Source organism: Mesorhizobium jarvisii (assembly GCF_003601985.1).
Classification (GTDB): domain Bacteria; phylum Pseudomonadota; class Alphaproteobacteria; order Rhizobiales; family Rhizobiaceae; genus Mesorhizobium; species Mesorhizobium jarvisii.
On the sequence record NZ_QZXA01000023.1, the window covers coordinates 1 to 50824 of the forward strand.

The 50824-nt window shown below is 62.5% G+C and carries 51 protein-coding genes and 1 tRNA gene; 18 read left to right on the forward strand and 34 right to left on the reverse strand.

Annotation, left to right across the window (positions count from 1 at the left end):
• Window positions 1-232 precede the first annotated feature (232 nt).
• Window positions 233-688: a YidB family protein gene (locus tag D3242_RS32670; protein ID WP_064982390.1), complete on the forward strand. Its 456-nt coding sequence runs from the start codon at window positions 233-235 to the stop codon at window positions 686-688.
• A 657-nt stretch (window positions 689-1345) separates the two neighbouring features.
• On the opposite strand, the gene D3242_RS32685 is transcribed toward D3242_RS32670, so the two are convergent.
• A tRNA-Ser gene (locus D3242_RS32685) sits at window positions 1346-1435 on the reverse strand.
• A gap of 276 nt (window positions 1436-1711) precedes the next feature.
• On the opposite strand from D3242_RS32685, the gene D3242_RS32690 reads away from it, so the two are divergent.
• The 7 genes from D3242_RS32690 (at window position 1712) to D3242_RS32720 (ending at window position 9242) form a co-directional block, all read left to right on the forward strand.
• The gene (locus tag D3242_RS32690; protein WP_064982392.1) at window positions 1712-2935 is read left to right on the forward strand and encodes a septal ring lytic transglycosylase RlpA family protein; all 1224 of its coding nucleotides are present in this window, start codon (window positions 1712-1714) and stop codon (window positions 2933-2935) included.
• Window positions 2936-3018: 83 nt separating this feature from the next.
• Window positions 3019-4185, forward strand: a complete 1167-nt coding sequence (locus tag D3242_RS32695) for a D-alanyl-D-alanine carboxypeptidase family protein (RefSeq protein ID WP_019858059.1) — start codon at window positions 3019-3021, stop codon at window positions 4183-4185.
• Between the two features lie 76 nt (window positions 4186-4261).
• Window positions 4262-4936, forward strand: coding sequence for a dTMP kinase (gene tmk, locus D3242_RS32700; RefSeq protein ID WP_019858058.1), 675 nt, complete (start codon window positions 4262-4264; stop codon window positions 4934-4936).
• Window positions 4933-5988 carry a DNA polymerase III subunit delta' gene (locus D3242_RS32705; protein ID WP_064982393.1) on the forward strand — a complete coding sequence of 352 codons (1056 nt, stop codon included), beginning with the start codon at window positions 4933-4935 and terminating at the stop codon, window positions 5986-5988. The genes tmk and D3242_RS32705 overlap by 4 nt, the downstream gene beginning before the upstream one ends.
• A gap of 84 nt (window positions 5989-6072) precedes the next feature.
• Entirely contained in the window at window positions 6073-7626 is a 1554-nt protein-coding gene (gene metG, locus D3242_RS32710; protein ID WP_064982395.1) for a methionine--tRNA ligase, read from the forward strand.
• Window positions 7626-8420: a TatD family hydrolase gene (locus tag D3242_RS32715; RefSeq protein ID WP_064982397.1), complete on the forward strand. Its 795-nt coding sequence runs from the start codon at window positions 7626-7628 to the stop codon at window positions 8418-8420. The genes metG and D3242_RS32715 overlap by 1 nt, the downstream gene beginning before the upstream one ends.
• Window positions 8421-8423: 3 nt before the next feature.
• Window positions 8424-9242 (forward strand): MBL fold metallo-hydrolase, encoded by an 819-nt coding sequence (locus D3242_RS32720; RefSeq protein WP_064982399.1) that lies wholly within the window; start codon window positions 8424-8426, stop codon window positions 9240-9242.
• Window positions 9243-9624: 382 nt separating this feature from the next.
• Here the strand turns inward: D3242_RS32720 and D3242_RS32725 are convergent, their stop codons facing one another.
• On the reverse strand, window positions 9625-12708 hold the full coding sequence (locus tag D3242_RS32725; protein WP_167470478.1) for an ATP-binding protein: 3084 nt from the start codon (window positions 12706-12708) through the stop codon (window positions 9625-9627).
• 241 nt (window positions 12709-12949) lie between these two features.
• Here D3242_RS32725 and D3242_RS32730 point away from each other — a divergent pair, with 241 nt between their 5' ends.
• The 3 genes from D3242_RS32730 to D3242_RS32740 are packed head-to-tail and all read left to right on the forward strand — an operon-like array spanning window position 12950 to window position 14584.
• Window positions 12950-13135, forward strand: coding sequence for a hypothetical protein (locus D3242_RS32730; RefSeq protein WP_019858052.1), 186 nt, complete (start codon window positions 12950-12952; stop codon window positions 13133-13135).
• Window positions 13136-13183: 48 nt separating this feature from the next.
• Window positions 13184-13873, forward strand: a complete 690-nt coding sequence (locus tag D3242_RS32735; RefSeq protein ID WP_223217735.1) for an iron-containing redox enzyme family protein — start codon at window positions 13184-13186, stop codon at window positions 13871-13873.
• 24 nt (window positions 13874-13897) lie between these two features.
• Window positions 13898-14584, forward strand: a complete 687-nt coding sequence (locus D3242_RS32740) for a Crp/Fnr family transcriptional regulator (protein WP_019858048.1) — start codon at window positions 13898-13900, stop codon at window positions 14582-14584.
• A gap of 123 nt (window positions 14585-14707) precedes the next feature.
• Here D3242_RS32740 and D3242_RS32745 read toward each other — a convergent pair whose 3' ends face one another.
• Window positions 14708-14980 (reverse strand): hypothetical protein, encoded by a 273-nt coding sequence (locus tag D3242_RS32745; protein WP_019858047.1) that lies wholly within the window; start codon window positions 14978-14980, stop codon window positions 14708-14710.
• A gap of 408 nt (window positions 14981-15388) precedes the next feature.
• Here D3242_RS32745 and D3242_RS32750 point away from each other — a divergent pair, with 408 nt between their 5' ends.
• Complete coding sequence (locus D3242_RS32750) at window positions 15389-16294, forward strand: agmatinase (RefSeq protein WP_064982405.1); 906 nt, start codon at window positions 15389-15391, stop codon at window positions 16292-16294.
• Window positions 16295-16316: 22 nt separating this feature from the next.
• Here D3242_RS32750 and D3242_RS32755 read toward each other — a convergent pair whose 3' ends face one another.
• The 6 genes from D3242_RS32755 to D3242_RS32780 all read right to left on the reverse strand — a co-directional run bounded on the left by D3242_RS32755 (window position 16317) and on the right by D3242_RS32780 (window position 20966).
• On the reverse strand, window positions 16317-17096 hold the full coding sequence (locus D3242_RS32755; RefSeq protein ID WP_064982407.1) for a pyrroline-5-carboxylate reductase: 780 nt from the start codon (window positions 17094-17096) through the stop codon (window positions 16317-16319).
• A gap of 43 nt (window positions 17097-17139) precedes the next feature.
• Window positions 17140-18024, reverse strand: coding sequence for an aldose 1-epimerase family protein (locus tag D3242_RS32760; protein WP_064982409.1), 885 nt, complete (start codon window positions 18022-18024; stop codon window positions 17140-17142).
• 174 nt (window positions 18025-18198) lie between these two features.
• Window positions 18199-18915: a Bax inhibitor-1/YccA family protein gene (locus D3242_RS32765; RefSeq protein WP_064982411.1), complete on the reverse strand. Its 717-nt coding sequence runs from the start codon at window positions 18913-18915 to the stop codon at window positions 18199-18201.
• A gap of 43 nt (window positions 18916-18958) precedes the next feature.
• On the reverse strand, window positions 18959-19732 hold the full coding sequence (locus tag D3242_RS32770) for an anti-sigma factor family protein (RefSeq protein ID WP_038646717.1): 774 nt from the start codon (window positions 19730-19732) through the stop codon (window positions 18959-18961).
• Window positions 19729-20262: a sigma-70 family RNA polymerase sigma factor gene (locus D3242_RS32775; protein WP_038646716.1), complete on the reverse strand. Its 534-nt coding sequence runs from the start codon at window positions 20260-20262 to the stop codon at window positions 19729-19731. The genes D3242_RS32770 and D3242_RS32775 overlap by 4 nt, the downstream gene beginning before the upstream one ends.
• Window positions 20263-20372: 110 nt before the next feature.
• Window positions 20373-20966 carry a histidine phosphatase family protein gene (locus D3242_RS32780; RefSeq protein WP_038652645.1) on the reverse strand — a complete coding sequence of 198 codons (594 nt, stop codon included), beginning with the start codon at window positions 20964-20966 and terminating at the stop codon, window positions 20373-20375.
• A gap of 175 nt (window positions 20967-21141) precedes the next feature.
• Between D3242_RS32780 and D3242_RS32785 the strand changes: the two genes are divergently transcribed.
• Both D3242_RS32785 and mazG read left to right on the forward strand, forming a co-directional pair.
• On the forward strand, window positions 21142-22326 hold the full coding sequence (locus D3242_RS32785) for an amino acid aminotransferase (RefSeq protein WP_038646714.1): 1185 nt from the start codon (window positions 21142-21144) through the stop codon (window positions 22324-22326).
• Between the two features lie 80 nt (window positions 22327-22406).
• Window positions 22407-23231, forward strand: a complete 825-nt coding sequence (gene mazG / locus D3242_RS32790) for a nucleoside triphosphate pyrophosphohydrolase (protein WP_038646712.1) — start codon at window positions 22407-22409, stop codon at window positions 23229-23231.
• Window positions 23232-23294: 63 nt separating this feature from the next.
• On the opposite strand, the gene hflX is transcribed toward mazG, so the two are convergent.
• The 8 genes from hflX to dusB form a co-directional block, all read right to left on the reverse strand.
• Complete coding sequence (hflX, locus tag D3242_RS32795; RefSeq protein WP_064982413.1) at window positions 23295-24686, reverse strand: GTPase HflX; 1392 nt, start codon at window positions 24684-24686, stop codon at window positions 23295-23297.
• Window positions 24687-24932: an RNA chaperone Hfq gene (gene hfq / locus D3242_RS32800; protein ID WP_006202172.1), complete on the reverse strand. Its 246-nt coding sequence runs from the start codon at window positions 24930-24932 to the stop codon at window positions 24687-24689.
• Between the two features lie 145 nt (window positions 24933-25077).
• Window positions 25078-25941: a D-amino-acid transaminase gene (locus D3242_RS32805; protein WP_019858036.1), complete on the reverse strand. Its 864-nt coding sequence runs from the start codon at window positions 25939-25941 to the stop codon at window positions 25078-25080.
• Window positions 25942-26041: 100 nt separating this feature from the next.
• Entirely contained in the window at window positions 26042-27403 is a 1362-nt protein-coding gene (gene ntrX / locus D3242_RS32810; RefSeq protein ID WP_010909346.1) for a nitrogen assimilation response regulator NtrX, read from the reverse strand.
• Window positions 27393-29675, reverse strand: a complete 2283-nt coding sequence (locus D3242_RS32815; RefSeq protein WP_019858035.1) for a sensor histidine kinase NtrY-like — start codon at window positions 29673-29675, stop codon at window positions 27393-27395. The genes ntrX and D3242_RS32815 overlap by 11 nt, the downstream gene beginning before the upstream one ends.
• A 128-nt stretch (window positions 29676-29803) precedes the next feature.
• Window positions 29804-31264 carry a nitrogen regulation protein NR(I) gene (gene ntrC / locus D3242_RS32820; RefSeq protein WP_019858034.1) on the reverse strand — a complete coding sequence of 487 codons (1461 nt, stop codon included), beginning with the start codon at window positions 31262-31264 and terminating at the stop codon, window positions 29804-29806.
• Entirely contained in the window at window positions 31261-32403 is a 1143-nt protein-coding gene (locus D3242_RS32825) for a two-component system sensor histidine kinase NtrB (protein WP_019858033.1), read from the reverse strand. The genes ntrC and D3242_RS32825 overlap by 4 nt, the downstream gene beginning before the upstream one ends.
• A complete protein-coding gene (gene dusB / locus D3242_RS32830; protein WP_064982415.1) occupies window positions 32400-33428 on the reverse strand; it encodes a tRNA dihydrouridine synthase DusB in 1029 nt (342 codons plus the stop codon). The genes D3242_RS32825 and dusB overlap by 4 nt, the downstream gene beginning before the upstream one ends.
• Window positions 33429-33671: 243 nt before the next feature.
• Between dusB and D3242_RS32835 the strand changes: the two genes are divergently transcribed.
• Together D3242_RS32835 and D3242_RS32840 are read left to right on the forward strand one after the other, a co-directional pair.
• Window positions 33672-34895 carry a bifunctional 2-C-methyl-D-erythritol 4-phosphate cytidylyltransferase/2-C-methyl-D-erythritol 2,4-cyclodiphosphate synthase gene (locus D3242_RS32835; RefSeq protein WP_064982417.1) on the forward strand — a complete coding sequence of 408 codons (1224 nt, stop codon included), beginning with the start codon at window positions 33672-33674 and terminating at the stop codon, window positions 34893-34895.
• Complete coding sequence (locus tag D3242_RS32840; RefSeq protein WP_027046822.1) at window positions 34892-35374, forward strand: CinA family protein; 483 nt, start codon at window positions 34892-34894, stop codon at window positions 35372-35374. The genes D3242_RS32835 and D3242_RS32840 overlap by 4 nt, the downstream gene beginning before the upstream one ends.
• 23 nt (window positions 35375-35397) lie before the next feature.
• Here the strand turns inward: D3242_RS32840 and D3242_RS32845 are convergent, their stop codons facing one another.
• The 11 genes from D3242_RS32845 to eno form a co-directional block, all read right to left on the reverse strand.
• Window positions 35398-35853 (reverse strand): type II toxin-antitoxin system RatA family toxin, encoded by a 456-nt coding sequence (locus D3242_RS32845; RefSeq protein ID WP_019858030.1) that lies wholly within the window; start codon window positions 35851-35853, stop codon window positions 35398-35400.
• A 10-nt stretch (window positions 35854-35863) separates the two neighbouring features.
• On the reverse strand, window positions 35864-36829 hold the full coding sequence (gene lipA, locus D3242_RS32850) for a lipoyl synthase (protein WP_064982419.1): 966 nt from the start codon (window positions 36827-36829) through the stop codon (window positions 35864-35866).
• A 137-nt stretch (window positions 36830-36966) separates the two neighbouring features.
• The gene (locus tag D3242_RS32855; protein ID WP_019858028.1) at window positions 36967-37224 is read right to left on the reverse strand and encodes a GlsB/YeaQ/YmgE family stress response membrane protein; all 258 of its coding nucleotides are present in this window, start codon (window positions 37222-37224) and stop codon (window positions 36967-36969) included.
• A 99-nt stretch (window positions 37225-37323) separates the two neighbouring features.
• Window positions 37324-38769, reverse strand: coding sequence for a dihydrolipoyl dehydrogenase (gene lpdA, locus D3242_RS32860; RefSeq protein ID WP_064982421.1), 1446 nt, complete (start codon window positions 38767-38769; stop codon window positions 37324-37326).
• Between the two features lie 16 nt (window positions 38770-38785).
• Window positions 38786-39421 (reverse strand): SGNH/GDSL hydrolase family protein, encoded by a 636-nt coding sequence (locus tag D3242_RS32865; protein ID WP_038646708.1) that lies wholly within the window; start codon window positions 39419-39421, stop codon window positions 38786-38788.
• Complete coding sequence (locus D3242_RS32870) at window positions 39418-39834, reverse strand: hypothetical protein (protein ID WP_019858025.1); 417 nt, start codon at window positions 39832-39834, stop codon at window positions 39418-39420. The genes D3242_RS32865 and D3242_RS32870 overlap by 4 nt, the downstream gene beginning before the upstream one ends.
• A 15-nt stretch (window positions 39835-39849) precedes the next feature.
• A complete protein-coding gene (locus D3242_RS32875) occupies window positions 39850-41211 on the reverse strand; it encodes a pyruvate dehydrogenase complex dihydrolipoamide acetyltransferase (RefSeq protein WP_064982422.1) in 1362 nt (453 codons plus the stop codon).
• An 18-nt stretch (window positions 41212-41229) separates the two neighbouring features.
• Window positions 41230-42615, reverse strand: coding sequence for a pyruvate dehydrogenase complex E1 component subunit beta (locus D3242_RS32880; protein WP_019858023.1), 1386 nt, complete (start codon window positions 42613-42615; stop codon window positions 41230-41232).
• Between the two features lie 15 nt (window positions 42616-42630).
• Window positions 42631-43668, reverse strand: a complete 1038-nt coding sequence (gene pdhA / locus D3242_RS32885; protein ID WP_064982424.1) for a pyruvate dehydrogenase (acetyl-transferring) E1 component subunit alpha — start codon at window positions 43666-43668, stop codon at window positions 42631-42633.
• Between the two features lie 193 nt (window positions 43669-43861).
• Window positions 43862-44185 (reverse strand): FtsB family cell division protein, encoded by a 324-nt coding sequence (locus D3242_RS32890; protein ID WP_044550389.1) that lies wholly within the window; start codon window positions 44183-44185, stop codon window positions 43862-43864.
• Window positions 44186-44342: 157 nt separating this feature from the next.
• The gene (gene eno, locus D3242_RS32895; protein WP_019858019.1) at window positions 44343-45617 is read right to left on the reverse strand and encodes a phosphopyruvate hydratase; all 1275 of its coding nucleotides are present in this window, start codon (window positions 45615-45617) and stop codon (window positions 44343-44345) included.
• Window positions 45618-45816: 199 nt separating this feature from the next.
• Between eno and D3242_RS34325 the strand changes: the two genes are divergently transcribed.
• Window positions 45817-45942 (forward strand): hypothetical protein, encoded by a 126-nt coding sequence (locus tag D3242_RS34325; RefSeq protein ID WP_081295987.1) that lies wholly within the window; start codon window positions 45817-45819, stop codon window positions 45940-45942.
• A gap of 58 nt (window positions 45943-46000) precedes the next feature.
• On the opposite strand, the gene D3242_RS32905 is transcribed toward D3242_RS34325, so the two are convergent.
• From D3242_RS32905 to D3242_RS34330, 6 genes are all read right to left on the reverse strand, one after another.
• A complete protein-coding gene (locus D3242_RS32905) occupies window positions 46001-46366 on the reverse strand; it encodes a PRC-barrel domain-containing protein (protein WP_019858017.1) in 366 nt (121 codons plus the stop codon).
• 83 nt (window positions 46367-46449) lie between these two features.
• Window positions 46450-46653 carry a dodecin family protein gene (locus tag D3242_RS32910; protein ID WP_019858016.1) on the reverse strand — a complete coding sequence of 68 codons (204 nt, stop codon included), beginning with the start codon at window positions 46651-46653 and terminating at the stop codon, window positions 46450-46452.
• A gap of 86 nt (window positions 46654-46739) precedes the next feature.
• On the reverse strand, window positions 46740-47600 hold the full coding sequence (gene kdsA / locus D3242_RS32915; RefSeq protein ID WP_019858015.1) for a 3-deoxy-8-phosphooctulonate synthase: 861 nt from the start codon (window positions 47598-47600) through the stop codon (window positions 46740-46742).
• Window positions 47597-48484 carry a VOC family protein gene (locus tag D3242_RS32920; protein WP_064982426.1) on the reverse strand — a complete coding sequence of 296 codons (888 nt, stop codon included), beginning with the start codon at window positions 48482-48484 and terminating at the stop codon, window positions 47597-47599. Before D3242_RS32920 ends, kdsA begins: the two co-directional genes overlap by 4 nt.
• A gap of 93 nt (window positions 48485-48577) precedes the next feature.
• On the reverse strand, window positions 48578-48868 hold the full coding sequence (locus D3242_RS32925; RefSeq protein ID WP_019858013.1) for a Dabb family protein: 291 nt from the start codon (window positions 48866-48868) through the stop codon (window positions 48578-48580).
• A gap of 169 nt (window positions 48869-49037) precedes the next feature.
• Window positions 49038-49172, reverse strand: a complete 135-nt coding sequence (locus D3242_RS34330) for a hypothetical protein (protein WP_257784390.1) — start codon at window positions 49170-49172, stop codon at window positions 49038-49040.
• Window positions 49173-49444: 272 nt separating this feature from the next.
• Here D3242_RS34330 and D3242_RS32935 point away from each other — a divergent pair, with 272 nt between their 5' ends.
• The gene (locus tag D3242_RS32935; RefSeq protein ID WP_019858011.1) at window positions 49445-50701 is read left to right on the forward strand and encodes an SAM-dependent methyltransferase; all 1257 of its coding nucleotides are present in this window, start codon (window positions 49445-49447) and stop codon (window positions 50699-50701) included.
• Window positions 50702-50824 lie beyond the last annotated feature (123 nt).

The following is a 50824-nucleotide window of genomic DNA, read 5'->3' on the forward strand; positions in this document are numbered from 1 at the left end:
AGCATGCCGGGCCTGCGCCCCAGGGGATGAAGCGACCGGCGACGCAATGGGTCAAGCCTGGCATCATTGGCCGTGTGAAGCACTTGCGCGGCGAAGAGGATCTGCGGCACGGTTCGCTGCAGGATTTCCGGCTGGAGACGGACTGAACGCATTGGAAGCTCTACTCGACCCGAACAGGTGGAACCTTTGCCAGCACGAAACCTTCTCCTTGTGACCCTAGGGAGGAAAACCAATGGCAAATCTTGGAAGAATGGCTGTCGCCATGCTCGGCATTCTGGCCTATCAAAATCGCGACAAGATCGGAGACTTGATCCGCGGTGCGAGAAATACCGATCCGAACAATCCTCAAGGCGGGCTCTTGGATCAGGTATCCAAGAGTGTCTCGGGGACGGCGTTGGGGGACATCCTCGACCGCTTCAGGAATGCGGGAGCAGGGTCGAAGGTGGATTCGTGGGTCAGTCCCGGCCCGAACCAGCCGATCGACCCGAAGGATGTCGAAACAGCGATAGACGAGGAGACTCTCACGTCGCTTTCCATGCAAACTGGCCTGTCGCGCGATGAACTGATTGCCAGGATCACGAAAGACTTGCCGGAGGCGGTCGACAAGCTGACTCCAAATGGCGAACTGCCATCACCCACTGATGAGATTACACTCCTCGATCAGGTGCCGCCACGCACAGGGACCTAACCTGATCCTGCGACGGAACATTATCTGCGAGGCAACATTCAAAGGTCGGTCAGCCAACGGAGGCTTTCCATGACCCGAAGACGAGTGGACAAGGAACGATTCGAGCGCGCCGATCGTGAGGCTAAAATTGCGATTGAGGCGGAGCGTCAAAGCCGGATTGTCAAGACGGCGCGGCTACGGGAAGAGCGGCTGTCCGTTGAGCAAGCGGTTGAGAAGCCTCCCCGGGGTCAAGCCTCGGCTAGCGGTCGCAAAGGTCCCTGAGACGACGAAGGCCGACGTCATCTTGGTCGACGAACTGACAGCTGATCGCCGACGCAAAGGCCACTTGGCATTAAGCGGAGCGAGATCGATGAAGAGGGCGAAAGCCTCTATCGGACGATCCTCGACGCGATTTTGCAGTCACTGGCAAGGAAGTCGAGTTCTCATCGCTGGTTTGGAGGCGGATGGGCCCAGCGATCGCTTGCCTGTCCATTCCCGTACGGCTGGGGAGGATCTCCGAACCTGTCAAAGCCCTGACGTCTGGATCAGGTTGGCAACTCGCATACAAAGCCTAGTGGTGAATTCGCCATTGTTGGCGGCGAAATCCCAGAAGAAGGCCCCCAGGCAAAAAAGGAGCATGGAGAATCGCATTAGCGCATTCTAGTTATGCGAGAAATCTGGCGGAGGGAGTGGGATTCGAACCCACGGTGAACTTGCGCCCACGCCGGTTTTCAAGACCGGTGCCTTAAACCGCTCGGCCATCCCTCCAGTGACTGTCCATCACATTCGATGCTCTAGTGTGCCCGGCAAAGGCCTGTCAACCGGCTTGCGTGGCCGCGCGCGTTCCTTCACCGACCCGCGCGGCAGGGGCAATGCCACAATCTTGCCCGGTTCCGGCCACAATCGATTAATATCGTGATAAACAATTCCTGCGCACAAAGGATCGGGGTTCAGGGTGCCGTTGGTATTGTCGAGCGAGTGCTTTGGCTCCTCTGCTGTTCAAACGACGGCGTCTTGATTGAGACTGTAGGGGATTTCAGGATAATGCAGGCTACGACGCATCAGCGTCTTCGTCGCTCTTCCACGCTTACGCTGTTTGCTGCGTCGGCCGCCTTGCTGGCGGCTTGCGCGTCGCAGCCTGAGCCGAAGGCGATGGTCAATCCCAAGCATCGCTCCAAGGAATATTTCGCCGAAACCGAATATGGCGTGAAGGCGAGCCCGCGCGTCAATTTCATGCGGCGCGGCGGCGGTCGTGACCAGCTCGGCAAGCCTTACCAGGTGCGAGGCAAGTGGTACTATCCCAAGGAAGACCGGCACTACGCCAAGGTCGGCCTGGCCTCCTGGTATGGCGACGCCTTCCATGGCCGGCTGACCGCCAATGGCGAAGTCTATGACACGGCGCAACTGACCGCCGCGCATCCGACCATGCCACTGCCGAGTTACGCCCGCGTCACCAACCTCGAAACCGGCAGTTCGGTCATCGTGCGCGTCAACGACCGGGGGCCGTATCATGAGGGCCGCATCATCGACGTCTCCGAGCGCGCGGCGCAGATGCTCGACTACGACAAGGTCGGCACCGCCAAGGTCAAGGTCGAATATGTCGGCCGTGCGCCGCTCGACGGCAATGACGACCAGTATCTGATGGCCTCCTACCACCCGGGCAACAGGATTCCCGATCCGTCGGACGGCCTGCCGACCGGCGTCATGGTGGCCATGAACGGACCGTCGCCAAGCCTGCCGGTGGGCGCGGCCGCCGTGCCGTTCCCCGGCCAGCTGACGGATTCCGGTCAGGCCGTGCAGCCGTCCCTGTCGGCGCAGGCACCGGCTTTCGGCGATCTGGCACTGCCCGATTTCGGACCGATCGTGCCGGAGCGTCCGGAGATCCGCCTGCCGCCGCAGTCGCCGTTCGCTGTGGCCTCGCTGTCCTACGCGGATGAACGCGTGCAGCGCGCCGACGTCTTTGCCGCGCTGGATGACAGCGGCATGTCGCCCGCCGATATCCTGCGGTCGTGGAAAAAGTCCAATCCGCAGGCGTCACCGTCCAGCGCCGACTATGTCGCCGCCGGCACGTTCGACGACGCCACCGAAGCCAAGCGCGTGGCAGCGGCACTTCAGCCCTTCGGCCGAACGGAAATCCAGCGTTCCGACCTCGACGGCAATGACTGGTACGCGGTCAATCTCTATCCGAACGGCCATGGCGGCCTGGACGAATTGCTGCAGGCGGCATGGTCGCACGGCGCACCCGATGCACTGGCTGTGCGCAACTGACCTATTTTGCCCGGGCGGTTGATCCGGCGGAAAAAACCCTGATAGCTTGGCTGTGCCAAAACCGGCAAACGGGTCGAGATTTCATGCAGTTGCGCGCCTTTCCGCCATTTGCCGGCTTTCTGGGACTGGCTTTGCTGCTGCTTTGCCTCGTACCAGCTCAAGCGCAGCTTTTCGAGACCAAGGCCACGCAGGCCTTCATGATCGATGCCGACACCGGTACGGTGCTGTTCTCGAAAGACGCCGACAAGCCGATCCCGCCGGCCTCGATGGCCAAGCTGATGACCATGGAGGTGGTTTTCAACGCCATCAAGTCCGGGCGCCTCAAGCTCGACGACACGTTCGTCGTCAGCGAAAACGCCTGGCGCAAGGGCGGCGCGCCATCGGGCACATCGACGATGTTTGCCAAGCTCAAATCGGCGATCCGGCTCGAGGATCTGATCCAGGGCGTGACCGTGCAGGCGGCCAATGACGGCTGCATCGTCATTGCCGAAGGCATGGCCGGATCCGAGGACAGTTTTGCCGCGCAAATGACCGAGCGTGCCCGCCAGATCGGGCTGAAGACATCGACCTTCGTCAATTCGACCGGCCTGCCGGCAGACGGCCAGCAGACGACGGTGCGCGAGCTGGCGCTGCTGGCGCTGCATTTGTGGCGCAATTATCCGGATTTCTATCGCTACTACGGGCTGAAGGATTTCACCTGGAACAAGATCTCGCAGAGGAACCGCAATCCGTTGCTGGCCATGGACATCGGGGCCGACGGTCTGGCTGTCGGCGCGAGCGAGGTCTCGGGCTTCGGTATTGTCGCTTCGGTCGGCCACAACGGCACGCGGGTGATCATGGCGATGAGCGGATTGGCCAACGACAAGGAGCGTGCCGAGGAGGCGCGCAAGCTGCTCGACTGGGGCGCGCGCTCCTTCGAGAAGACCGAGATCTTCGCCAAGGACGAGGTGGTCGGGGAGGCCCAGGTTTTTGGCGGTGCGAAATCCGGCGTGACGCTGAAGGCAAAAGGGCCGATCGACATCTTCCTGCCGATCACCAACCGCGACAAGCTGACGGCCAGGATCGTCTACACCGGGCCAGTTGCGGCACCCGTGGAGGAGGGGCAGCCGGTGGGTGCGCTGCGCGTCTGGATCGGCGACACGCTGAGCCAGGAGACACCGCTTTTCGCTGCCGAATCGATCGGCGTCGGCACATTGCCGCAGCGCGCGCTCGATGCCGTCAAGGAACTGGCGATCGGCTGGCTGCGATAGCACCGACGGCATGGACGTTTTCCCGAACCCGGACTATCTAGTGCGCAACAATCCACCTGGACAAAGGCCCTTTCGATTGGCGCGCGGATTTTTCATCACCTTCGAAGGCGGCGAGGGCGCAGGCAAGTCGACGCAGATCGAGCGGCTGGCGAGAAAGATGCGCGCCAAGAAGTATGATGTCTTGCTGACGCGCGAACCGGGCGGCTCGCCAGGCGCCGAAGCGGTCCGGCATGTGCTGCTTTCGGGTGCCGCCGAGCCATTCGGACCGAAGATGGAAGCGCTGCTCTTCGCCGCCGCGCGTTCCGACCATGTCGAACAGGTCATCCGGCCGGCGGTCGAGCGCGGCTCCATCGTGCTCTGCGACCGTTTCCTGGATTCCTCGCGCGTCTACCAGGGCGTCACCGGCGGGATCGACCCGGCGTTCATGGCCGCGCTGGAACAGGTCGCCATCAATGGCATGATGCCCGATATGACGCTGATCTTCGATATCGATCCGGCCGAGGGCCTCAGGCGCGCGACGCTGCGGCGCGGCAGCGACGCCGACCCCGACCGCTTCGAAAAGGAGACGCTGGCCATTCATCAGGCCCGCCGCGCGGCCTTTCTGGCGATCGCCGCGGCAGAGCCGGAACGCTGCATCGTCGTTGACGCCTCCGCCGATCCCAATACGGTGGAGGATGTCGTCACCGCGGCCGTCTTCGCGGCGCTGGAGGCGAGGGCGCCCGCGCGCAACAGGCAGGCCGCACCGGTATGATCTTCGAACGCATCGCGCCAGAACAGCATGACACGCTGGACGGCGTGCCCGAACCGTCCGAAACGCCCCGTCTGGTCGGGCACAGGCAGGCGGCCGACATGCTCGCCGCCGCCTATCGATCGGGAAAGCTGCCGCATGCGCTGATCTTCGCCGGGCCGGTCGGCATCGGCAAGGCGACGCTGGCCTTCCACCTGGCGCACCATCTCTTGAAGCACCCGGCCTTCGAGCAGGCGCCGGAACGCCTTGCCAGTCCCGATCCGGCCTCACCGCTGTTTCGCCAGATCGCGACCGGAGCACATCCTGGCGTGCTGCACCTGACCCGGCCGATGAACGACAAGACCAAGAGCTTCAAGACGGTCGTCACCGTCGACGAGATCCGCAGGGTCAGTCGCTTCCTGTCGATGACCTCGCATGACGGCAGCTACCGGGTCGTCATCGTCGATCCGGCCGACGACATGAATGCCAACGCCGCCAATGCCTTGCTGAAGAATCTTGAGGAGCCGCCGGCGCGAACACTGTTCATTCTCATCGTCCATGCGCCGGGCAGCCTTCTGCCGACGATCCGCTCACGCTGCCAGGTGATACGCCTGACTCCGCTCGACGCCGAGGAGTTGATGGCGGTGCTGGAAACCGCCGAGCCGCCGCCACCGGACGATCCGGCCGCGCGGGCGGCACTGGTCGAGCGGGCAGGGGGCAGCGCCCGCAACGCGATCCTTTTGACGCAATATGGCGGGCTGGAGATCGCCGAGACGCTCGATGCGCTGGTGGCGAAGGGAAAGAGCGACATCGGCGGCGCCTATCGGCTCGCTGAAGCCGTCGCCGGCCGCGACCAGGCGATCCAGTTCGATATCTTCAACCGCCGGGCGCTCGACCTTTTATCGGATGCTGCAAGCCAGGCTGCGCTCGCCGGCGACCTCGCAAGGGCGAAAACATTGTCGGACACTTGGCACGAGGCGCTCGACGCTATATCTGAGACCGACACCTACAATCTCGACAAGAAGCAGCACGCCTTGACCATGATCGACCGCCTGAATTCTGCGATGCGAATGTGACGGTCTCCACCGGGATGGCAATCGCCATTCCGATGCGATATCCACCGCCACGGCTTCCATTCAGACATTCATGACGGTTCATTCATGTCACGCGACACATTCTACATCACGACCGCGATTTCCTATCCGAACGGCAAGCCGCATATCGGCCATGCCTACGAGTTGATCGCCACCGACGCGCTTGCGCGCTTCCAGCGCCTCGACGGCAAGCAGGTCTTCTTCCTCACCGGTACCGATGAGCACGGCATCAAGATGCTGCAGACGGCGAAGCGCGAAGGCATTTCGGCGCGCGAGCTGGCCGATCGCAACTCGGCCGATTTCAAGCGCATGGCGACCGCGCTCAACGCCTCCAACGACGATTTCATCCGCACCACGGAAGATCGGCACTATGCGTCCTCGCAGGCGATCTGGAAGGCGATGGACGCCAATGGCGACATCTACAAGGGCGGCTATGCCGGCTGGTACTCGGTGCGCGACGAAGCCTATTACGGCGAGGAGGAGACGGAGGTCCGTCCCGACAATGTCCGCTACGGGCCGCAGGGAACGCCGGTCGAATGGGTCGAGGAAGAGAGTTATTTCTTCCGCCTCTCGGCCTATCAGGACAAGCTCATCGAGCTTTATGAAAGCCAGCCCGACTTCATCGGCCCGGCCGAGCGCCGCAACGAGGTGATGAGTTTCGTCAAATCGGGACTCAGGGATTTGTCGATCTCGCGCACCACGTTCGACTGGGGCGTCCCGGTGCCAGGCGACGAGAAGCACGTCATGTATGTCTGGGTCGACGCGTTGACCAATTACATCACCGGTGTCGGTTATCCCGATGAAAACGATGATAAATGGCGCTTCTGGCCGGCCGATGCCCACATCATCGGCAAGGACATTGTGCGCTTCCATGCGGTTTACTGGCCGGCCTTCCTGATGTCGGCGGGCATCCCGCTGCCGAAGCGGGTTTTCGGCCACGGCTTCCTGTTCAACCGTGGCGAGAAGATGTCGAAATCGGTCGGCAACGTCATCGACCCGTTCACCATGATCGAGCATTACGGTCTCGACCAGGTGCGCTACTTCTTCCTGCGCGAGGTGCCGTTCGGCCAGGATGGCAGCTACAGCCATGAAGCGATCGTCAACCGCACCAACGCCGACCTTGCCAATGGCCTCGGCAATCTGGCGCAGCGGTCGCTGTCGATGATCGCCAAGAACTGCGGCGGCGTGGTGCCAAAGCGCGGCGATTTGACGGAAGCCGACAGCGCCATCCTGGATCAGGCGGTGACCGCTCTCGCCACCGCGCGCAAGGCCATGGCCGGGCAAGGCATTCATCTGGCACTGGCGGCGATCTTCGATGTGGTGGCGGAAGCCGATCGATACTTCGCTGGACAGGCACCATGGGCGCTGAAGAAAACCGATCCGGAACGCATGGAAACGGTGCTGTGGACCACCGCCGAAATTGTCCGTCGCGTTGCACTTCTGAGCCAGCCGTACATTCCGGGATCGGCATCGAAGCTGCTTGACCTGCTGGCGGTGCCCGCGGACAAGCGTGATTTCGTGCATGTGCACGCCGACCATGCGCTTGTGCCCGGCACGGCATTGCCCGTGCCGGAAGGCGTGTTTCCACGTTACGTCGAACAGCCGAGCGCGAACGCCTGATGCTTGTCGACAGTCACTGCCATCTGGATTTTCCAGATTTCGCCGAGGAGCGGGCGGCCATTGTCGCCCGCGCCAAAGCGGCCGGAATTGGCCGCATGGTGACGATCTCGACCCGTGTGAAGCGGTTTCAGCAAATACTTGAAATCGCGGAAACTTTCGACGAAATCTACTGCTCGGTCGGTACCCATCCGCACAATGCGGCGGAGGAGTTGGACGTGACGTCGGCGGAGCTGATCCGACTGTCGGCACACCCGAAAGTGGTGGCAATCGGCGAAGCGGGGTTGGATTATTTCTACGACAAGGCGCCGCGCGATGCGCAGGCGCAGGGCTTTCGCAATCACATTGCCGCCGCTCGCCAGACCGGCCTGCCTCTCGTCATCCATTCGCGCGATGCCGATGACGACATGGCAGCCATTCTCGAGGACGAAACAGGAAAGGGCGCCTTCCCCTTCATCCTGCATTGTTTCTCCTCCGGACGCCGGCTGGCCGAGGTGGGCGTCTCGCTCGGCGGCTATGTGTCGTTCTCGGGCATCCTGACCTTCAAGAACTCAGCCGAACTGCGCGCTATCGCCGCCGATGTGCCGCATGACCGGCTGCTCGTCGAAACCGACGCACCCTATCTGGCGCCGATCCCGTTTCGCGGCAAGCGCAATGAGCCGGCCTATGTCGCGCACACCGCCAAGGTGCTGGCGGAGACGATTGGTGTCAGCGAAGCTGAAATCGCGGATCTGACGACGAACAATTTCTTCCGCCTGTTCGGCAAGATGCCGCGACCTGCCGAACTGAGCGCCTGAACGATGAACGACCGGCTGCGCCTCACCATTCTCGGCTGCGGCTCGTCGCCAGGTACGCCGCGCATCACCGGCGACTGGGGCAATTGCGACCCGAGCAATCCGAGGAACCGGCGCATGCGCACGGCAGCTCTGGTCGAACGGATTGCAGCCGATGGCAGCCGTACCACCGTGGTCATCGACACCGGGCCGGATTTCCGTGAACAGATGTTGCTTGCGTCGGTCAAACGCATCGACGCGGTCGTCTACACGCACCCACATGCCGACCATATCCACGGCATCGACGATCTGCGCGGCTATGTGCTCGAGCAGCGTCGGCTGATCGACATCCATGCCGATCAGCCGACGATGCTGCGCTTGCGGCAGGCGTTCGGCTATTGCTTCGAGACGCCGCCGGGCAGTTCCTATCCGCCGATCGTGCGGGCGCATATTATCGACCACACAAAGCCTGTGATGATCGAAGGTGAGGGGGGTGCCCTCGCCCTCGAACCGCTGCCGCAAATTCATGGAGACATCATCTCGCTCGGCTTCCGCATCGGCGGCCTGGCCTATTGCCCTGATATCAGCGACTTTCCCGACGCCACGGCCGACCGGCTGCGCGGCCTTGAAATGCTGGTCATCGACGCGCTGCAATACAATCCTCATCCCAGCCATCTGTCGCTCGGCCAAGCGCTCGGCTGGATCGAGAGGCTCACACCGAGGAATGCCGTGCTGACCCACATGCACGTGCCGCTCGACTATGCTACGGTCAAGGGCGAAGTGCCGGCCAAGGTCACCCCGGCCTATGACGGCATGGTGATCGAAATTCCCTATGAATCAGCGTGATACGAACGGGCTCTCATGAAGGTGTTCTGCTCTTTGGGGCGAATATCAGCAGCGTTCCAATCCGTTCATAGCCCATGCGGGGATAAAGCAGTCACGACGGAAACAGCAAAACCCGGCCGCGCATGTTGCTGCACGGTCGTATCAGCTTCCTCGGCGGCGACGTAACGTCGGCTGTTAGCTCAAGGCAACACGCCTCGATCGAGTCAAACCTATGAAAATCAGCGGCAATTCCCAGATGCTGGCCAACGCATAAGTTCCATAATCTATCTTATGCAACTTTTGTATGCGCACGCTTCGTCCACGCGCGGCCCCGGATAGCCTGCGAGATTCAGCCGAATGGAGTCTGTTGCGGCCGAGACGAAACGAGGAAATGGCGGCCGCCCTACAGCGCGAGCTTTCTTCGTCGCCCTCGAGCCTGTCGTGCACCGACGACAAAGCCCTTTTGCGCGCACAGACGCACAGCGTCCGCAAGCGCTGCATCCGCTTCCTCCGGGAGGCCGGCGATGTGGAGAACCTCTCCAAGACCGTCGAGGACGAACGACTGGAGGAACAGAAAGTCCGTCGGCTCCGCGATTGCGACAGCCTCCCGGGCCATACGGAGAGCTCCCTTCACATCGCCCTCACGGACCGAGATCTTTGACCGAACGCATCGCAGCAGGCCTTGCGAGTACGTGTCGTCACTGCCGGCGATCCCCTCGCCCAACCGAACGAACGCCTCGGCCTCCTCGTACCGGCCTTGGACATAGATGGCCTGGGCGAGGATGCCGGCAATCGTAGGCAACCATGCGAACTCGCCCGTGCGTTGAAGGGTCCTTACGCCCCAGCGAAGCTCCCGCTCGGCGGCTGCCGCGTCGCCCGCCCAGAGCTCGGCCAGGGCGCTCATCTCAGTAAGAGGTCCCGCGCTCCACACGGTCAGTGCGACTTCCTCGACCATTGACCTCGCCTGCGCTATCAACTGCCGCGCTTCATCGAATCGGCCGCGCATCGCCTCGAGATTCCCCCAGCTGAAGAGCGCCGCCGACATCGCCTTGCGATCACCCTGCGCCCTGGCGAGCACGTCCTTGCACCGGCCGATCGCCGCCTTGACCGGCATACGGCCCGCCCACACGACAAGCGGCACCCATGAGAGCGACTCGAGCCATTCTCTGTCGTTGCCGGCTGCAAACGCATGCGCCGCCGCGCTCTCCCACGCCTCTTCAGAGGCGCCGAAATTGCATTTCGTCAGATGAAACAGGCCAAGCAAGGACCAACCCTTGGCCAAGCCGTGCTCGTCGTTCTCCTGCTCGAACATCGACATGGCCTGCCGTGCCTCTCGGTACGCCTCGTCCGCCCACCCCTCGGGCTCTGACAGGAAGCGCACCCACAGATCGAGAATGAGCGCATGCGCTTGCAGTCGACGATCGGCGGAGGCGGTCGCAGCCTCACGCATCTGGGCGATGGCGCCACGCGTGCGCTCGAGGTCGCCGGTCTCCAGCAGTGCAAATGCGAGCTCCGGCAAGAGTGCGAGTCGCCCAGGATCGTCGCGAGGGCCGAGCGAGATGGCGCGCGACAGCATGTTGACCGCAGCGGGCATGTCGCCCCGCGCGAAGGCGCGCTGCCCGGCAGAAGCCAGCGGCACGCTCGCACGTCGTGCCAGAGACTCGACGCGCTCGTTCGATAGACCGAGCTCCGCGAGAGACCTGTAGGCCCGCTCGAGGTGGTAGCCGACGATCTCTTCGTACTCTCGGGCCCGCTCGCGCATCCTTGCCTCTAGCCACGAAGCGAAACGCTCATGCATGTGGGCTCGTACGCCCTTCGGAATGCCATTGTAGGCCGCGTCCCCGACAAGACTGTGAGTGAAGCGAAAGGCATCTTCCTCCTCCAGATCCGAGCGATCCGGGTGGATCAGCTGCTTTCTCGCCAGAGACTGAAGCTGGCCGCCGACGCGAGGCCGCTGCTCTTCTGGCGACATCTCCTCGACGGCCCCCCACCAGAAGATGCGCCCGATCACGGATGCTCGTTCGATCACAGAGCGCTCCTCGGCGCCGAGCCGGTCCAGGCGCGCGTTGATAAGGGCGTTGATCGTCGGTGGAATCGTCAGCCTCGATAGGTGGTCAGCCGCCGTCCACGTTCCGTCGACGGCAATAAGCAAGCCGTCGTCGATCAGCATCCGCAGCGTCTCCTCCACGAAGAGAGGGTTTCCCTCAGCGGCATCGGCGATCCGCGCGCGGGCATCGTTCGCGAGCTCCGCTCCTCCGAGCAAGTTCCGGATCAAGCTGTCTGTATGAGCATCACTCAGCGAGCGCAGGGTGATGAGAGACGCGTTCGCCTTTGAGGTCATCCAGCCGGCGCGGACCTCGAGCAGTTCAGGGCGAGCGAGGCAGAGGAAGAACGCCGGTACGCCGCCCAACGAATCGGCGAGATATTCGAGGAGATCGAGGAACGTCGGCTCGGCCCAGTGAATGTCGTCAAACACAACGACCAATGGCCGATGCGTCGCCAGCTTGCCGAACAGCTTGCGCACGGCCCAGAACGTCTCTTGAACACCAGGCGTCGCGCGGGTGAGGCCCATGAGTGCCGACAGGCGTTCGACGACCAGCGCGGCATCGGGGCCTTCCAGCAATTTGCCAATCTTTGCGCGAGCATCGTCGGGCGAGTGACTATCCGTGATGCCCGCCGCGGCCTTTAGCACCTCGATGATGGGCCAAAAGGTAATACCCTCGCCGTATGGCAGGCATCGCCCCCCCACGACCATCGTTGTCCTTTCGAGTCGGGGAAGAAATTCACGCGTCAGCCGGGACTTGCCGATTCCCGCCGGGCCCATCACCGTTACGACTTCGCATAATCGAGATTTGACCGTCCTTTCGAACATCTCGCCGATTGCGGCGACTTCTTTGTCGCGACCGATAAGAGGGGATTCGAGACCACGGGCAGCGAGGGCCGCGGGTGCCACATCCACGAGGTTCCAGGCGGCCACGGGCTCTGACTTCCCCTTCACGCGAAGCGGCTCGATCGGCGATGTCATCGCGACATCGCGGACCAGCCGATACGTCGCGTCTCCGATCAGGACCTGCCCTGGCCCGGCAGCTTGTTCGAGCCGAGCAGCAATGTTGACCGCGTCTCCGACCGCGAAAGTTTCGCCCTGGCTGGGATCCCCGGCGATCACCTCACCCGTGGTCATACCTATGCGGATCACGATCCTGATTCCCCAACGCGCCTCGAACTCATCGTTCAGCCGGTGAAGCGCACGAAGCATTGCAACTGCGGCTCGAACCGCACGCACCGCGTCGTCCTCATGCAGGAGTGGGATGCCGAACACCGCCATGATCGCATCCCCGATGAACTTCTCGGTTGTCCCTCCGTGACCACGAATTACCGCGCCCATCTCCCGAAAGTACTGGGTCATGAGATTGCGAAGCGACTCGGGATCGAGCTCGTCTCCCAACGCCGTCGAGTCGACAATATCAGCGAAGAGGACCGTGACCACCTTGCGCGTATCGGCGGCACCGGAAGCTCGTTGGGTTAGCGGCGATTCACAGGACGCACAGAACTGCAATTCGGCTGCATTGGCAGATCCGCATGTCGAACAGATCAAGCTCCCAAGAGCATATCTCATTAGCCTATGGACTGTACGGCCAGGCCTTACGGAGGGCAAGTCCGCTCTCTTGACAGACCCGTCTTAGTCTAGGATATTTTAGGATGGTCTAAGATAACTGGAGGGTGGGGCGATGGCAACAGAATTGCCACCACACGTCAAAAAGTATCTCGACGACATGGAGGTCTCGGCGGATGCCCTTCCACAGGACGCCTGGGAGACGTTTGCCAGCCTTTCGGGGGGCGAGATACTCCTCCTAAGGAAGCTGCGGAAGGACCTGGAGAAAGCAGATGTCGACGTCGTCATCAAGGTTCATTAGCCGCGCTTCTTAACCACCGGGATGCTTCTTAACCACCGGGATGCCGGCATGAGCGGGATCGAGATTGGGGCCGCTACTACGCCGAGCATTCGCCTCCGGCGGAAGATCGATCTTGCGGTTCAACCGTACGCACAGTCATGCCGCACCCTTGTGACGCACCCGAGGCTTGCTGACTTTTGGCCACAGTTCCTGCTCACTCAGCACCAAATCATCCGCGCAACGGTGCCCTTGACCGAAGCAGCAGCGGAGCGGGCGGACAAAATGGCGGCTGCTGACCCTGCCGCATCCGGCCTGGCCAGATATCTGAAGGAGCACGTCAAGGAGGAGTTGGGGCATGATGACTTGCTGCTCGATGACCTTGAACTGCTGGGTGTGAAGCGGGCGACGGCGCTGAGCCGCATACCATCTCCCACGGTCGCGAGCCTGGTGGGAGCGCAGTACTACTGGATCCATCACCATCACCCTATCGCGTTCCTTGGTTTCGTCGCGTTGATGGAGGGACACCCGCCGACACCCAAGCTGATCCAGACGCTGATCTCCGCGACGGGGTTTCCGCATGCGGCTTTCCAGACACTCACCGAGCACGGTGAGCTTGATCCCGGACACCGCGATCGGCTCTACCGCACGATCGACGCCCTGCCCCTGACGGCCGAGCACGAAACCCTCATGGGTATCTCCGCCATGCATAGCGCCACGCTTCTCCCACCCACGATCGAGGAGATCCTCGAACAGGGGTAGCGAGGCGGCAATTTGGAAATCAAAATGGCCTCCGGCAACGCGAACGATGGAAATGATCTGCCGCGGCTTGCACGGATTGACCCACGCCTATTCGATCTTCTTTTCAGCGGCTGCAAGGTCGAACGCTACGCGGCAGGCCAGCATCTCTTCGTTCAGGAAGATCCATCCGATCGCATTTACGGGGTGATGAGCGGGACGGTGGAGATATCGATCTATTCGCAGGGCGGCCAGAGGCTGGTGGCCAATATCGAGCTTGCGCACAGCCTGGTCGGAGAGGTTGGCGCGCTCGACGGGCGCCCGCGCACCGCAACCGCCATCTGTCTGACCGCTTGCGATCTAGCCTCGCTCAGCCGGACGCAACTCTTCGATCGCATTGAAAAAAACCCATCTCTGGCACGGGCCATGATTGAGCTGTTGTGCACACGGCTGCGTTGGATCAGCAGCGAACTTGGGGATCACGCTTTCTTCGGCATCGAGGCGAGGCTGGCAAAGCGACTGGTCTTCTTGGCTGGCGTAATGGCGGATGGGTCAGGCTGGATACCGATTTCCCAGTCTGAATTGGCGGAATTCCTGGGCGCCACGCGAGAGTCCGTCAACAAGACGCTTAACAGTTGGCGCAACCGCTCGATCATCGCAATCAAGCGTGGTGGCCTGCGAATAACCAACGTCGGCGCCCTTCGTCATCTGGCCGAGTCACAGAACGACAACTGATGTTCGCCACTTCGCAAGGGCGGAATGAGAGCCGCCAAATCGGATCCTGACAGTCCGTAGGAATGTCACTCCCCGCTCGATGCGGGAGAGCGGTAGCTCTAGCCACCGCTCTCCACTTGTATCTCAGTTGCGGCAATTGGGGCTGACAGGGTCATACTGGTGCGGGCTAACCCCCATGCAATTGGAGTTCGAAACGCCACCAGCCAACCCGATCGATCCTGTCTGGAACCCATACACCGCTTCTCCTGAAGCCAATGGATGTTGGCCCTTGACCTGTCCCGGGCCCTCGAAGTCACCATTGTCGGCACGAAGGCTGTGCACGAATGTCGAGTCGATCGCGAACGCGGGCGCGGCAAGCATGAGCAATGCTGATGCAACTGTAATGATCTTATACATTTTGATCTCCTTTGTTTGGTTCCACCACAAATTACGACTAGAACGAAAAGTTACCTATCTGCGAAGACCGTCCTGCTCGTTTGATCTTATATTTCTGCTGCAAGATCTTTTCGCAAGGGCGGGTAACTTTCTGTTCTGACATATCCTGTACGCCGCGCACGAATTTGTATGTGAAGGAGTTCACAAGAGGCTGCCAATATGACGTAGGTCGTTTTTCGGGGCAGTAGTCTGCCCGCCTGTCGAGAAGCGTCTGGAACAGATCCAGCGCGAGATCGACGGCACGACAATCGACTATAATCGCAAAAAATTCAGGGATGATCGAAGGCGCCGTGCTAGGCGACCTGCTTTGCGGCAGTCGGTGTTACTTGGTAACTTCCCCAGTCCGTGCCATCAAGGACCACCAAGAAAATGTCGCCATCATTCCTCGCCCTTCCCGATCGCCTCGCGGATGGCCGTACGCCTCGTGCGGTGATCTTCGGCGCCGGGCACGGCAGCACCTATCCCGGCAAGGACAGCAGTGGCCATGCGTTGGCGGCCGACGCCATCCGTGCGGCCAGCCAGGATGACGCCCCGCTTGTCGGGCACTGGGATTTCGATCTTGGCGGCCCGTTGTTCGACGGCAAGCCGGTCTGCTGCATCGATGCCGGCGACATCTCGACCATCCTGCACGACAATGCCGAAAACAGGGCCCGGATCGAGGCGAGGACGCGCGAGGTCCTGGCCTTGCCGGCCGTGCCGATCCTGCTCGGCGGTGACGATTCCGTCGTCATTCCGTTCCTTGCCGGCTTTGCCGATCACGGACCGATCTGGATCCTGCAGATCGATGCCCATATCGACTGGCGCGACGAGGTGCATGGAGAACGCCACGCCTATTCCAGCCCGATGCGAAGGGCAAGCGAGATGCCGCATGTCGCGGGCATGGTGCAGGTTGGCCTGCGCGGCGTCGGCAGTGCGTGCCTTGCTGAAGTCGAAGCGGCGCAGCACTACGGCAGCCGTTTCGTGACCGCGCGCGAGGTTCATGCACAAGGCGTGGAGGCGGCGCTCAGGCATATTCCGGAAGGCGCACGGGTGGTCGTCACCTTCGACTGCGACAGCCTTGATCCCGGCATCATGCCGGGCGTGGCGGCGCGTACGCCCGGCGGCCTCACCTACACGCAGGCGATCGACCTGATCGCGGGCCTTGGCAAGAGGACCAGGATCGCGGGATTCGACCTTGTCGAGCTCTATCCGCCGGCCGACATTGACGGCCTGTCGGCCCAGACCGCCGCGCGCCTTCTGGTCAACGTGATCGGCACCATCGCCCGGCAGGTTTGAAACCCATCGCAAAACTTTCCCGTCAGGTGGCGCCAACCGCTGAAATGCGCCGATGCACGCCGTCCAGGCTTTCCGCCAGCGCATCGAAGACGTTGCGGGCCGTGAGTTCCTTCAGGACCTGCTCGTTGATGCCGCCACGGGTCGCATAGTCCTGCGCCAGATGCGTGAAGTCCGCCTCAGGCGCCGTCTCCGGAGCGTGCCCGAGCGCCGTGAAGAGCGCGGCGATATAGTCACGCCCCTTGGTGTCTGGCACATCATGCGCTTTCAGCCAGCGATGGATCGTATCGAGGTACTTGAAATAGGTGGCATAGGTCGCGGTCACGACGCTCAACGCGTCGAACTCGCTGGAACTCTCGACCTCGATCACCTTCCCCAGTCCGCCGAACAACGCGGTCACGTCCGGATCAGGCGGATAAATGATCGTCGCCCCCAGCCGCCGGGCGATCATCGGCATGGGCAGCGCTTTGGTCACGCGGCTCGCCGGTGCGGTCAGGCCGGCTATCTCCTCGTGCGACAACGTGGCGATCAGGCTGATGAGGTGATGGTCGCGCCGAAATTTCAATTCAGGCAGCACCTGATGGGCATCTTGCGGCCGGACAGCCAGCATGACGGTATCGCAGTCGTCGAGCACCTCCTGATTGTCGGCGGCAACGCGTGTATTCGGATAGCGGGAAGCGAGCTTCGCCGCGATCTCTTCGTTGCGCGGCGACAACACCACCGACACCGGATCGCCATCGAGGGATTTGAGCCCGACGACAATGGCTGAAGTCAGCGCACCTGTGCCGATGAAGCCGAGTTTCATTGGGTGCTCCCAGGCGTCGATTCTGCGGTTGGCCGTCGGTCGGTCACCGCCGGCCCGGCTCCAGGCCGATCTGGTAGCTCAGCGAACGCTTCGCCCCCGGTTCGATCAGCATCACGCCGGGCTTGTCAGTGAATTCGCCATCGAAATCGGTCGGGCTCGCTATGCCATGCCAGGGTTCGATGCACAGGAAGGGCGCGCCGCCGGGCTTGGACCAGATGCCGAGCTCCTCGGCTCCCTGCCATGACATTTCGATCGCCGGACCGCGCTCGGCCGCATAGCGCACGCTGGTGCTCGCTGGCCGGTCCAGGATGACGGCGTCGTCATCGAACAGCCGTTCGGACAGCGCAAGCGTCCTGCCATCGATGGGCGTCGGCCGCGGTTCCGTGAGCAGCAGGCCGTCCTTCAGGCGGCGGATCGGTGCCGGCTCGTCGTCGGAAAAGGTCAGCCGATAGGCCTCCTTGGGCAATTCCGGCAGCAACGGCCAGTTGAATGCAGGATGCGCGCCGATCGAAGCCGGCAACGGCTCGTCACCGGTGTTGGTAATCTTGAAGGTCACACCGAGCTGCTGGCGGTCCAGCGTGTAGGTCACGGCAAGGCGAAAGGCGAAGGGGTAGTGCGCGCGGGTGTCGGCGTCGTCGGTAAGCACCAGCGTGCAGGAGTGGGGTCCCCTCTCCTCCCAGGTGAACGGTTTGTCGCGGGCGAAGCCGTGCTGCGTCATCGGATAGGTCTGGCCGCGATGGCGCAGCCGATCGCCCGTCAGCCGGCCGACTATGGGGAACAGCACCGGCGAATGGCGCCGCCACTCCGGCCCGGCTTGCCACAGAAACTCAAATCCCCGCCCATCCTGCAGCGAAACCAGTTCGGCGCCTTGCTCTGCAATAACGGCCGAGATGCCGTCGCCATGAAGCGTTTGGCTGTCCTGTGCCACATGTCCTCGCGCGTCGGTGTTGAAGGCCGCTGCGGCGGCAGACTAACAAAAGCTCCTGGGGACTCAAGGCATAGACGGGTCTTGCAGGAACGAATTGTGGCCGGAGGATTTCTCCTCCGGCCACCTCTCCGCATCAAGGGCGAGAACCCCGCCCTTGCCCACAGCGGACAGTCGTTACTCCCGCTCGCCCGTGAAGTTCAGCAGCAATTGGAAGATGTTGATGAAGTTCAGGTAGAGCGAGAAAGCACCGAAAACAGCCAGCTTCTGGCGCGATTCCGCGTCGAAATTCTCGGCATATTGTTCCTTGATCGTCTGCGTGTCCCAGGCGGTTAGCCCGATGAAGACGGCGATACCGATCACCGAAATGGCGAACTGCAGCGCGGTCGAGCCGAGGAAGATGTTGACGATGCTGGCGATCACCACGCCGATCAGGCCCATGATCAGGAAAGACGAGAACTGGGTCAGGTCGCGCCTGGTCGTATAGCCGTAGAGACTGGTGGCGCCGAACATGGTGGCGGCGATGAAGAAGGTGCGCGCGATGCTAGTGCCGGTGAAGACCAGGAACACGGAGGCGAGCGACAGGCCCATCACCGCGCAGAAGGCCCAGAACATTGCCTGAGCGCTGGCCGCCGACATGGTCTGCATCTTGAACGAAAACAGCATGACGAAGGCGAGCGGCGCCAGCATCACCACCCATTTCAGCGGGCTGGAGAAGATCGGCACGTAGAGCGCCGGCGTCGACGACACCAGGAAGGCGACCAGGCCGGTGACCACCAGGCCGAGGCCCATATAGTTGTAGACGCGCACCATGTGCTGACGCAGGCCCTCGTCAAAGACGGCTCCGGCCTGGGCGCCGGTGCCGACGCGATATCCCAGATTGGGCGTGTTCATTTGCAGTCTCCTTTGTGGATCGGTCAGTAAAGCGTGGGGTCGATCAGTAAAGCGTTTTGGCGAGCGTCTCGGCGGCGCGGTCGAGGTCATGAACCCCGCTTTTCGCGACCACCGCATAGGCGACCTCGCCGATCTGGAAATAGGCCGAGGAAATGTCGCCCGACGGCGCGACGGTCGGCTTGACCACGTCGAAGGTTCCCGGCCGGATCGCAAACAGCGACACCAGGCCCATATCCTTGGTGTCGACAGCCACCTCGACGCTCGGGCCGAAGCGCGACGGATAGATCTGCACGTCGCGCACCTTCCAGTCCTTTGGCAGCGACGGCATGACGATCGCGGTCGCAGCACGGATCTCGCCGGCACTGTAATTGGGCGCTTCCGGCTGCGAGGGCATGGTCTCGCGCACCAGCGTCGTCCTGTGTGCCCGCACGGCCTCGTCGACATAGGCGGGCGGCTGCGGCGACGCGACGACCTTGGTCACCGACATCGGCCCGATGATGCCGTTTGCCAGCCAGCCGGCGGCAACGAAGGCAGCAACCGCAGCGGCGCGCTGCAGCACGCCGAAGATGCGGCCACGGACAAGCCCCCTCTCCAGCCGCCGCGCCGCGTCAGCGGTCGCCGGCCGGGCCATGCCCTTGGAGCCGGCAAGCGCCACGCGCAGCTCATCGCGGGTCCGCAGATCCGACATGACGCGCGCGGCGGCCTCCGGGCGAGTCGACAGGAAGGCTTCGACCTCGATGCGGCGGGTGACATCCAGCTGGTCGTCGACATAAGCGTCGAGGTCGGCGTCGGTCACCGGGTCGACAAGAGCGCTCATGGCTCACCTCCCACGATCTTGAGATGATTTTTTCCGCGCACCGGGGCGGCGTCTTCCATCTGGCGAAGGGCGGCGCGCGCCCTGCCGATGCGCGACATCAGCGTGCCCAGCGGCACGCCGGTGGCACTGGCCGCCTGCTGGTAGGAAAGCCCTTCGATGGCGACCAGATGCAGCGCCGAGCGCTGCTCTTCCGGCAGGTTGAAAAAGGCGTCCCGCACCTGCGCCAGGCGCACCGAATGCTCCTGCGGCGCCGGCGTGGCGGCATCGGCGAGGTATCCGGCCTGTTCGATGCGCACGGCTTCCGAGCGGCGCGAACGCATGCGGTCGATGAAGGCGTTGTGGACGATGGACAGCAGCCAGGCCCGCAGGTTTCCGCCGGAGCGGAAGGTGCCGCGCCGCTCATAGGCGCGCACCAGCGCGTCATGCACGAGATCCTCGGCATCCGCGCTGTCGCGCGTCAGCGACTGCGCATAGCGCCGCAGCGATCCGAGCTGTCCTATGATGTCAAAGCGTGGCATCGACCGTTTCATGCCCTGTTTACGGAGCATGTGGGGATTTTAATCCCAGCCGCGCCTTTTTTCTTATGCCCGGTGGTTTCGCCGGGGGATCGCGTTTGCGATCCCCTCGCCCTGCCTGGCTCTCAAGGGCGAAGCGTTGTTGCGGATTTGGGCGCGGCTACACCGCAGGCGCGCAACACCCATCTGCGGCCGTCGCTGCGAAAATCGGTGATGCTCAGCGGCTCGATATCGATCTTCCAACAGGCCGCAAGCGGAGCACCCAGAACATGCACGATCGCGGTCCGGATGACGCTGGCATGGGTCAGCGCGATTGTGTGGCCAGGCTTGGCCATCAACCGGTCCATCAACTCGGAAGCCCGGCGGGCAACGTCAGCCAGCGACTCGCCACCACGCGGCGCTGTGTTGGGGTCTGATAGCCAGGCAGCGATGCCCTCGGGCTGCTCCGCCTGCAGGTCCTCAAAACGCATACCGGCCCAGCTTCCATAGCCCTGATCCGCCAGGAGCGGTTCGACCGATGCGTCCAGCGATAGCGCCTCGGCGGTCTGGCGGGCGCGAAGCGCGGGCGCTGTCCACACGCGGTCGGCGCGGCGCAGCGTCCCGCGCATCGCCTTCGCCAGCGCCAGCGAGCGCGGCTCCAGCGGCTCATCGAGCGGAAACGACCCCCGCCGGGTCGCGGCCGTGGCGCCGTTGCAGATCATCGTCAGCCGTACGAGCATGAGGCAGTCATTCCTTGAGCCGCTTTCGAAGCGACGCATACGCTGCAATGAGAATAGCTGCTATCGTTTCGAAAGGCCGCGCCCCTGGGTGCCGCCCTCCGTTTTGCGCAATTAAACCGCTGGCGAAGTGCGCTCTATTTGCGTATCACTCCGCCGCGCCAACGGAACCATAGCGATGTTCGAAGAACTGCAGCCAGCTCCCGCCGACAAGATCCTGGCCCTGATCGGCCTCTATCGCGCCGATCCGCGACCCAACAAAGTCGACCTCGGGGTCGGCGTCTACAAGGATCGCGACGGCAAGACGCCGGTGATGCGCGCCGTTCGTGAGGCTGAAAAGCGGCTGCTGAACAGCCAGGACACCAAGACCTATCTCGGGCTCGCGGGCGACACCGGGTTCAACGCGGTGATGGCCAAGCTCGCCTTCGGGCCGGGCGCGGACATGACGCGCATCCGGGCGGCACAGGCGCCTGGCGGCTCCGGTGCGCTTCGCCTGGTGGCGGAGCTGCTCAAGCGGACCCGTTCGGACGCCACGATCTGGCTGTCGGACCCGACCTGGCCGAACCATATGCCGGTGATGCGCGCCGCCGGCCTGCAGATCCGCGAATACCCCTATTTCGATGCGACCTCTGGTGCTGTTCGTTTCGACGACATGCTGGCGGCGTTGCGGACGGCCAAGAACGGCGACGTGGTGCTGCTGCATGGCTGCTGCCACAACCCGACTGGCGCCAACCTCGACGCGGCGCAGTGGCAGGCCGTCACCGATCTGGTCGTCGAACGCGGCCTGCTGCCATTCGTCGACATCGCCTACCAGGGCTTTGGCGACGGCCTCGAGGCCGACGCTATTGGCCTGCGCCTGTTGGCGGCGAAAGTACCGGAGATGGTCGTTGCCTCGAGCTGCTCGAAGAATTTCGCCGTCTACCGCGACCGTGTCGGCGCGGCGATGATCCTGGCCAGGGACAGCGCGCAGGCCGACGTGGCGATGAGCCAGATGCTGTCGGCGGCACGTGCAATGTATTCGATGCCGCCGGACCATGGTGCCGCGGCGGTGCGCATCGTGCTGGAAGACGCAAGCCTGCGCGCCGACTGGGAAGCCGAACTGGAAGAGATGCGCCTACGCATGCTCAGGCTTCGCGTGGCTTTCGCCGAGGCGCTGCGCCGGCAGTCCAACTCCGACCGCTTCGACTTCGTCGCCAGCCATCGCGGCATGTTCTCGCGGCTTGGTCTCACGGAAGCGCAAGTCGAGCGGTTGCGTGCCGAGTACGGCGTCTACATGGTCGGCGATAGCCGCATCAATGTCGCCGGTTTGCCAGAGGACGGCATGGACGACCTCGCCAAGGCGATCATCTCCGTGCTCGACTGAGGCGGCTCAGCTGTGGACAAGGCCCCCTTGCAGGCTGACAGCGTTGGCCGCGCGTCGGGTCGCAGGATAGCATCCGCCGCATGACGCCATCCAAAGACATTTCGCGCCTGATCGAGATCATGGCGGCGCTGCGTGCGCCGAAGACCGGCTGCCCCTGGGACATCGAGCAGGATTTCTCGACCATCGCGCCCTATACGATCGAGGAAGCCTACGAGGTGGCGGACGCCATCGCGCGCGGTGACCTCGGTGATCTGCGGGATGAACTCGGCGACCTCCTGCTGCAGGTCGTCTACCACGCGCAAATGGCCGAGGAAGCGGGTAAATTCGCCTTCCCGGATGTCGTCCAGGCCATCACCACCAAGATGATCCGGCGCCACCCGCATGTCTTCGGCGACGAGGAAGCCCGCGGCGCCGGCATGGCCAAGGGCATGTGGGAGAAGATCAAGGCGCAGGAGAAGGCGGAGAAGCGGCAAGCCCGTGTCGCGCGCGGCCTCGACCCCGAAGACAATGGCAAGGGATTTCTGGACAGTGTTCCGGTCGCCCTGCCCGCTTTGACACGGGCGCTGAAACTTCAGGAGAAGGCTGCCCGCGTCGGCTTCGACTGGAGCGAGGCAGCCCCCATCCTCGACAAGATCGAGGAGGAGATCGGCGAATTGCGCGAGGCTCTGGCGAAGGGCGAGACGGCCTCGATCAAGGACGAGTTCGGCGACATGCTGTTCGCCGTCGTCAATCTCGGCCGTCATCTCAAGCTCGATTCGGAAGCCGCGTTGAGCGGCACCAACGAAAAATTCCGGTCACGCTTCCACTATGTCGAGCAGGCCCTGGAGAAGTCCGGCAACACGCTGGAGAAGGCCACCCTGGACGAGATGGAAGCGCTCTGGCAGGAAGCGAAGAGCGCGACGTAGGGCCCTATAGGCCGGCAATCAGGACGGAAAAGCGTTATACGCTTTTCCTGCAATTTCTCCGTCCTAGCCGTTGTTTTTACGGCGCAATCGGCTTTCAATCTCTTCGCGGGCGCTTTGCGTGGCCTTGAGCGAGATGGTGGCGCTGCCGTCTTCATTGTCGGTGCGCGAAACGATATCGCCATTGCGATACAGCCAATCGACAAGGCCGAACTGCGCCGGCTCGATCGTCACCGTAAGGTCTTCGAGCTCGCCAGCCATGCGCGTTTCGATAACCGCCTTCAGCGCATCGATGCCCTCGCCGGTCACCGCCGATATGGCGATCGGCGGACCCTTGCTGCCGTCGGCGGCATCGGCAAGCAGACGGCTCCTGTTGCCTTCGTCCAGCAGATCGACCTTGTTCCAGACCTCGATCACACGCTTGGCATCACTGGCGTCGACACCGAGGTCGGCCAGGATGCGCTCGACGTCCTCGGCCTGTGCCGCCGTGTCGGGATCGGAAATGTCGCGCAGATGGATGACGAGATCGGCTTCGACCACCTCTTCCAGCGTCGCGCGAAAAGCCGCGATCAGATGCGTCGGCAGGTCGGAGATGAAACCGACCGTGTCCGACAGGATGATCGGCGTGCCATGCGGCAGGCGCACGCGGCGCAGCGTCGGGTCGAGCGTGGCGAACAACATATCCTGCGCCAGCACGTCCGCGCCGGTCAGCCGGTTGAACAGGGTAGACTTGCCGGCATTGGTGTAGCCGACGATCGCCACCACCGGGAACGGCACCTTCTTGCGCTTGGCGCGGTGCAGGTCGCGGGTGCGACGCACCGTTTCCAGCTCGTGCTTCAGCTTGATGATCTTTTCCTGCAACTGCCGCCGGTCGGATTCGATCTGGGTTTCGCCGGGGCCGCCGAGGAAGCCGGCGCCACCGCGCTGGCGTTCAAGGTGGGTCCAGCTGCGGACCAGGCGGCCCTTCTGGTAGTTGAGATGGGCAAGCTCGACCTGCAGCGTGCCTTCCTTGGTGCGGGCGCGCTCGCCAAAGATCTCGAGAATCAGGCCGGTGCGGTCCAGAACCTTGGCATGCAGTTCCTTCTCGAGATTGCGCTGCTGCACCGGGGTCAGCGGATGGTCGACGATGACCAGCTCGGCGTCGTTTTCCTTGACGATCTCGGCGAACTCTTCAACCTTGCCGCTGCCGAGCAAGGTCGCTGGACGCGGATCGTTGACCGTCACGACAGCCGTATGGACAGGGTCGAGATTGATGGCGCGCGCAAGGCCGACCGCCTCGTCATGGCGAGCGTCCGCCGAGCGCGTCAACCGAGGGCGGTTGGTGTCGTCGTCGCCGCGCGGCTGGCGGGTAAGCACGGGCACAATGACGACAGCCCGGGTCGGCCCCTTGGCTTCCGTCCCGGGATGATGCGCTGGTTTTCCGCGAACCGTGCCGTCCGCGTCCTTCTCACGTGCCAATCAGGCGCCCTGGCTTTCCTCGCCATCGAACATCTGAACCGGCTGGCTCGGCATGATCGTGGAAATGGCGTGCTTGTAGACGAGCTGAGAGTGACCGTCGCGGCGCAGCAGCACACAGAAATTGTCGAACGAAGTAACCACACCGGTCAGCTTCACGCCGTTGATGAGGAAGATGGTGAGCGGGTTCTTGCTCTTGCGAACTGAATTCAGGAACAGGTCCTGAAGGTTTTGCGATCGTTCCGCCATTGTTCTTGTCTTTCGCCGATCCCCTTCGGTTTGCAAGCCAATGCGCCAAATTGTCGGGCACATGTCAAGCGCGCAAACACCGTCTTGTCGTCAGTAACGACAAGCAGAACGAGATATATTGATGTTCATTCCACCTGTGCGGTTATCAGGCTGGACTTTTTTCCGCAATGTCAAAAAAGGCCTGCCGTAACGAAAGTGTCACTGAGCCGGGATGCCCATTGGCCACAGGATCGCCGTCAATGGCCACGACCGGCATGGCAATCGTCGTAGCCGAACTGATGAACGCCTCGCGCGCCGCCTTGGCCTCGGCGACGGAAAAACCGCGCTCTTCGATCTTCAGGCCGAGCTTTGCCGCAACTTCGAACATGGTCGTGCGGGTGATGCCGCGCAGGATGCCGTGATCCGCTGGCCTCGTAACCAGGACGCCGTCCTTGGTGACGATCCAGGCGTTCGACGAGCCGCCTTCCTTGACGTTGCCGTCGGTGTCGACGAACCATGCCTCCTGAGCACCGGCCTCCTTGGCTTTTTGCTTGGCCAATACATTGGGCAGCAGTCCGACGGTCTTGATATCGACCCGGTCCCAGCGGTTTTCTGGCACGGTGATGACCGCGATACCGGTCTCTGCTCGCTTTGCTCCAGCCGCCGGATCGGCCTTTCTGGCAGTGACCACCAAAGACGGCTTGGTGTCCGCCGACGGGAAAACAAACTCGCGGCTGGCGACACCGCGCGTTACCTGCACATAGACCAGCCCATTGACGACATGGTTGCGGTTGACCACTTCGCGCAGGATGAGCGGCAGCACGTTACGCGCCACCGGCCACGCGATCGACAATTCGGTCAGCGAGCGGTTGAGCCGGGCAAGATGGCGCGGCATGTCGACGATGAAGCCGCGCGCCACCTCGCAGACCTCATAGACGCCATCGGCGAACTGATAGCCGCGATCCTCGATATGCACGGAAGCGTCCGCGTGGGCGACGTAGCGCCCGTTGACATAGGCAATGCGCGGCATTGGCGACCCCTGGAAAATTCTCGGGCTTTCTTATGCGATTCCGCCGCCGCCGTAACCGGCAAATGCTTGGACCACGCGCGGTTCAGCACAGGTCCGCGCGTCAGACGCCCAGCGACTTCAGTTTGCGGTGCAGAGCCGAGCGCTCCATCCCGATGAACTCGGCGGTCTTGGAGATGTTGCCGCCAAAGCGGTTGATCTGGGCGATCAGATAATCCTTCTCGAACTGTTCACGCGCTTCGCGCAGCGGCAGCGCCATGATGTGCTGGTCGGACTGATTCGGCGTTCGCGGCATGACATCGCCAATCTCGGACGGCAGAAGGTCCGCGGTGATCGGCGCATCGACGTCGTCGCCGCGCGCCAGGATCATCAGGCGTTCGACATTGTTGCGCAGCTGGCGCACGTTGCCCGGCCAATTGTGCGCCTGCAGAACGGCAAGCGCATCGTCGCCGATGCGACGCGGCTTGATGCCGGCCTGGCGGGCGATCTGCTTCATGAAATTGTCGACGAGATAGGGAATATCCTCGCGCCGCTCGGCCAGCCCCGGCACCATCACCGGAACCACCGCCAGGCGATGGTAGAGATCCTCGCGGAAACGCCCGTCGGCAATCATGGCTTCCAGGTTCTGCGAGGTCGAGGAGATGATGCGGACATCGACCTTGACCCGCTTGGTGCCCCCTACACGCTCGAACTGCTGCTCCACCAGCACGCGCAGGATCTTGTTCTGCGTCTCGCGCGGCATGTCGGCCACTTCGTCGATGTAGAGGATGCCGCGATGGGCCTCCTCCAGCGCGCCGACCTTGCGCTCGACACCGTTCGATTCGGTGCCGAACAGTTCGATCTCCATGCGTTCGGGCGTGATGTTGGCAGCGCTCAGCGTCACGAACGGCGCGCCCTTGCGGGCCGACAGCGTGTGAATGGCGCGCGCCGCAAGTTCCTTGCCTGATCCGGACGGGCCGATGATCATGACACGGCTGTTGGTCGGTGCGACGCGCTCGATGGTCTGGCGCAGCTGGCTCATGGCCGACGACATGCCGATCAGGTCGAAGGTCTCGCCGCTGCGCTGCTTGAGATCGGAAACCTCGCGTCGCAGCTTCGAGGTTTCCAGCGCACGCTCGGCGATGAGAATCAGCCTGTCGGCCTTGAACGGCTTCTCGATGAAATCATAGGCGCCACGGCGGATAGCCGAGACCGCCGTTTCGATGTTGCCGTGACCGGAGATCATCACCACGGGCAAAGTGGGATGCATGGTCTTGATCTCGTCCAGCAGCGCCAGGCCGTCCAAGCGAGAGCCCTGCAGCCAGATGTCGAGGAAAATCAACCTCGGCGCCCGGTCGGCAATGGCCGCCAACGCGCTGTCGGCGTCAAATGCCGTACGGGTTTCGTGACCTTCGTCGCTCAGTATGCCTGCGACGAGCTCGCGGATGTCTTCCTCGTCATCGACGATGAGAATATCAGACGCCATTATCGACCTTTTCAGTTTCTCTCTCGTGTTCCGACTTGCCTTCGCGCAACGGCGTGACGGCCGCGGGCGGCAGGATGATGCTGATCATCGCCCCGCGGCCGCCATGGAAATCCGCAGGCGCATCATGAAGTTCCAGCCTGCCGCCATGGTCCTCCACGATCTTCTTGACGATAGCGAGACCAAGCCCTGTGCCCTTCTCGCGCGTGGTCATATAGGGCTCGAGCAACCGTTGGCGATTCTCCCGCGGCAGGCCTTTGCCATTGTCGATGACGTCGATTCGAATCGCGCCATTCTGACGACCGGCTTGAATCCGGATTATGCCGTGCGAACCGTCCTTTTGTTCCAGTCCGTCGATCGCCTCGGCGGCGTTCTTGATCACATTGCCGAAAGCTTGCGCCAAAAGGCGACTGTCGAACGTGCCCTTGAGCGGTTCGTTACCGAAAATCCGCTCGAAGGTGATGTCGGCGCGGCTGACCTCGACCAGGAAGGACGCCTCACGCAGCGATTCGCGCAGATCGATGGCCTTCATCTCGGGCTTGGGCATGCGCGCGAAGGCGGAGAATTCGTCGACCATGCGGCCTATGTCCTCGACCTGCCGGATGATGGTGTCGGTGCATTGGTCGAAAACCTCACGGTCCTCGGTGATGACCTTGCCATAGCGGCGCTTGATGCGCTCGGCCGAAAGCTGGATCGGCGTCAGCGGGTTCTTGATCTCGTGGGCGATGCGGCGCGCCACATCGGCCCAGGCGGAAGAACGCTGCGCCTGGACCAGATCAGTGATGTCGTCGACGGTCACGACGTAGGATTTCTCCTCCGAGCCGTCATCGCCCGCCTCGACGGTGATCTGCACGTTGAATGTGCGTTCCGTGCCGGCGCGGAAAAACGTCACCTGCTCTCGGTAGACGGGCTTGCCCGACTGGCGGCCGATCTCGAAGACACGGCCAACATGCGGCAGAATGGCGGAAAGGTTCTGCCCGAGTGCAGCACTGGCGGAGATGGCCAGCATCGATTCGGCCGAACGGTTGACGATGGTGACGATGCCGTAGGGATCGACGCCGATGACACCGGCGGTAACACCGGCAAGCACGGCTTCGGAAAAGCGCCGCCGTTCGTCGATCAGGTCCTTTGCCGACAGGATCTCGTTGCGTTGCGATTTCAGCTCCAGCAGCATCTTGTTGAAGGTGTCACCCAGCGAGGCGACGTCGCCGTCGGAAGGCCTGACCGGAACCGCGACGTCTAGATTGCCTGTCGCCACCTCGTCGGCAGCGCCAATGAGCTGGCGAATCGGCCGCACGAGACGGTCGGCGACCGCGATGCCGGTCCAGATCGCCGACAGGATGATGATCAGGGTCAGCGACAGATAGGGCAGTGCGAAGGCCACTTGCGAGGTGCGCCTGTTGTCTTCGAGATTGCGATACTCGTCGGTGTTGGATCTGACGATCTGCCTCGCCTTGATCACCTCGGGATCGACAAGGCGGATGGTGTAGAGGTAGAGGCCCTCGATCTCGCGCAGCTTGACGATGGCGCCCATGATGTTGCGGGTGCGCGGCTCTATCAGCACCGGTTTGCCATCGGTGGCGCTGCTGACTGCGCCTTCCGGCGGTTCCGGCATGGCGAAATCGGCATCGGTCTGCGCGCTCATGACGAACGAACCGTCGGGCTTGATCAGCGCCGCATGGGCCAGCGACCGGCCCACCGCCTCCTTGTTCAAGAGGTCGAGAAAGCCTGTGCGATCAAGGCCGTAGAGTGTTCGCGACGCGTCGAGATCATAGGCCATCGACAGCGTCGTGCCCTGCAAGTTGCGGGCATTTTCCTGGACATAGGCATCGGCGATCGACAGCGAGGAATTGACGATCGTCTTGGTGCGGATCTCGAACCAGCGATCAAGGCCGATATCGAGCGTGATCGAGGCGATGATGGCCACCATGATGGCGGGAATGGCGGCAACCAGCGCGAACATGGCGACGATACGCACATGCAGGCGCGAAGCCGCCTTGCCGTGCCGGCGCGCCATGACGATGCGATGCACTTCGCGCCCAACCAGCGCCATCAGGAACAGCACGAAAGCGGCGTTGAGCGCGATCAGCGCCCAGGTCGTCCTGGCGTCAGGCGCGATCGGCGTCGCGCCGACCAGGATGGTGAACGAAATGGCCGCCATGACCAGCGCGCCGACAACCGCCACCACGCCGGGCAATGCCAGCAAGCGGCGACCGTCGCGCGCGCCGGGTTCGCTGAATAGCGGTTGGTTGAGTACAGGTGCCTGCGGAGCCATGTCGCCGTCTGGGAGCCAATGATTGCGTCCGATCTATGCAATGCATTGTGGCGATTATGCAACAAGTGTGACAATGGCGGAAATCTTTCGCCGCTCAGTCCCCTGAAAAGAGTGCGTCAGATCAGCGTTCAGCCCGGCCGCGACGATTTGTAGACGTTGACGCCCAGTTCGCGAATCTTCTTGCGCAGCGTGTTGCGGTTGAGCCCCAGCAGCTCCGCGGCCTTGATCTGGTTGCCGCGGGTTGCCGTCATCGAGGCCAGGACCAGCGGATATTCGACTTCGGACAGGATGCGCTGGTAAAGCCCGGCGGGCGGCAATTCGCCGGCAAACGAGGCGAAATAGCGCTGCAGGAAATGCTCGACCGCCTGGCCGATGGAGAGGTCGTCCGGAATGAGGTTGCCGCCGCCGGGCACCACGGGGCGCTCTCCGGTCTTCAGCTCCGCCTCGATGATTTCGGCGGAGATCTCATCCTGTGAATAGAGCGCGGCCAGCCGGCGAACCAGGTTTTCCAGTTCGCGCACATTGCCCGGCCACGGGTAGCGTTTCATCAGTTCGATGCCGCCGGACGAAATACGCTTGGTCTGCAGCCCTTCCATCTCGCCGAGCTTGAAGAAGTGGCGCACGAGATCGGGCACGTCCTCGGAGCGCTCACGCAGCGCCGGCAGCCTCAGCGGAACGACGTTAAGACGATAGAACAGATCCTCGCGGAACAGTCCCTGGTTGATCAAGGTGCGCAGATCCTTATTGGTGGCGGCGACGATGCGCACATCCGTTTTGATCGGCGTGCGGCCGCCGACCGTCGTGTATTCGCCCTGCTGCAGGACGCGCAGCAGGCGCGTCTGCGCCTCCATCGGCATGTCGCCGATCTCATCGAGGAACAGCGTGCCGCCCTCTGCCTGCTCGAAGCGGCCGGTGGAGCGGTTCTGGGCACCGGTGAAGGCCCCCTTCTCGTGACCGAACAGCTCCGATTCGATCAGGTCGCGCGGAATCGCCGCCATATTGATGGCAACGAACGGTCCGCCGCGACGGCGGCCATATTCATGCAGCGCGCGCGCCACCAGTTCCTTGCCGGTGCCGGATTCGCCCGAGATCATCACCGTCAGGTCGGTCTGCATCATGCGCGCCAGCATGCGGTAGATGTCCTGCATGGCCGCCGAGCGGCCGACCAGCGGCATCGTTTCGGGCTGTTCATCGGGCCGCGCATCGATCTTCGGCCGGCGGGGCTCCGACAGCGCCCGGTTGACGATGTTGAGCAGTTCGGTCAGGTCGAACGGTTTCGGCAGATATTCATAGGCGCCGGTCTCGGATGCACGGATTGCGGTCATGAACGTGTTCTGGGCGCTCATGACGATGACGGGCAGCTCCGGCCGCGCCTTCTTGATGCGCGGCAGCATGTCGAAGGCGTTCTCGTCCGGCATCACCACGTCGGTGATGACAAGGTCGCCCTCGCCCGCCGCCACCCAGCGCCACAAGGTCGAGGCGTTGGACGTGACGCGCACCTCGTGGCCGACGCGCGAGAGAGCCTGGTTGAGCACGGTGCGGATCGCCGCATCGTCATCGGCGACGAGAATATTGCCGCGAACGGTCATTTGCGGTCTCCTTCACCGTCTTCTTCAGCGCCGAACGGCGTTTCCTTCCAGGCCGGCATCAGGATGCGAAAGGTGGTCCCGCGCGGGGTCGATTCGCATTCGATGATGCCGCCATGCTCGCCGACGATCTTCGCGACCAGCGCCAACCCCAGCCCCGAGCCGTTCGGCTTGGTGGTGATGAAGGGATCGAACAGGATCGGCAGGATATCCTCCGAGACACCGGAGCCATTGTCGCGCACGCAGAACTCGAGCGGCAGCGACACGCGGTCCTGCGTGCCTGGAACCGAAACGCGGATGCCCGGCCGGAATGCGGTCGACAGCACGATCTCGCCATGCGGGTCGCTGCCGATTGCCTCGGCGGCGTTCTTGACCAGGTTCAGGAACACCTGGATCAGCTGGTCGCGATTGGCGAATACCGGAGGCAATGATGGATCATAGTCCTCCAATATCCTGATTTTCTTCGCAAAACCGTTCTTTGCGATCGCCTTCACATGGTCAAGTACGACATGGATGTTGACGGGGTAGCGATCGATCGGCCGCTCGTCGGAAAACACCTCCATGCGATCGACCAGCGAGACGATGCGGTCCGTCTCGTCGGTGATCAGCCGGGTCAGTGCGCGGTCTTCGTCGGAGGCGGACAGTTCGAGCAGTTGGGCTGCGCCGCGGATGCCGGAGAGCGGGTTCTTGATCTCGTGGGCGAGCATCGCTGCAAGGCCTGTCACAGAGCGTGCGGCACCGCGATGCGTCATCTGCCGGTCGATCTTGTCGGCCATCGACCGTTCCTGGAACATGACCACGACGGAGCCCGGGAATTCCGACACTGGTGCGACATAGAGATCGACGACCTTCTCGATGCCGAGGCGTGGCGACGACACATCGACCCGATACTCGTTGACCGGAGCCCGGCGCTCGCGCACCTGATCGACCAGGGTCAGCAGCGGGCTGCCGAAGGGGACGAGCTTGGACAGCGTGTTGCGCGCCAGCATGGTCGCGCTGGAGCGAAAGAAGTCCTCGGCATCGGCATTGGCGAAGGTGATGAACCCGTCCTCGCTGATCATGATCACCGGGCGGCGGATGGTGTTGAGGACGATCTGGGCGGCATCCGCCATTTCAGTTCCCTGGCCAGCGGTGGCGTTCATGCGGCGCTCCGCAGGCTCAAGGGTTGCGGATCGCGCGAAAACACATTGCGCAGCAAGGCAATGACGCGAGCCGGATCGAACGTCGTCAGGATGGCCTTTCGATGGTCGTCGGCGACGCCAACAGCATGGCGATCGAGATACCAGCCCAGATGTTTGCGCGCCTGGCGCAAACCGCTCTCGACGCCATAAAGCGCCAGCATGTCCTCGTAGTGGCCAACGATATAGTCGGCCAGAGCCGCGGCAGTCTGCGGCACGTTGGCCGCCGTTTGGCCCGCCGCCGCTGCCGCGATGCCACCGGCGATCCAGGGCACGCCGTAATGCGCGCGCCCGACCATCACCGCATCAGCGCCCGATTGATCGAGAATGGCGGCTGCCTCGGCCGGGGAACAGACATCGCCATTGGCAACGACCGGAATGGACACAACTTCCTTGACGCGAGCGATGGCGCGCCAGTCGGCCTTGCCCTGGTAGAACTGGCAGCGCGTGCGGCCATGCACCGTCACCATCTTGACGCCCGCCTGCTCGGCCCGGCGCGCGAGGATTGGCGCATTGAGCGCGCCTTCATCCCAGCCGAGCCGCATCTTGACCGTCACCGGCACCTTGACCGCGCCGACCACGGCCTCGATCAGCGACAGCGCATGGTCGAGATCCAGCATCAATGCCGAGCCGGCATAACCACCGGTGACCTTCTTGGCCGGACAGCCCATGTTGATGTCGATGATGTCAGCGCCCTCGCCCGCGGCGATCCGCGCGCCTTCGGCCATGTATGCCGCCTCGCGGCCGGCTAGCTGCACCATATGGACGGGCAGGCCCGAATGACGTATGCGCAGATCGAAGCCGGCTCTTCCCTTGGCGAGTTCGCCGCTTGCCACCATTTCGGATACAACCAGGCCCGCGCCATGCGCATGGGCGCGCCGCCGGAAAGGCTCGTCGGTGATGCCCGACATCGGCGCGAGGAATACGCGATTGCGGATTTCCACGCCGCCGACGTTCAAAGGCGCGGCCAATCTGGTTGAGTTAACCATGCACAAAAACCAAGCACGTCCATTCGTTGCACATTCTCTAGCCATATCAGCCGCAATGTGCAACGCGGAATGACGTCACATTGAGGCGCAATTGGGAAAATTCCGGACCCTTAGGGATTTGCCGTGACAAGGCGCCGCGCGTCCTTCATGGCGTGTGAAGGAGGCTTTGGAGTTCATATTTGACGCACGATCTTTTCGGAAAACCAATTACACTTTTGGGGATCGTGCGCTAAGCCAATCGCCATGACTGACGGAAGTGAAAACTCGAGCGCGACAGGTGAGGTTGCGGTGGTGATCGTCGCCGCCGGCCGCGGCGCTCGTGCCGGGCAGGCCAACGGACCCAAGCAGTACCAGAATATTGGCGGCCGCGCTGTCATTGCGCACACGCTGGAGATGTTTCTGGCCCATCCGCGAACCGGCCGGATCGTCGTCGCCATCCACGCCGACGACCACGAATTGTTCCGGCAAGCGGCGGGCGGCCAGGCTGAGCGCGTCACTGCCATCATTGGCGGACCGACCAGGCAGGAGTCCGTTCGGCTCGGGCTGCTTGCGCTGAAGGACCACGCGCCGGGCCAGGTTCTGATTCACGACGCCGTCCGCCCGTTCGTCGATGCGGAGTTGATCGATCGCACCATCGCCGCCATCGGCAAGAACGAGGGGGCGTTGCCCGCCCTGCCCATCGCCGACACCTTGAAGCGCGAGTCGGCCGCCGGCGTGGTCGCGGAAACCGTTTCCCGCAGCGGGCTGCACGCGGCGCAAACGCCGCAAGGTTTTCCCTACGGGCCGATCCTTGCCGCACACGACAAGGCCTATCAACTAGGCAGGCTGGACTTCACCGATGACGCGGCCATCGCCGAATGGGCGCAGATTCCAGTCAAGCTCGTTCCGGGCTCGCCGGACAATGTCAAACTCACCTGGGCACGGGACATCGCCATGGCGCACCAGCGGCTTTCCAGCGAACGCACACATTTCCCCGACATCCGCACCGGCAACGGCTACGACGTCCACGCCTTTGAGCCCGGCGATCACGTTACACTGTGCGGCGTCGCGATTCCGCATGACAAGAGACTATCCGGACATTCCGATGCCGATGTCGGGCTGCACGCCTTGACCGACGCGCTGCTGGCGACCTGCGGCGCCGGCGACATCGGCACGCATTTTCCGCCGTCCGATCCGCAGTGGAAAGGTGCAGCGTCGCGGATCTTCGTCGAACACGCGGCGAAAGTGGTGCGCGAGCGCGGCGGACGCATCGCCAATGCCGACATCACGCTGATCTGCGAGGCGCCGCGCGTCGGCCCACATCGCGAGGCGATGACGGCGGCCCTGTCGCAAATGCTGGGGATTTCCGCCGACCGCATCTCGATCAAGGCGACAACCAACGAAAAACTCGGCTTTGTCGGTCGCGAAGAAGGCATTGCGGCGATCGCCACTGCCAGCGTGGTGTTTCCCGGCGAGGTGCCGGAATGAGCAACGCCGAACTCGCAAACTCCCTGCTGCTGGCCTGCCAGCAACGTGGCATCATGCTGGCGACAGCGGAAAGCTGCACCGGCGGCATGATCATTGCCGCGCTCACCGACATTGCAGGCTCCTCGGCGGTGGTCGACCGCGGCTTCATCAGCTATTCCAACGAAGCCAAGATGGACATGCTCGGCGTTTCCGCCGAAACGCTCGACGCGCATGGAGCTGTTTCGCGCGAAACGGTCCTGGAGATGGCGGCCGGCGCGCTGGCGCATTCGCGCGCGAGCCTTTCTCTTGCCGTTACCGGCATTGCCGGCCCAAGCGGAGGTTCGGCCGACAAGCCGGTCGGTCTCGTCTGGTTCGGCCTTGCCCTGGCCGGCCAGCCGGTTGTCGCCGAGCGCCAGCTGTTTGGCCACAAGGGCCGCGAATTCATCCGCCACGAGACGGTGAGACATGCGCTGCAACTCGGCCTGCGCGCGCTTGGATAAGGCATGGACTCACTACGATAGCGTCATGCCGGCGCAACCCCATAGATGACGTCGGCACGCTTTTCGAAAGCCTCGGCGAACATGCGGAAGGCGCGGTCGAACATCGTGCCCATCAGCGCGCCCAGAATGCGGCTCTTGAACTCATAGTCGATGAAGAAGCGGACGGCGCAGCCGGCGCCATCGGGCTCGAAACGCCAGACATTGCTCAGGTATTTGAACGGGCCATCGATATATTTCACGTCGATGGCGTTCTCATCGGGCTTCAAAAGCACCTGTGTCGTGAAGGTCTCGCGGATCGCCTTGTAGCCGATGCTCATGTCCGCCAGGAGAACGGTACGTCCGTCACGCTCCTTGCGCGAGCGCACCGTCAGCGCTTCGCAAAGCGGCAGGAATTGCGGATAGGCCTCGACATCGGCCACCAGCGCAAACATCTGTTGCGGCGTATGGGCGACGCGGCGGGTGGCTTCGAATTTCGGCATTCAACCAGCGCTAGACCGACTTCTGAAGCTGTGCTTCCCGCGCCGCGCGCAGCCGGGCGAAATCGTCGCCGGCATGGTGCGATGAGCGCGTCAGCGGGCTCGATGCCACCAGCAGGAAACCCTTGGTCCGGCCGATCGTCTCGAAGGACTGGAACTCTTCGGGCGTGACGAAGCGGATCACCGGATGGTGCTTCTTCGACGGCTGCAGATACTGGCCGATGGTCATGAAGTCGACATTGGCCGTGCGCAGATCGTCCATCAGCTGCAGGATTTCATTTCGCTCCTCGCCCAGGCCGACCATGATGCCGGACTTGGTAAAGATCGACGGGTCGAGTTCCTTGACCCGCTGCAACAGCCGGATCGAGTGGAAATAGCGAGCGCCCGGCCGAACCTTCAGATAGTTCGACGGCACGGTTTCGAGATTGTGGTTGAAGACGTCGGGCTTGGCCGCCACCACGATCTCCAGGGCGCCGTCCTTGCGCAGGAAATCCGGCGTCAGGATTTCGATCGTGGTCGACGGCGTTGCCGCGCGGATCGCGCGGATGACATCGGCAAAGTGCTGCGCACCGCCATCGGCAAGATCGTCGCGGTCGACGGAGGTGATGACGACGTGGCTCAGCCCCATCTGCTTGACGGCATGCGCGACGCGCGCCGGCTCATCGGGATCTAGCGCGGTCGGGATGCCGGTGGCGACATTGCAGAAAGCGCAGGCGCGCGTGCAGATCTCTCCCATGATCATGAAGGTGGCGTGCTTCTTTTCCCAACACTCGCCGATGTTGGGGCAACCAGCCTCTTCGCAGACCGTCACCAGCTTGTGCGATTTCACGATCTCGCGCGTCTCGGCATAGCCCTTGGAGACCGGCGCCTTGACGCGAATCCAGTCGGGCTTGCGCAACACCTCCTGGTCGGGCTTGTGCGCCTTCTCGGGGTGCCGCAGCCGTGGTGCGTTGGCGATCGTGTCGAGGACAGTAACCATCTGAACCCTGGCTTTTCTCGCGACCGCCCGTCGGCGATCGTCACTTTATCGTCATCTAGGACTTTTCAGCACAAAGAAAAAGGCTGCAGCGGCGCATGCCGCTACAACCGTTTTCGCATAGCCGGGAACGGTACCGACTAGCGGCGCACCAGGCGACCGACCCAGATCAGCAGACAGGCACCGATGAAGCCGGTAATCAGATAGGCGGTCCAGCCGACGCCGAACGGGCCGAAATTGAGGGCCTGCAGGATGGCGTTCAACACGACCGCGCCAACGATACCCATGATAATGTTCATGAAAATGCCGGTGTTGCTCTTCATGACCATTTCGGCGAACCAGCCTGCCAGGCCGCCGATGATGATGGCTGCGATCCAGCCCACGCCGTTCAAGTGCATATGCCTTCTCCTTGCGCGCGTAAAAATGCATGCGGAAACGAACTGCCTTGCCGCCGAGTTCCGGCGGCGTTCGCGGCTGAGTCTCCTGCTGCGAATCTATCATGCGTTCAAGGCGCGGCCATAGGCGTCGAGCACGCTCTCCTTCATCATCTCCGACAGCGTCGGATGTGGGAAGATGGTGTGCATCAGCTCTTCCTCGGTCGTCTCCAAGTTCATCGCCACGACAAAGCCCTGGATCAGTTCGGTCACCTCGGCGCCGACCATGTGGGCGCCGAGCAGCTGACCGGTCTTCTTGTCGAAGATGGTCTTGATGAAGCCCTGGTCCTCGCCAAGCGCGATCGCCTTGCCGTTGGCGGCGAACTGGAAGCGGCCGACGCGGATATCCTTGCCTTCGGCCTTGGCCTTGGCTTCCGTCAGGCCGACGGAGGCGACCTGCGGATTGCAGTAGGTGCAGCCAGGGATCTTGAGCTTGTCGATGGCATGCACGCCGGGGAAATTGGCGATCTTCTCGACGCACACGACGCCCTCATGCTCGGCCTTGTGGGCAAGCATGGGCGGGCCGGCGACATCGCCGATGGCGTAGATGCCCGGCACATTGGTCTTGCCGTAACCGTCGACGACGACGCAGCCGCGATCCGTCTTCACGCCGAGCGCTTCAAGGCCGAGATTCTCGATATTGCCCTGGACCCCGACGGCCGAGATCATGCGGTCGGCGGTGATCTTCTCGACCTTGCCGTCCTTCATCTCGACATGCGCGGTGACCGAGTTGGCGCCCTTCTCGACCTTGGTCACCTTGGCTTCGAGAATGATCTTCATGCCTTGCTTCTCGAACTGTTTTTGCGCGAATTTCGAGACCTCGGCGTCCTCGACCGGCATCACCGCCGGCAACAGTTCGACCACCGTCACCTCGGCGCCCATGGTGCGATAGAACGAGGCGAATTCGATGCCGATGGCGCCCGAGCCCATCACCAGCAGCGATTTCGGCATCTCCTTCGGCACCATGGCCTCGAAATAGGTCCAGATGAGCTTGCCGTCCGGCTCGATGCCGGGCAGCGCGCGCGGGCGGGCGCCGGTCGCCAGGATGATGTGCTTGGCTGTGTAGGTGCCCTCTCCCTTGACGCCCTTCGGCACAGGCGGCTGTGGTTCCATCGGCTTCTTGGCCGTCTTGGAGACGATGACCTCACCCGGCTTCGACAGCTTGGCTTCGCCCCAGATCACGTCGACCTTGTTCTTCTTCATCAGGAAGGCAACGCCGCCATTGAGCCGCAGCGAGACTTTGCGCGAGCGGTCGACGACGGCCGACGTGTCGACGCTGACCTTGCCGTCGAGCTTCAGGCCATAGTCCTTCAGATGATCGGAATAGTGCATGATCTCGGCCGAACGCAGCAGTGCCTTGGTCGGTATGCAGCCCCAGTTGAGGCAGATGCCGCCGAGATGTTCGCGCTCGACGATGGCCGTCTTGAAGCCGAGCTGGGCGGAACGTACCGCCGTGACATAGCCGCCGGGGCCGGAGCCGATGATGATGACGTCGTAGTTCTCAGCCACGGATTTTCTCCTTCAGTCACAATTCCAGCATGACGCGCACGACCGATGTCAGCGCCTTGCCGATGTTTCGCGTGTTTTCGGCATCGAGATGGACGCCGTCGAGCGGTGTGGTTTGCGCCACCGTGCCGGCGTCGAAGAAGCCGCAGCCGACTTCGTCGGCGAGCGCCGCATATTGTGGGGCGAGCTGCTTCGACGCCTCATCGCCGCCGGCAAACATTTCCCTGAAGTCGGCATTTTCGGTGCGGCTTACAACGGGCGGCGAGACAAGGAGTATCTGTGGCGCCGGCCAGTCGAACGGATAGTCATGACCACGCACGATGTCGATCAACCGTTGGATGCCTTGCTTGGCCGCGACCGGATTGCCGTGAATCCAAGGCTTCATGTCGTTGGCACCGAGCATGATGACGATCAGATCGATCGGTGCATGCGTCGTCAGCACCGTCGGCAACAGCCGCGCACCGTTGCGATCGGCACCTGCCAGATGATCGTCGAAGGCCGTGGTGCGGCCATTCAGGCCATCGGCGATGACCTGGACGCCACCGCCTAGACACGCCTGCAGAACGCTTGGCCAGCGGTCCTGCAGCGCATGGCGCCCGCCTTCGGCGTTGTAACCCCAGGTCAGCGAGTCGCCGTAGCAAAGCACCGTCTTCATGCGTTCACCTGTGCATTCATCAATCCGCGTCCCACCCGCCAGCGTACGAACAGCCAGTGAACCAGCACCGTGGCCAGGTTTGGCAAGACCAGGCCGGCGACGATTGGAAGGTCACTTCCCCACTGGCGCTTGTCGACCGGCTGCGAGAACGTCCAGCCGATCAGGCCGAGCCCGACAAGCACGAACAGGACAATGGTGCAAAGGGCCAGCCAGTCGATGATCGCGGGTGCATTCGAAAAGAACTGCGCGACGAAAAACACGATCGCCACGACGATGGTGACAAGCGCGGACGCCATGAACACCAGAATGTATTCTTCCTGCGCATCGGTTGCGATGGCCAGTCCGAGCGCGACCAAACCGCCGGCAAACCAGGAAATGAAAAAGGCGAAAAGGCTGGTGAAGAATTTCCGCACGAGCCTTTTCCTTTCCTAGACCAGCATGCCCATCGGGTTCTCGATCAGCCGCTTGAAGGCGACCAGCAGTTCGGCGCCGAGCGCGCCATCGACAGCGCGATGGTCGGTCGACAAGGTCACCGACATCACGGTGGCGATTTTGATCTCGCCATTCTTGACCACAGCCCGCTCCTCACCCGCGCCGACCGCCAGGATCGTCGCATGCGGCGGGTTGATGACGGCGGCGAAGTCCTTGATGCCGAACATGCCAAGGTTGGAGACCGCCGTCGTGCCGCCCTGATACTCCTCCGGCTTCAGCTTGCGGCTGCGGGCGCGGCTCGCCAGATCCTTCATCTCGTTGGAGATGGTCGACAGCGTCTTTTCGTCCGCATGCCGAATGATCGGCGTGATCAGGCCACCGGGGATCGAGACGGCAACGCCGACATCGGCATGCTTGTGCTTGACCATGGCACTTTCGGTCCACGAGGCATTGGCATCCGGCACAGCCATCAAGGCCATCGCCATCGCCTTGATGACCATGTCGTTGACCGACAGCTTGTAGGCGGGAGCCTCGCCCTTGTCGGTCTTCTTCATCGGGGCGGCGGCATTGATCTGCGTGCGCAGCGCCAGCAATGCGTCGAGTTCGCAGTCGAGCGTCAGATAGAAATGCGGGATGGTGGACTTGGCCTCGACCAGCCGCCGCGCAATCGTCTTGCGCATATTGTCGTGCGGGACGAGTTCGTAGGAGCCTTGCTCGAACAACTTCAGCACCTGGTCGTCCGACATCGCCTTCACCGCCGGAGCAGCGGCCGCAGGCGCGCCGGCAGGAGCCTTGGCGGCGGGAGCTGCCTTGGCGCCGCCGCCAGCAATCGCGGCATCGACATCGGCCTTCACCACGCGGCCATGCGGGCCGGTGCCGGTCACAGCCGACACATCGACACCGGCCTCCTTGGCGATACGGCGCGCGAGCGGCGATGCAAAGGTGCGCTCGCCAGTCGCATGGCCATTGGCGACCGGAGCCGGCTCTGCCTTCGAAGCGGCTGCGGCAGCAGGTTCAGCCTTTGGTGCCTCAGCCTTGGGAGCGTCCGCTTTCGGCGCTTCGGCTTTCGCCGGTGCTGCACCGCCACCACTTTTTGCGGCGGCGCCCGCATCCTCGCCCTCGGCCGCAAGCACGGCGATCAGCGCATTGACCTTGACGCCTTCGGTGCCGGCAGGAACGACGAGCTTGGCCACCGTGCCCTCGTCGACGGCCTCGACCTCCATCGTCGCCTTGTCGGTCTCGATCTCGGCGATGACATCGCCCGGCGAAACCTTATCGCCCTCCTTGACCAGCCACTTCGACAGATTGCCCTCTTCCATCGTGGGCGAGAGCGCCGGCATGGTGATGTTGATTGGCATTTTGTCCTCCCGGCCGGTTCAGCGATACGTGACGGCTTTGACCGCCTCGATGACCTCGCCGACATTCGGCAAAGCCAGCTTTTCGAGGTTGGCCGCATAAGGCATCGGCACATCCTTGCCGGCAATGGTGATGACCGGCGCGTCGAGGAAATCGAAGGCGCGCTGCGACACCTGGTTGGCGATATGGTCGCCGACCGAGCTTTGCGGGAAGCCTTCCTCGACCACGATCAGCCGGTTGGTCTTCTTGACCGAAGCGATGATGGTGTCGAGGTCGAGCGGACGGACGGTTCGCAGATCGATGATCTCGGCATCGATGCCCATGCCGCGCAATTCGGCTTCCGCCTTGACCGCATAGGTCATGCCGATGCCGAAGGAGACGATGGTGACGTCCTTGCCTTGCTTGTGGATGCGGGCCTTGCCGATCGGCAGCACGAAATCATCAAGCTTCGGCACATCGAAGGACTGGCCGTAGAGGATTTCGTTCTCGAGAAAGATGACCGGATTCGGGTCGCGGATCGCGGCCTTGAGCAGGCCCTTGGCGTCCGCAGCGGTATACGGCATCACGACCTTCAGGCCAGGAATGTGACTGTACCACGCGGCGTAGCACTGCGAGTGCTGAGCGGCAACGCGGGCGGCAGCCCCGTTCGGTCCGCGGAACACGATCGGAGCGCCCATCTGGCCGCCGGACATGTAAAGCGTCTTGGCGGCCGAATTGATGATCTGGTCGATCGCCTGCATGGCGAAGTTGAAGGTCATGAACTCGACGATCGGCTTCAGCCCGGCCATCGCCGCACCGACGCCGACGCCGGCAAACCCATGCTCGGTGATCGGCGTGTCGACGACGCGACGCGGCCCGAACTCCTGCAGCAACCCTTGGGTGATCTTGTAGGCGCCCTGATATTCGGCAACCTCCTCGCCCATGACGAAGACATCGCCGTCGCGGCGCATTTCCTCGGCCATGGCATCGCGCAGCGCCTCGCGTACCGTGGTCGAGACCATTTCGGTGCCCGCGGGGATATCCGGGTCTGCGGCAACCTCGGTCTTCGGCGCCGCCGCTACTGGTGCGGAGGCCTCGCCCTTGGCCGCAACTGGCGCCGGTGCAGCCGTTTCAGCCTTGGCGGGCTCTTCGCCGATGCCTTCGCCGGCCTTGTCGGTGTCTTCGCCTTCAACCGCGAGCACGGCAATCACCGCGTTGACCTTGACGCCTTCGGTGCCGGCGGGCACCACGATCTTGGCAAGCGTGCCTTCATCGACGGCTTCGACTTCCATCGTCGCCTTGTCGGTCTCGATCTCGGCGATGACGTCGCCGGCTACGACCTTGTCACCCTCGTTCTTCAACCACTTGGAAAGATTGCCCTCTTCCATGGTCGGCGAGAGAGCGGGCATGAGAATTTCGATCGGCATGTCCTGGCTCTCCCCTTACAATACGATATCGGTCCAGAGCTCGGACGGATCCGGCTCCGCATCGTTCTGGGCAAATTCGGCGGCGTCGGCGACGATGTCGCGAACCTCCTTGTCGATGGTCTTGAGTTCGTCCTCCGTCGCCCACTTCTTCTCGATCAACCGCGCCTTGACCTGTTCGATCGGGTCATGCTCGGAGCGCATCTTCTGCACTTCTTCCTTCGAGCGGTATTTCGCCGGGTCGGACATCGAGTGGCCGCGATAGCGGTAGGTCTGCATTTCGAGAATGATCGGCCCGTTGCCGGCGCGGCACCATTCGGTCGCCTGATCGCCGGCGGATTTGACCGCACGCACATCCATGCCGTCGACCTGGATGCCGGGAATCTTGAACGAGGCGCCGCGATGCGAAAAATTGGTTTCGGCCGACGAGCGCGACACCGAGGTGCCCATCGCGTAGCGGTTGTTTTCAATGATGTAGATCACCGGCAGCTTCCACAGCGAGGCCATGTTGAAGCTTTCATAGACCTGGCCCTGGTTGGCGGCGCCGTCGCCGAAATAGGTCAGCGAAACGTTGTTGTTGTCGCGGTAGCGGTTGGCGAACGCCAGGCCCGTGCCAAGCGACACCTGCGCGCCGACAATGCCGTGGCCGCCGTAAAAATGCTTTTCCTTGGAGAACATGTGCATGGAGCCGCCCTTGCCCCGCGACAGGCCGCCACGTCGTCCGGTCAGCTCGGCCATGACACCGCGCGGCGAAAGCTCCATGGCCAGCATGTGGCCGTGGTCGCGATAGGCTGTGATCATCTGGTCGCCATCGATCAGCGCCATCTTCATGCCGGTGACGACAGCTTCCTGGCCGATATAGAGATGGCAGAAGCCGCCGATGAAGCCCATGCCGTAAAGCTGGCCGGCCTTTTCCTCGAAGCGGCGGATGAGCAGCATGTGCCGATAGGCGGCAAGCTCTTCTTCCTTGGTGAATTCAGCGGGCTTGGGCGCGGAAAGCCCTGATTTGCCTTCGGATTTCGATTTGGCAGGCGCTTTTCTGGCTGCGGTGGCCATGCATCACTCCCTGTTGGCGTCTCTTTGCGGACATTAGGGCAGGATGAACTCCGCCCTGGGAAGATCAGCTCTCCCCACCGATTTATGCAAGGCTAACACGCGTCAGAGCGTTGCGCCATGACGAATTTGCATAGCTGGCATGCGCCTAAGCGATTAAAATCATTGAAAATATTGTCGATTAACTGAAATTCAGTTATTTCGACGAGGCCGGCAACATGATGGTGATTTCATCGGCCTGGGACAGATTGAGCGCCCTGCGCGCCTGCTCGTCAAGCATGTCCTTCTCCAGCGTGCCGTCATGCATGAGCCGAACGCGCCGTTCGAGTTCCATCCGGCGCGCCTTGATCGCATCGAGCTGAGCCTGCAGCGCAACCGTCTGGGCTTCCAACTGATATTTCGAATTGATGCCGAACTCGCCGTGATAGGCATGGAAGCCGAAATAGGCCAGGAACACTACGCAAAGCGAAGGGATGATCAGCCGACCGGTGTTTCTCTGCTTGTGCTGACGCGTCCACATGACCGATTCCCCATGGTCGCAAACTCAAACGACCTGCAACCTTTTTCGCCTGATTGTGCTTAACGGACGGTTACGGAGACCGCCCCGCGACAAGCCAAATGAGAAAGGGCGGGAATGATCCCGCCCTTCGTGCAGTATCCGAGCTCAATGTTTCGGATCAGCCCTTGATCACCGACTTGCCGGCGTAACGCGCCTGCTTGCCAAGCTCTTCCTCGATGCGGATCAGCTGGTTGTATTTGGCCATGCGGTCGGAGCGCGACAGCGAACCGGTCTTGATCTGCCCGCAATTGGTGGCGACGGCGAGATCGGCGATGGTCGAATCCTCGGTTTCGCCCGAGCGGTGCGACATGACAGCGGTGTAGCCGGCCTTGTGCGCGGTCTCGACGGCATCGAGCGTTTCAGTCAGCGAGCCGATCTGGTTGACCTTGACCAGGATCGAATTGGCAACGCCCATGCGGATGCCGTCGCGCAGGCGCGCTGTGTTGGTGACGAAAAGGTCGTCGCCGACCAGCTGCGTCTTCTTGCCGATCAGGTCGGTCAGGTATTTCCAGCCTTCCCAGTCGTCCTCGGCCAAGCCGTCCTCGATCGAGATGATCGGATAGTCGGCGGCGAGCTTGGCGAGGTACTTGGCCTGGGCCTTGGGATCGCGCGTCTTCTTCTCGCCTTCATAGACGTAGTTGCCGTCCTTGAAGAACTCGGTGGCGGCGCAGTCGAGGCCGAGTGCGATTTCCTCGCCCGGCTTGAAGCCGGCCTTCTCGATCGATTCCATGATGAAATCGAGCGCCACAGGCGCGCTCTTCAGGTTCGGGGCAAAGCCGCCTTCGTCGCCGACATTGGTGTTGTGGCCGGCATCCTTCAGCTTCTTGCGCAACGTATGGAAGATTTCCGAGCCCCAGCGCACGCCTTCGCGCAAAGTCGGCGCGCCGACCGGAAGGATCATGAATTCCTGGAAGTCGATCGGGTTGTCGGCATGGGCGCCGCCATTGATGATGTTCATCATCGGTACGGGCAGGATGTGCGCCTTGGTGCCGCCGACATAACGATAGAGCGGCAGGCCGGAGGCGTCAGCAGCGGCCTTGGCGACCGCCAGCGAAACGCCGAGAATGGCATTGGCGCCGAGCCGGCTCTTGTTGGGCGTGCCGTCAAGCTCGATCATGGTCTGGTCGATATGGATCTGGTTCTCAGCTTCCATGCCGCCGATCGCCTCGAACAGCTCACCATTGACCGCCTCCACGGCCTTGAGCACGCCCTTGCCGAGATAGCGTGCGCCGCCGTCGCGAAGCTCGACGGCTTCATGGGCGCCGGTCGAGGCGCCCGACGGCACCGCGGCGCGGCCCATCGAACCGTCTTCGAGTACGACATCGACCTCGACGGTCGGGTTTCCACGGCTGTCCAGGATTTCACGTCCGACAATGTCGATGATGGCGGTCATTGCGATGTCCCCGATTGATCTGACGAAAGGTCGCGCCCGTCTTAGCCAAAGCGACGCAAAAGGCAATCCGGCCATGGCCGAATAGTGCCGCCTCCCCGATTCACGAAGCGCAAATTTCTGTCATCATAAGTCATGCGCCCGGACATGCATTTCGGGTTATGGCTGTTGTCGCGCGGGGCGAAACATGAGGAGTTTCGCCATGTCCGAGTTGAGCGGTATCGTGAGTTTGTTCCTGATCGCGGCGGCGTTCCTGACGTCGTGCGACACACAGCAATCGCCACCGAAGGCTTTCGAGCCCTTGCCGGCTTTGCACCTCAGCAAATAGCGTTGCCTTTGAATAAAAGGGCCTCGTCGAAACGAGGCCCTTTTTTATTGCGGTTGCCTCAATGCCAGTAGGGCGTGACCTTGTAGTACTCATAGGATGCATCGCGCGCCGCCTCGCCGTCCGCGCCGGCCAGTTCGTTGATCGAATAGGCGGGTGCGGCCTTCAGCTGCTCCTTGGAGAAGGGCACGACATAGCCGCCCTTGTCCTCATCATAGTCGAGACTGGCCCAGGGAACGGCGTGGTACTTCTCGCCGATGCCGAGAAAGCCGCCAAAGCCGATCACCGCGAACATGATGCCGTTCGACGTTTTGTCGAGCATGATGTCCTCGATGCTGCCGATGCTCTTGCCTTCGTTGTTGTAGACGGACGTGCCGATGACGCGCGAAGCGGCAATCGCTTCGGTGTGGCCTGTCTGGGTTGTCATGGTCTGCTCCTCATTGTCGTTGAACTCTGCTTTGACAATGAGGGGCGCGGGTGAAAGTTCCCGAGTTTTTCGGCGGCGACCAATCACTCCGCGAGGATGAAAGTCACCTTCATGTTGACGCGATAGGCAGCGATCTTGCCGTCCTCGACGACGATCTTCTGATCCTGGATCCAGGCGCCTTCCACGTTCTTGAGGGTTTTCGCCGCGCGGGCGATTCCCTTCTCGATGGCGTCCTGAAAGCTCTTCTTCGACGACGAGGTGATTTCGGTGACGCGGGCGACGGACATTGGCTTCCTCCTGCCAAAACGCTCATTTGCCGGCCAAGCGTACAACCGGTCCCTCGCAACCACAAGCAGAGGCAGGAAGCGCCGGCTCAGCGGCCCTTCGCGATCCGGTCGAAAGCCATCAGCCTTTCCAGGAGCGCCGGCATATCCTTCAGCGGCAGCATGTTGGGCCCATCGGAAGACGTCGAATTGTCGGGATCCTGGTGGGTCTCGATGAAGACACCGGCGACGCCAACGGCGACGGCCGCACGAGCCAGCGTCTCGACAAAGCGGCGCTCGCCACCAGACGAGCCGCCCTGCCCGCCCGGCTGCTGGACCGAATGCGTGGCATCGAAGATCACCGGCGCGCCGATCTCGGCCATGACAGGCAGAGCGCGCATATCAGACACCAGCGTGTTGTAGCCGAAGGACGCGCCGCGCTCGGTGGTCAGAACGTTGGCGTTGCCCGAACCGGTGATCTTCGCGACCACGTTCTTCATGTCCCAGGGCGCGAGGAACTGCCCCTTCTTCACGTTGATGACCTTGCCGGTTTTCGCGGCGGCGACCAGCATGTCGGTCTGGCGCGACAGGAAGGCCGGGATCTGCAGCACATCGACATGCGGCGCGACGATCGCGCACTGTTCCTCGGTGTGGACATCGGTCAGCACGGGAAGCGAAAATTCCTTGCGCAATTCATCGAAGACCGGAAGTGCGGCATCCATGCCAGCGCCGCGCGTTGCCGACAGCGAGGTGCGGTTGGCCTTGTCGTAGCTGGTCTTGTAGACGAGGCCGATGCCGAGCTTGGCCGTCAGCTCCTTCAGCGCACCGGCCATGTCGAAGGCATGCTGGCGCGATTCGAACTGGCACGGGCCGGCGATCAGCGCCAAGGCCGCCTTGTTGTCGAAGACGACATTACCGACCGTTACCGACGAATTGGGCGCCATCGAATTGGGCACTTGAGGCTTGTTCATTGTATCTCCCGGAAGATGAAAGCCGCGCCCTGTCCGGATGCCGGCCGCACGACAATATCAGCGCCTGCTATATCGTGCTGTATAGCATTGGCTGCAAGCAGGCTCGACGCGGCATCGATGCTGCGGACCGCAAAGACGATCGCGGCGAAGCGGAGCTTTGTGGATGAACCCGCCGGGATGCCAAAGCGAGCGGTGAAAGATTTGGGGTCAAGCACGCTCAAGGTTGCATTCGGCAGGAGAAACGCGCCGTCCTTAGCGTCGGCAGGATCGTTCACCGCCACGGAAACCAGCCTGCTCTGTTCGGTAGGCTGGTCACTGACCGCCACCACCTCGAGGATTCCGCTGGCTCCGTTGGCATGAGCCTGCAAGGCCGCACGGTCCACCTTTGGCGCATTGATCCGCTGGCAGGCGAACAGGAACGCGTCGGGTGCTCCACGGGTCGCGGCAAAGGCGAGCTTGAACGATGCGGTATCGCTCTTGCCCGACGTATCAGTGAAAGCGCGCGAAAAGCTCAGTGTGTCTCCCGCCGACAGACCGGCGTCGACAAAGCGTGCATGGTCGGTATCGGCATTGTCGGTCCCCAGGACCACAGCCGAAAACCCCTCATCGCCGCGGCTGTCGCGATAGAGGCGGTCGCGCGCGACGAAGACGTTGCCGGCGGCCGTCGCGTCGATCGCTGCCTGTTCATTGCCGATCGCGAGCGGCTCCAGATAGGTGCCGTCAGCGAGGAAAACGCAGCAGTTTTCCGTTCCAAAGGGATGGATACCGGTCGGCGCGACGACGAAGCCCAGCGCAGCGAGCCGGGCTCGCGCCACCTCGAGGCTCCCGGTCGGCAGAACGAGATGGTCAAGCGGATGCGTGCCGGTGGTTGGTCTGTCGGTCATCAGGCGCGGTGTGCATCATTCCAAAGAGCGGTTCAAGGCCATTTCCCCACGGCGGCCGCCGGGACGTGTCGAGATCCAGAACCGCGCCCGGGATCAGCTGCCGGCCACGACATCGGCGGAATAGCGCAGTTCGCGCAAAGGTTTGACCTTGGCTGTGGTCTGCGCATAGAGCGGATGCGCCTTGTAGGCGGCCAGCGCCGCGTCATCGGGAAATTCGGCGTAGACGACGACATCAACTTCGTCCGACAGCGGGTCGACCTTGGTGTTCAAAGTGACCTCGAAGAGACTGGAATGAGGAATGTTGCCGAGTTCCAGCAGCCCGCTGCGCACTGCCTCCACATCCTCCTTGCGCCGTGCGCTGAAGAAAACGATATGCCGGATCAATCCCGCCTCCTCGATCTGAATGCCGGGGTCTTTTGTGACGGCGGTTTCCTCGCGTCAACCGTTCATGGCGCCACGCGTCTTTGCGACGCGCCTCAACGGTGCGGGACCTGATCAAGCAGCAACGGGCACGTCGCACGACGCGCCAGGTTGCTCTCTTCGGGCGGGATATTCAGGCCTTGCCGGTGACGTAACGCACGACGTGGTTGAGCTCCCTGACCGAAATGTCGAGATACCGGCCTTGATTGTAGAGACCGTCCCAGATCAGGAAGAACGCGATTGCCGCAATGACGATTACATAACGCATGGCTAAAGCTATCGCACATGCGCTGCGGCGGCCATAGACGTTTTTGATTGTGGACAGCAGCATTACGCAAGGCCCAGATGCCACGTGGCACAGCCCAGCCAGTGGCCTGCCTCTTGAAGTTCCCCCTCATCACGTGGAAGATTGTGGCAGGCATTCACTGGGAAGCACTGGGAGCTCCCGGGACCAGGCAAGACGTTCGAACCTGGCGAATGATCCAAGAGAACCGTGACCCGGCAATTTGCGCCGGCACCACGGAAATCCAGGGGCATGAAATGGCAGACGGGGACCATCATAGCGTAGCGCCGGGCGAAGCGGTCAGGCTCGACGAGTTCAATTTCGCCGAGATCGTCAAGGGCCTGCCGGCCAAGGCGCGCATGGTGCTGTCGGCGGCGATGAACCTGCCGCGCGGTTCGCTCAAGGTCAGGATGCCGGATGGCCGAGCCGTTCTGGTTGGCGGCAAGGGACCCGGCCCGGACGCCGAGCTGGTGCTCAAGAACTGGCGCCTGCCAGGCCGCGCCTTTTCCGGCGGCACGATCGGCGTTGCCGAATCCTACATGGACGGCGATTGGGAAAGCCCTGACGTCACCAGTTTCCTGGAATTGTTCGTGGTCAATTCGGCGATCGGCGAACGCGTCGCCGGCGGCGCCAGCTGGCTCATCAACACCGTCCAGCGCATCCGCCACTGGTTCAACGAGAACACACGCACCGGTTCGAAGCGCAACATCTCCGCGCATTACGATCTCGGTAACGCCTTCTACAAGGAATGGCTCGACCCGAGCATGACCTATTCCTCGGCGCTCTACACGCATGGCGCCAACGACCTGGAGAGCGCGCAGGCCGCCAAATATCGGGCGCTGGCCAGGGACACGGGTATCGGCCGAAAGGATCATGTGCTGGAGATCGGCTGCGGCTGGGGCGGTTTTGCCGAATTCGCGGCGCGCGAAATCGGCTGCCGCGTGACCGGGCTGACGATCAGCCGCGAACAGCACGATTTCGCCAAGGCACGCATCGCCAAGGCGGGACTTGCCGACAAGGTCGACATCAAGCTGCAGGATTACCGCGACGAAACGGGAACTTACGACCGCATCGCCTCGATCGAGATGTTCGAAGCGGTCGGCGAGAAATACTGGCCTGTGTTCTTCTCGAAGATGAAGTCCTGCCTGAGGCCCGGCGGCACTGCGGGCCTGCAGATCATCACCATCAACGAGGCCGCCTACGACACCTATCGCGCCAGGCCGGATTTCATCCAGCGGTATGTGTTCCCGGGCGGCATGCTGCCGACACCGTCGATCCTGAAGTCGCTCGGCAAGGATCATGGCCTTGCGCATCTGCGTGAGCGCGTGTTTCCCGATGACTATGCGCGCACGCTCGCCGAATGGCGCAACCGTTTCTGGGGATCCTGGGAGAAGATCGTGCCGCTCGGCTTCGACGATCGCTTCAAGAAGCTCTGGGAGTTCTACCTGCACTATTGCGAAGCCGGTTTCCGCGCCAGCTACATCGATGTGCGGCAAGTGGTCTACAAGGCCTAGGCCGTGAACTCATAAATGCTGGATCAGTGAGACGCTGGAAAGCAGTCACCCGTCGGCCTACAATCTGACTATGCCGTTCGCTCGCAAATTGATTCTTCACGTTCCGGTATCAGATGAGACCTT

Excerpts from the sequence above, each read along its gene's own strand:
- D3242_RS32670 (WP_064982390.1), top strand. The coding sequence starts at position 233 with ATGGCAAATCTTGGAAGAATGGCTGTCGCCATGCTCGGCATTCTGGCC.
- D3242_RS32690 (WP_064982392.1), top strand. The coding sequence starts at position 1,712 with ATGCAGGCTACGACGCATCAGCGTCTTCGTCGCTCTTCCACGCTTACG.
- D3242_RS32695 (WP_019858059.1), top strand. The coding sequence starts at position 3,019 with ATGCAGTTGCGCGCCTTTCCGCCATTTGCCGGCTTTCTGGGACTGGCT.
- D3242_RS32705 (WP_064982393.1), top strand. The coding sequence starts at position 4,933 with ATGATCTTCGAACGCATCGCGCCAGAACAGCATGACACGCTGGACGGC.
- metG (WP_064982395.1), top strand. The coding sequence starts at position 6,073 with ATGTCACGCGACACATTCTACATCACGACCGCGATTTCCTATCCGAAC.
- D3242_RS32715 (WP_064982397.1), top strand. The coding sequence starts at position 7,626 with ATGCTTGTCGACAGTCACTGCCATCTGGATTTTCCAGATTTCGCCGAG.
- D3242_RS32720 (WP_064982399.1), top strand. The coding sequence starts at position 8,424 with ATGAACGACCGGCTGCGCCTCACCATTCTCGGCTGCGGCTCGTCGCCA.
- D3242_RS32730 (WP_019858052.1), top strand. The coding sequence starts at position 12,950 with ATGGCAACAGAATTGCCACCACACGTCAAAAAGTATCTCGACGACATG.
- D3242_RS32735 (WP_223217735.1), top strand. The coding sequence starts at position 13,184 with ATGAGCGGGATCGAGATTGGGGCCGCTACTACGCCGAGCATTCGCCTC.
- D3242_RS32740 (WP_019858048.1), top strand. The coding sequence starts at position 13,898 with ATGGCCTCCGGCAACGCGAACGATGGAAATGATCTGCCGCGGCTTGCA.
- D3242_RS32745 (WP_019858047.1), bottom strand. The coding sequence starts at position 14,980 with ATGTATAAGATCATTACAGTTGCATCAGCATTGCTCATGCTTGCCGCG.
- D3242_RS32750 (WP_064982405.1), top strand. The coding sequence starts at position 15,389 with ATGTCGCCATCATTCCTCGCCCTTCCCGATCGCCTCGCGGATGGCCGT.
- D3242_RS32755 (WP_064982407.1), bottom strand. The coding sequence starts at position 17,096 with ATGAAACTCGGCTTCATCGGCACAGGTGCGCTGACTTCAGCCATTGTC.
- D3242_RS32765 (WP_064982411.1), bottom strand. The coding sequence starts at position 18,915 with ATGAACACGCCCAATCTGGGATATCGCGTCGGCACCGGCGCCCAGGCC.
- D3242_RS32770 (WP_038646717.1), bottom strand. The coding sequence starts at position 19,732 with ATGAGCGCTCTTGTCGACCCGGTGACCGACGCCGACCTCGACGCTTAT.
- D3242_RS32775 (WP_038646716.1), bottom strand. The coding sequence starts at position 20,262 with ATGAAACGGTCGATGCCACGCTTTGACATCATAGGACAGCTCGGATCG.
- D3242_RS32780 (WP_038652645.1), bottom strand. The coding sequence starts at position 20,966 with ATGCTCGTACGGCTGACGATGATCTGCAACGGCGCCACGGCCGCGACC.
- D3242_RS32785 (WP_038646714.1), top strand. The coding sequence starts at position 21,142 with ATGTTCGAAGAACTGCAGCCAGCTCCCGCCGACAAGATCCTGGCCCTG.
- mazG (WP_038646712.1), top strand. The coding sequence starts at position 22,407 with ATGACGCCATCCAAAGACATTTCGCGCCTGATCGAGATCATGGCGGCG.
- hfq (WP_006202172.1), bottom strand. The coding sequence starts at position 24,932 with ATGGCGGAACGATCGCAAAACCTTCAGGACCTGTTCCTGAATTCAGTT.
- D3242_RS32805 (WP_019858036.1), bottom strand. The coding sequence starts at position 25,941 with ATGCCGCGCATTGCCTATGTCAACGGGCGCTACGTCGCCCACGCGGAC.
- ntrX (WP_010909346.1), bottom strand. The coding sequence starts at position 27,403 with ATGGCGTCTGATATTCTCATCGTCGATGACGAGGAAGACATCCGCGAG.
- D3242_RS32815 (WP_019858035.1), bottom strand. The coding sequence starts at position 29,675 with ATGGCTCCGCAGGCACCTGTACTCAACCAACCGCTATTCAGCGAACCC.
- ntrC (WP_019858034.1), bottom strand. The coding sequence starts at position 31,264 with ATGACCGTTCGCGGCAATATTCTCGTCGCCGATGACGATGCGGCGATC.
- D3242_RS32825 (WP_019858033.1), bottom strand. The coding sequence starts at position 32,403 with ATGAACGCCACCGCTGGCCAGGGAACTGAAATGGCGGATGCCGCCCAG.
- dusB (WP_064982415.1), bottom strand. The coding sequence starts at position 33,428 with ATGGTTAACTCAACCAGATTGGCCGCGCCTTTGAACGTCGGCGGCGTG.
- D3242_RS32835 (WP_064982417.1), top strand. The coding sequence starts at position 33,672 with ATGACTGACGGAAGTGAAAACTCGAGCGCGACAGGTGAGGTTGCGGTG.
- D3242_RS32840 (WP_027046822.1), top strand. The coding sequence starts at position 34,892 with ATGAGCAACGCCGAACTCGCAAACTCCCTGCTGCTGGCCTGCCAGCAA.
- D3242_RS32845 (WP_019858030.1), bottom strand. The coding sequence starts at position 35,853 with ATGCCGAAATTCGAAGCCACCCGCCGCGTCGCCCATACGCCGCAACAG.
- lipA (WP_064982419.1), bottom strand. The coding sequence starts at position 36,829 with ATGGTTACTGTCCTCGACACGATCGCCAACGCACCACGGCTGCGGCAC.
- D3242_RS32855 (WP_019858028.1), bottom strand. The coding sequence starts at position 37,224 with ATGCACTTGAACGGCGTGGGCTGGATCGCAGCCATCATCATCGGCGGC.
- D3242_RS32865 (WP_038646708.1), bottom strand. The coding sequence starts at position 39,421 with ATGAAGACGGTGCTTTGCTACGGCGACTCGCTGACCTGGGGTTACAAC.
- D3242_RS32875 (WP_064982422.1), bottom strand. The coding sequence starts at position 41,211 with ATGCCAATCAACATCACCATGCCGGCGCTCTCGCCCACGATGGAAGAG.
- D3242_RS32880 (WP_019858023.1), bottom strand. The coding sequence starts at position 42,615 with ATGCCGATCGAAATTCTCATGCCCGCTCTCTCGCCGACCATGGAAGAG.
- pdhA (WP_064982424.1), bottom strand. The coding sequence starts at position 43,668 with ATGGCCACCGCAGCCAGAAAAGCGCCTGCCAAATCGAAATCCGAAGGC.
- D3242_RS32890 (WP_044550389.1), bottom strand. The coding sequence starts at position 44,185 with ATGTGGACGCGTCAGCACAAGCAGAGAAACACCGGTCGGCTGATCATC.
- eno (WP_019858019.1), bottom strand. The coding sequence starts at position 45,617 with ATGACCGCCATCATCGACATTGTCGGACGTGAAATCCTGGACAGCCGT.
- D3242_RS34325 (WP_081295987.1), top strand. The coding sequence starts at position 45,817 with ATGTCCGAGTTGAGCGGTATCGTGAGTTTGTTCCTGATCGCGGCGGCG.
- D3242_RS32905 (WP_019858017.1), bottom strand. The coding sequence starts at position 46,366 with ATGACAACCCAGACAGGCCACACCGAAGCGATTGCCGCTTCGCGCGTC.
- D3242_RS32910 (WP_019858016.1), bottom strand. The coding sequence starts at position 46,653 with ATGTCCGTCGCCCGCGTCACCGAAATCACCTCGTCGTCGAAGAAGAGC.
- kdsA (WP_019858015.1), bottom strand. The coding sequence starts at position 47,600 with ATGAACAAGCCTCAAGTGCCCAATTCGATGGCGCCCAATTCGTCGGTA.
- D3242_RS32920 (WP_064982426.1), bottom strand. The coding sequence starts at position 48,484 with ATGACCGACAGACCAACCACCGGCACGCATCCGCTTGACCATCTCGTT.
- D3242_RS34330 (WP_257784390.1), bottom strand. The coding sequence starts at position 49,172 with ATGCGTTATGTAATCGTCATTGCGGCAATCGCGTTCTTCCTGATCTGG.
- D3242_RS32935 (WP_019858011.1), top strand. The coding sequence starts at position 49,445 with ATGGCAGACGGGGACCATCATAGCGTAGCGCCGGGCGAAGCGGTCAGG.